Below are 41,829 nucleotides of genomic sequence, written 5' to 3'. Positions count from 1 at the left end.
AGCTGACGGCTTCTGATATACATGGCAACAACAGCAGCTGCACGGCGCAGGTGGAAGTGCTCATCAGCGAGAGCATCCCGCCGCCCTGGGGCACAGCCGATATCGGCATGGTGCCGGGCAGCAGCGCCTATGCTTACGACCCCTGTGCCACGGGCGACCCGTCCAAAGGGCATTTTACCCTTAATACCACTGGCTACAACCCCATTTCCGGAAATACGGACCAGCTGTCGGGCGTGGTGCAGGAGCTGTGCGAAGGGTCAGGCATCCGCGCAGAGGTACAGTCGGTGGGCCCGGGCACCTATGCGGGCATATTCATGCGCAATAGCAGTGCGGCCGGGTCGCCAATGGCCGGGCTGTTTACCAACCTGACGCCTGTGCTGCGCTGGGAGAGCCGCCTGCTGCCCAATGGCGGCAAGAGCTTCACGCCTTTTCAGGCAGTCGCGACACCGGCAATGCTTGGCCTGCGGCGGCACAATGGCCTGCTGCAGGCTTTCTACCGCATCCCCGGCGGGAGTGGCTGGCAGTTGGCCACACAGATGCAGGACCATCTGGAGGAGTGCGTGGAAGTCGGCTTTGGCGCATTCACGAGCACGCCTGGCGGAGCAGCAGTAGCTGTGATTGGCCCGGTGACGACTATAGGCGCTTCTAACAGCACCGAATTTGGGGGCAGCCCGGTCATGGAGCTTACCGCAGCGGCTGGCACTGGGCAGCTGGCGCTTTGGCCCAACCCGGCCTCCCGGTCGGTTACTTTATCACTGGGCGCGCCGCTGGAAGCGCCGGTGCAGGCCCGCCTGATGGACGGGCTGGGGCGGGCTGTGAGGGCCTGGCCTCTCGAAGTGGGCTTAGTGGAGCATCTGCTTGCCCTAAGCGGCCTGCCGAATGGCTTATACTGGTTGAAGGTTGACGGGCAGCCGGGCGCACAGCGGTTGCTAATCAGCCGGTAAGGCCGTAGCGGCATTCAAAAGATACCGGAAGGGGGCAGTGATGAGCGCTGCCCCCTTTTGTTTGTCATAATAGCATGTCACAATAGTGTTTACCCCTCGCTATGGATTGTTCACGGCAAATATTAAGGCGTTCGCCACATATTTCAAATCCCCTTTCTCTTCTTCTTTAGATTTGAGTTATCGAAACGATCCCACCTACCGATTATCAAGAACAGTATCAGAAAGTATTGCGAAAAGAATGTCCTAAGAGCTGAAGACTTAACCGTTAGCCTTAAGAATTTTATGGGGAACCTTTACGCTACAGCCCTTAACGGGTTGTTAGGGCTGTAGCTTTTTCTACTAAAAACGAACACTACACATCCCGGTAATTAGGCATTAGGCCAATGTGCACGGGCGTTTATCGCCGATGAACAAACACAACATTCAAACACAATAACAACACGAACGGGATTAATTAAGTGCCTTAGGGCCTTCAATGGATATTTAGGAAAAAGGCTGCGGTAATATCCGCAGCCTTTTCTATTGTGCCGACAAAGCGTATATCGCTAAGGCTGGCTTTAACTGCCCCCGAAACAGCTTTTATCCCTCAAAGTGGAAGGAAAGTGTGAAGGTCCGGGAAAGTATCTTTTCCAAAACGGTAGACTCCTCGATATTCTCATTGTAGATCAGCGTATTGCCGATGCCATGAGAGATTTTGATCTCCGGGGAGAAAATGAAGAAAGGGAAGAAGAACTGCACGCCTGCGCCGTATTCCAGTGCAAATTCATTGGGGGCGATACGCACGAGGGTCTCCGCCTGCCGGGTTTGCGAATCGCTGGCTACATCAAAGGCATACTTTACACCGGCGATGACGAAAAGCCTCATATCCTTGTAAGGGGCTGATTTGTAGCGTAGGTGGAAGGGCATTTCCACGAGGACAGATTCTACCCGCCGTTCGGAGAAATTGGACCGTCGCCCAAAGCGGGTATAGCTGATGGTACGCTCAGCAAACGAGAGGGTGGGGAGGAAGCGAAAATCGAAATGATCGCCCATTTTAAGGTTGGTGACAATGCCCAGATTGAAGCCCGGTCCTGAAGCCGATTCTACTACTCGGATGGAATCGCTTTGCAAGAACTGATCAGAGTTAAAGGGCGTAAACCGGGAGGAGTTGTAGCCCAGCGTGATGCCGAAATAATAGGGCTTTTGCTGGAAGTCGAAAAAGTTATAATTCCCGGTAGCCTGAGCTGAACCTTGTTGCGCAGGAAGCAGAAAAAGCAGGGCGCAAGCTAAGCTTAAGCTTTCCCACCGGAATAGATCGCGCAAACGCCAAGAGTTAGTGATATGCATTGATTCGATTTAAAGCCAATTTTGCTAAGAATATCGGTAAACTGTTCGCGGTCAGGAAATGCCTGTACCGATTCGTAAAGATAACTGTAAGCTCTGGGGTCCTTAGAGGTCAGCCGGCCCACAGTGGGCAGGATGTTCCGGAAATAAAAATTGTATAGTTGCTTGAACGGGAAAACCCGGGGTTTGGAAAACTCCAGCACCACAAGCTTGCCGCCCGGCTTTAGCACCCGATGCATTTCTTCGAGCCCCTTTTCCAGGTGTTCAAAATTGCGCACACCAAAAGCAACGGTGATGGCATCAAACGTATTGTCTGAAAACGGCAAATTCTCTGAGTCGCCCTGCTGCAGCTCAATGGTGGTGCTTAAGCCGCGTTTATCGATTTTTGTCCGGCCGATTTCAAGCATCTCATTGGCGATATCAATGCCGATGATTTTCTCAGGCTGCAACTGCCGGGCGGTTTCCAGTGCCACGTCCGCCGTGCCGGTTGCCACATCGAGTACCACCTTAGGCGCATCCTCCTTTAACAGACGGATGGCCCGCCTGCGCCAGTACACATCAATACCCAGAGACAACAGGCGGTTCAGGAAATCATAATAAGGCGCAATGCCATCAAACATCTTTGATACCTGCTCTTTTTTGCTGCCCGACTGATCGTACGGCTTCACTTCCTCTGCCATAGTAATTTCAAAATTTTTGCAAAGATATATTTTGGGAAGGGAGTGGCCGTCATAGTAAAGCAAAATCCTGTTTTTTTCTTATCTTTGCCTGTCTTTGAAAAAAGGGCAAGAAAATACAAGAATAAACCGCTTACATGTCTTTGAAACAGCGAATTATCCCCGTAAACATCGAGGACCAAATGAAGTCGGCCTACATCGATTACTCTATGTCAGTAATCGTTTCCCGGGCGCTTCCGGATGTACGGGACGGCCTCAAGCCGGTACACCGCCGTGTCCTCTACGGTATGTCAGATTTAGGGCTCACTTACAACAAAAGCTATAAAAAGTCGGCACGTATCGTTGGAGAGGTGCTGGGTAAATACCACCCACACGGTGACTCTTCCGTATACGATACGATGGTCCGTATGGCACAGCACTGGTCCCTGCGTTACCCTCTGGTCGACGGTCAGGGCAACTTTGGCTCTATGGACGGCGACAGCCCGGCAGCCATGCGTTACACAGAGGCTCGCCTGGAGCGCATCTCAGATGAGATGCTGGCCGATATTGGCAAGGAAACCGTCGATTTCGCCTTCAACTTTGACGATACGTTGAAGGAACCAACGGTACTGCCTGCCAGAATCCCCAACCTGCTGGTCAACGGTGCCTCCGGCATTGCCGTAGGTATGGCAACCAACATGCTGCCGCACAACCTCACGGAGGTAGTGAATGGTATCGTGGCCCAGATTGCCAATCCGGATATTACCATCGAAGAATTGATGCAATACATCAAAGCACCAGATTTTCCAACCGGTGGAATTATCTACGGTACCAGTGGTGTCCGCGAAGCCTTCGAAACCGGCCGTGGCCGGGTCGTGGTCCGGGGGCGGGCAGAGATTCAGGTAGGTGATAACGGACGGGAAACCATCGTGGTAACAGAGATACCTTATCAGGTCAATAAAGCCAACCTGGTCGCCAAGATCGCCGAGCTGGTGAATGACAAAAAGATCATCGGTATCAGCGATATCCGGGATGAGTCTGACCGCGACGGCCTGCGCATCGTAGTGGATGTAAAGCGGGATGCCATGGCCAGCGTAGTGCTGAGCATGCTTTATAAATATACAGCGCTGCAGACCTCTTACGGTGTGAATAATGTAGCGCTGGTCAACGGCAGGCCTGAGCTGCTCAACCTGAAAGATATCATCTCGGAGTTTATCAAGTTCCGAATCGAGGTCATTGTGCGCCGTACGCAGTATGATTTGCGCAAAGCGATTGCCCGTGCGCATATCCTGGTTGGTCTGCTCATTGCGCTGGACTACATAGATATGGTCATTGACCTCATCCGTGGCTCCGCTACGCCGGAAGACGCCCGTAATGGTCTGATGGAGGGCGCGTTCATTGAAGATAGAGATAAGTTTTGGAAGCAGTTTGGCCCGCTAATCGAGCAGGCGGACACCGATGAGTATCCAAGGGAAGAGGGCAATGCGCTTTCAGAAGCTCAGGCGCGCGCTATCCTGGATATGCGGCTGCAAAAGCTGACTGGCCTGGAAAGGGATAAGGTGAAGCAGGAGTACGATGAACTGCAGGAGCGTATTGCTTATTTGAAATCTATCCTGGAAAGTGAGGAACTGCAGCGCGAAATTGCCGCAGAAGAGCTACAGGAGGTCAAAGAAAAATACGGAGATGAACGCCGCACTGATATCACAGCAGCAGATGGCGAAATCAGTATTGAAGACCTGATTGCCAATGAGGAGGTAGTGGTTACGATCTCTAATTTAGGCTACATCAAGCGGACACCGGTATCCGAGTACCGCAAGCAAAGCCGGGGCGGGCGTGGCTCCCGTGGCAGTAAGACCCGGGATGCGGATTTCGTAGAGCACCTGTTCATCGCCAGTACCCACAATTACCTGCTGCTCTTTACGGAGTCCGGGCGTTGCCATTGGCTGAGGGTCTACGAAATACCGGAAGCCTCGAAGACCTCAAGCGGACGGGTGATTCAGAATATCCTGGCAATCCCCAAAGAAGACCGCATCAAGGCCTACATCAATATTCAGGACCTGACAGATGAAGAATTCATCAGCAACAACAATATTGTCTTCTGTACCCGTAACGGCCTGATTAAAAAGACGCTGGTCGAAGCCTACTCCCGTCCACGGGCAGGCGGCATCAATGCCATCACCATTAATGAAGGCGATCAGCTGATAGAAGCTAAACTGACTAACGGAAATCAGGAAGTATTTATCGCCAGCCGTTCCGGCCGTGCGATCCGCTTTGAAGAATCCAAAGTGCGGGCGATGGGCCGCACCGCTGCTGGTGTCCGGGGCATTAGCCTGAATGAAGATGGCAAAGATATCGCGGTAGGCATGGTTATCATTGATCCGGAAGAAGCCGAAACCGCCATTATGGTCCTTTCTGAAAAAGGGATGGGCAAACGTACGCTGTACAGCGATTACCGTCTGACCAACCGCGGCGGTAAGGGGGTCAAGAATATGCAGATCACAGATAAAACAGGTGGCGTATTCTCCATCAAAGCGGTAAGTGAAGACAGCGACCTGATGATTACCACCCGCGATGGCATCGTCATCAGAATGGCTGTCAGCGATATCAGGGTGATGGGGCGTGCCACACAGGGTGTACGACTCATTAAGCTGGATAAGCACGATGAAATGGCCGATATCGCCGTGATTCACAAATCGGAAGATGAGGACGAGCCAACGATGCTCCCGGCATCCGATGAAGAGGAATAGGAACCGGCTTTAACATTTTGTAAATACCGATTCTTTCCGGAAATTCGTCTAATAGAGTGAAAAATCGGGGATTTTGGGGTCTTCATTGATCTTGTGCCCCGTTTTTCGGGTTATTTGAATACAAACCAAAAATGAAAATTGCATACAACATGAAAAAACTGATCTTAGCACTGGCTGCCGTATTAATGGTATTTGCAGTACAGGCACAGGACGGTAAGAAGGCGGTTCGTAAAGCATCAAGTGCTCTGGGTGCTTTTAACCTGGACCCTACCAACAACAAAGAAAAGCTGCAGGAAGCTATTGACCTTATTGAAGAGGGGGTTTCTGATCCGGAAACATCAAAGGAAGCTAAGACTTTCCTGACCAAAGGCGAAATCTACAATGAAATCGCCAATCAGTATCTGATAGCAAGTCAGCTTGGAGATACCTTGGCCCCGAAACAACTTCCACAAATTGAGGATCCTGCAATGATCGCTGCCGAAGCCTTCCTTAAGGCTTACGAGCTGGCCGAGAAAAAATGGGAGACCAAAGACGCTACCAAAGGAATGGCACAGGCTCAGGGCCACCTCTCCAACAGCGGTGTGATGGCTTTCCAGGATGAGCAAAATTATGAGAAGGCTTACAACGACTTCAAAATGGTGCTGGACTTGCATAAGGTCCTGACTGATGAGAATGAAGACAGCAACCTGAAAAGCGAAGACGACTACCTCAATCAGCTCTATATCACCGGGCTTTCTGCGATCAATGCCAATAAAATGGATGCAGCTAAGGCCTACTTTGATCAGCTTTACGAGAAGAAGTACGACAAGCCAGTCATTTACGAATCGCTGTACAAGATCACAGCAACAGATGAAGCCAAAATGGAGGAAGCTTATGCCTATCTTGAAGAGGGCCGTAAGCTTTTCCCGGATGATGTATCTCTGCTGTTTGCAGAAATCAACCACTTCCTACGTATCGGCAAACTGGATGTGCTGATTACCAAGTTGGAAACCGCAATTGAGAAAGAGCCGGACAACGTTTCTCTTTACTCTACTTTAGGTAACGTCTACGACAACCTCTATCAAAAGGCGCTTCAAGCCAATGACGAGGCAGCCGCAAAAGAGAACTTTGACAGTGCAATGAAGTATTATCAGCAGGCGGTAGAAAAGGACCCCGATTACGTTGATGCGATCTACAGTATCGGCGCCCTGTACTACAACAAGGCAGCAGTTATGACGCAAGACCTCAACAAGTACGCTGATGACTACTCTAAGGAGGGGCTGAAGAAGTACGAGGAACTGAAGAAAAATATCTTCGAGGAGTTTGACAACGCTCTGCCATTCTTCCAGAAAGCCGAGGCGATCAATCCAAGCGACTTGAACACGCTGATCGCCCTCAAGGAAATCTACGCACGTAAAGACGATCTGGAGAAATCCAATGTCTTCAAGGAGCGAATTGACCGCATTCAGGCGGGCGAGACGATCGACGAGGCCTACTTTGACAAGTAAGCCATCCTAAACCGATAAGAAAAAATGCCCGGGCAGCGCTGTTGTTCGGGCATTTCTTATTTATCGTCTTGCTGATCGATAGACCGAATCACCCGGCAGGGGTTCCCCGCGGCAAAGCTATCTGCCGGAATATCCCGGGTGACCACGCTCCCAGCCCCAATCACTGCCCGGTCTCCAATTGTCACGCCAGGGCACACGATAACACCTCCACCCAGCCACACATCATCCCCGATGCGGATTGGCTTGGCATACTCCTTCCCACTACTGCGCGCCTCGGCATTCAGCGGGTGGGTAGCTGTGTAGATCTGCACATTGGGCGCGCACATGACCCGGGTGCCAATGTACACGGGTGCTACATCCAGTACTATGCAGTTGAAATTGAAAAAGACCCGCTCGCCGGCATAAATGTTATAGCCGTAGTCGCAGTAAAACGGGGGCTCAATCCAGATATCCGGCTGACTGTTGGGCAGAAGTTGGCTCAGGATTTCCTGACGCTTGTCTTTTTCGTCATCCCCGGTCTCGTTCAGGGCTTTGAACAAAAGGCGGGCTTTTTGGCGTTCTTCAGTGAGGACCGGGTCAAGGGGCACATACATTTCCCCGGCGATCATTTTCTCCTTTTCTGTAGCCATGTTGTAAAAAATGAGGAAGTGAAAGAATTTGGCAGACGCTATTGCCTGATATTTTTTACCTTGCGCAATTTCTGAAAATTTTTCTCATTCAATTAATTCAGTTCAGTAATCATGAAGCGTCCAGTTCGGGTTTTTAAATTTGGAGGTTCCTCGCTCAAAGATGCAGCGGCTATTCAAAATGTAGCTAACATCCTTCGTGATTTCAAAGACGAAACCCTGGTGGTGGTAGTTTCTGCGATGGGAAAAACCACCAATGCCATGGAAACCGTAGTCGAAGCCCATGCCGCTCAGAACGGTAAAGCCTTTGATCTGCTCAACGAAATCAAAGCCCAGCATTACCGGATTATGGACCAGCTTTTCCCTTCTCAAAACGACGAGGTCTATGCTGCGGTTAATGATGTATTCGTAGAAGTAGAGTGGGTGCTGGAAGAACCCCCACATGACAACTACGACTACATGTACGATCAGATCGTCTCTATTGGCGAGTTGGTCTCCTCTAAAATTGTGAGCGCTTTCCTGAACCAGATGGAACTGCCGACCTCCTGGCTTGATGCGAGAGACGTGATTTTGACCGACGACATCTTCCGGGAAGGTTGGGTACAGTGGGAAGAAACGCAGGAACGCGCCACAAAACTGGTAACGCCATTGCTGGAAAAGCCGGGCTTTGTGCTGACACAGGGCTTCATAGGCAGTACCACAGAAAACTTCACCACCACCCTCGGACGGGAAGGCTCCGACTATACCGCAGCGATTTTCAGTTTTTGCATGGATGCCCAGGATATGACGATCTGGAAGGATGTACCAGGTGTCCTGACAGCAGACCCCCGAAAGTTTGAGAATGTCACCCTTCTCGACCGCCTTTCTTACAAGGAAGCCATTGAGATGACGTACTACGGTGCCAAGGTCATCCACCCCAAAACCATCAAGCCCCTTCAGAACAAGAGTATCCCGTTGATGGTGAAGTCTTACATCAACCCGGAAGGCGCTGGCACCTATATTTCCGATGAAGTGGAGGACAACTACCCGCCAATGGTCGCCATCGAAGGCGATCAGGTACTGCTGCAGATCAGCACCCGCGATTTTTCCTTCGTTGCAGAGCACCACATCCGGGAATTGTTCAATATTATCGCTGATCTTCGCATTCAGGTGAATATGATGCAAAACTCAGCCATCAGTTTCAGCCTGTGCGTCAATGATGTGGACGATAAAGCCGACCGCTTCGCCCAGCGCATCGAGCAGGACTTCAAAGTGATGATGGACCGCGGGCTCGAACTCATTACCGTTCGCCACCATCAACCCGCTATTATGGAAGAACTGCGCAAAGGCAAAATTGTCCTGCTGGAAGAACGCATCAAGGATACCACCATTCAAATGGTGGTCAAAGATGTGCCGGTTATGCGCCGAAAGGAGGTGCCCACAGCATAAACCTCTCGGAAGCATTTTTATCGGATGTGCTGCCCAACCCTTTGGTCCGGCTTTTCGTCTGTACACGAAAACAATCATCCGATGAAAATGCTGAAAATTAGGACTGCCGTACTGATCCTCTCCACCCTGGTCTGGGCCTGTGAGCAATCAGAGGACGACGGATTAATCATTTGTCCAACAGGGACCTGTGAAGAAGAAGTACAAGTGAGTGACGACCTGTATGAGAATGGGCCAGACGATGAACTGATGATTTCCAATGCCTTCATTTTTGACGATTGCCTGGACGTGACCTTCCGTTATGGAGGTGGATGCGGAGAAGTGGAAGCTCATCTTTTCGCCAGTACGGGCGAAGGTGATAGCCTCCCACCTACCCGTTCTATCAGGGTGGGGTTCAAGGACGACGATGACTGCGAGGCGCTACTCGTCTACACCAAGACTTTTGATTTGACCCCGCTTCGCTCCGGGTCGCATTCTACTGTCCTTCTTCAGCTGGAAGGTTACGATGAAGTGCTAGAGTATAACTACTGAAAAACAGGAAAAACCAGGCGGATGTAACGCCTGGTTTTTCCTGTTAGGTTAAAAAATCAATACTTTAGAAACTTCCCTGAATACCGGTGCCCTTTCTCAGTGATCGCCTGGAAAAAGTAGACTCCCTGTGGCCAGGGTGCCACATTTATCGTTGGGTTGGCTGATGCCTCCACATTTTGGTGCATCACTTCACGCCCATTTACATCGAAAACCTGCACAGCCGAAAGCCTCTCTGCAAGAGCTTCGGGAGTTGTGATTTGCACCCAATTAGTGGCTGGGTTGGGCGAGAGGGTAAGCTTGGAATTTACCGGGACGTTTTGCGTGGAAGTGACCCCGTTGAGGAAATTGCAAATCTGTTCGCTTCTTTGCCCTACAATGGCTGCATCGGGGCAGGGGAGTGGCACTTCATCCATCATGAATAGGGCATAGCTCACGTTGATTTTTTCACCATTATTTAGATCGATTGGAGCACTGTTCAGCAATACAGAGAAGTTAATATCCGGTACGCCCACGGCGCACATACTCCAGCCTTCTGCATCTGCCGGGTTCCCATCAAACACATAATTGGTGGTCTCGGATTGATTGACGCCGGCACTGCCCTTGGTGAGCGGGGAGCCATCCTTCCAGCGGGCATTCATAAATTGGAATTCCTGTTCCTTGTTGAGTGGTTGAGTAACCTGAAAGGGTAGCCCTTCTGAAGCAAGACTGTTGAGAAAGTACATCGTTGAACCTAGCGGCTGTGCTCCATCCGGGGCACAGGACAATTGCCGGATGCCCATAAGTGGTGGTTCCTGGCAGTAGGTATTAATACTGGTGCCACAATTACAGCCAAACAGCCCGTCAGATGCATCTTTGTTGTAAATCATGACGGTGTTCTGATCCGGAATCGTCCCAAGGTAATCGTCAATATCGCAGCCAATTTTAGTATCCATCCAAAGGCTGGTTACAAAGTCAGTCAGGTCACTCCCGCGGTTGTATATGGTAAAATCGTATAGGGTGGTTTTGTCCATTACCTGGCTCTCAATCTCAAAAGACTGGGCCATAGCATGTACTTCCAGACTTGGGCGGTTGGCAACCGGGGGTTCCTCGATGTAGGTGTTGTAAACCCAGTAAATCGCGGAGGTCCCTTGGATAGCGGGGTAGTCGCCATCTAAAGGATTGTAGATGCCATCGTTATTGGTATCCACAAAGGGGGCAAAGTCTCGCTCCGGTATTCCAAAGCCATTGTTGTCATCAGACAAAGGGTTGCCCCTGCCTGGCCAAGACTGTACACTTAGGTGAAAATCATTAAGCTGCCCATCGGCAATGTCTTCCAGGAAAAAATCAATTTCCAACTGGGTAATGGGCCAAAACCGGTCAAAATTGGCACAGCTCTGTGCGTCAGGAAGGCCTGTCTCCAAGTCCAGTGGTCCTGCGAGGTAGGGACTGTTACCTCCATTGGTGGGAATCTCCGAGGCTAGCTTAAGCTTCCCGTCGTTATCATAGCCACCCATCCAAAGGGCGCCTGTTCGAATGGTGCTTGCAATAGGTCCACTAAGTTCGCCGCTGGGACTGTAGCCATATCCATTGGTCCAAAGCCCTCCCTGATTAAACAGGGTGTTGATGCCCGGGCCCGTAAGTGGGTATTCGGAAATGGCCGGTTGGCACTGCGCCCCAATCCACAGGGGCCACAGAAAACAGAGTGCTGCGATGGCAGCAAAGGTGAAATTTTTCATATCGGGTGATTTTAAGTCTAATCAAAAATGGGCTTTCAGCTCGAAAGAAACAAGTGCCGATGACTCAATGCCGGGTTTGGATGTGTGAGGCGGCCATTTAATGATGTAAGGCGGAAAAGAAATTTGGGAATGCACGGAAAAGCCTTAACTTCCTATACAAAACCAACTACATATGAAAAAGCACCTTACCTTACTGTCCCTGCTCACCTTCTTAGTAAGCTCCTGCGGGCAGGGTCCTGTAGAGACCGCATCAAAAACCCCGGAAAGCCCCCAAGAAGCCAACCGGCCGGTGGGTAGCGCTTACGACAGCCTCCTGGCGCAAGAGCTGGGTGCGGATGACTACGGTATGAAGGTCTACGTGATGGCTTTCCTGTACCGGGGAACAGCTACCGGGCTGGATTCTCTTCAACGGGCTGAGCTGCAGCGTGCTCACCTCGATAATATTACCCGTATGGCAGAAGCTGGCGACCTGGTCCTGGCCGGACCGTTTATGGACAGGCAGGACCTGCGGGGCATATACGTATTTGATGTCAGAACGGTTGCTGAAGCGGAGGCGCTTACCAATACGGATCCGGCAATCAAGGCCGGTACGCTGCGCATGGAGCTCCGGCCCTGGTACGGTTCGGCAGCTCTAATGAAAGTCAATGAGCTGCACGAACAGGTCGCAAAGATTGATATCTGACCACATTAAAAAATAGGCCCTAGAAAGTCGACCAGCCCCTCTTTCCATTGTTGATCACTTAACGGCTTGACCATCAGAGAATGCTTCACCGAGCGGCGGGTCAGCCCCATAGACTGATCACCGGAGATCATCATCCACACGCAGGGGTTGCTCACAAGCTGGAAACCATTGTCCAGGTAAAGCTGATGCTGGGTGGCGATTAAAACCAAAAAGTCAATCTGATGAGCCCGGCCCAGTCTGGTCAATTGGTCCAGTAGGTAACTGGCAACACGTCGTCGCTGAAACTGGGGGTCCACGCAAAGGTCTATCACCCCAAAAACAGGGAACACTTGCCCGGCATTGTGCAGGAGGCGGTGCTCGACTGCCATATGTGCCATTAGTTTACCCTCCTTAAAACCCAGATAGCGAAAATCAGGCAGCTGCCGGTAAAAGGTGCGATCCGGATAGCCGGGAAAAGCGGTCTTAAGAAGCTGTTGTATACCAAGGTGTTGTGGCGGGGTCAAGGCGAACTCTTCTACTCGTTCCAACTGTATCCCCTCAGGTAATTTAGTAGTACTCACTCAATAATGATTTCAGTTCCTGCTCATCGAGTTTACGGCGCAGCTCGCCCTCTACAGCAATAGATATTTGCCCAGTTTCCTCAGATACGATAAAAGCTGCTACATTCGCCCGCTCCGTGATACCCACTGCTGCCCGGTGGCGTAAGCCCGCACTGCTCGGGAGGTTGGGGTTCTCGGATACCGGCAATACGCAGCTGGCAGATTGCAGCCGGCCATTGCTTACAATAACGGCGCCATCGTGCAGTGGGCTGTGTTTGTTGAAAATGCTCTCCAGCAAGGGCTCCGTGATATCTGCATCCATAGCCACGCCAGAACTGACCAGCCCTTCAAGGTCAAGATTACCAGCCAGAACGATCAGTGCTCCTGTTTTGCGTTTGCTCATGCGCACGATTGCAGAGCGCAGGGCGCGCAACTGCCGTACTTTCTCCTCCGTGCTTTCCAGGTTGCGGTCCAGAATCCGCCCCAAAAAGTTGGAGCGCTGCCGCAGGGTGGTATTGCCCAGGAACAACAAAAAGCGCCTCACCTCAGGCTGGAAAATAATGATGATAATGATGACGCCCACGCTCACAAACTGGTCTAAAACGGCCGAAAGCAGGTCCATTTCCAGCTGGTTGACCAACCACCATACCACATACAGGGTTAGGACCCCCACAAAGATATTAAAGGCAATATTGCCGCGCAGCAACTTGTAAATCTGGTACATCAGGTACCCGACAATGATGATGTCGAGCACATCCCAGATTCTGACCGGCAAAAAACCAATATCGAAGAGGTAAATCATGTACGCGGTTTATTCCTGCACGGGCGTTTTTAAGTGGTATAATAGAAACGCCATTATATCTGCTGCTGTTTCATCAAATGCCTGTGCCTGCCGGACCGGATAAATGAGCGCCGGTGCTTTGCCGGTTTGCTGGTACTGAAGCGCAGCACCCATTTTCCAGGTATGCACGGGCATAACCACATCACTATTGAGGTGGGCTGTGAGTATCGTCGCCGGATAGCGGTCTGCAGGTATTTTATGCACAGGCGAATAGGCGAAAATAGGATCAAACTGTTTGGGGTCGTCAGGAGCTCCGAATTCGGGCAACCACTTCCACCCGGATCCAAACTCCGGATATTGGAGCAGGTCGTACAGCCCATCAACACTTGCAACCGCTCCGAAGAGGTCGGGGCGTTGCGCCAGGCTTGCGCTGGCAATCAGCCCGCCATGCCCTTCACCGTATACTCCAAGCCGGTTGGCTGATGTGTATTGATTGGCGATCAGGTATTCGGCAGCGGCCTGGAAGTCGTCGAACGTATTCTGCTTATATTCCCGCTGTCCTGCCCGGCGGAGTTTGGTGTTGAGGGCGCTGCCCCCTCTGAGGGCGGGAATCGCACAAATGCCGCCCTGCCTCAGCATTAGCTGTGCCATCAGCCGTTCCTGGGCATCGTACATAGGCGCAAAAGGGCCGGTCTGACGCCCACCGGCGAAAATAAGGGCAGGATGTTGACCATTTAATTTTAATTCCCTCGTGTGAACCACATACATGTTGATGGGGGTGCCATCGTAGCTTTCCAACCGCACCAGGCGGGTTTCAAAATTGCCGGGCTTTAGGATAGTGACCGGGGTGTGGAATGCGTTCATCCGCTCTGCTTCAAGATCAAGGTGGTAGACCTGAGGGGGCTCCAGAATATTGCCATAGCTAATAAAAGCGTTTGGATCATCGTACCGGCTGCTGATATCCATAACAAAGCCGTTTTCAGGCAGTTTCGGACGTTTTAGCAGCTTTCCTTTAGTACTGTATAACGCCATGGCGCTGCCGGTTTCGCCCTGGTATACAGCCAATAGATTGCCGTCCGCCCAATGCACGGATGACAGTGGTGAGGAGCTTTCCGGCAAAATAGTCTCCCAGTAGTTCAGGGCAGGAAGGTCGGGGTCGACCCGGACCAAGCGGCGGTTCGGGGCATCAAGGTTGGTGATAAGATAGAACCCTGAGGCATCGGCACCTGCCCACTCCAGTTGGTATTCCAGGCCCTCAGCAATGGTTGTAAAGGCCGCGTCCGTCTTCCTGGCTGGCCGGCCATAGACCGCCTGATGCCCATCCGTGTCAGAGACCAGTAGTACAAGGTAGTCCTGCGCTGTGCTCAGGTGCACCTCAAACCTAAACCTGGGGTCGCTGCGGTCGGCATAAATGAGCTCGTCCTCTGATTGATCGGTACCCGGGCGATGGTAGTAGACCTGCTGAAAAAGGTAAGGCTCGGTGGCGCTACCAGGGTGGGCATAACGGCTGTAGAAAAACCCACTGCCGTACCAGGTGATATTGCTATGCCGGACAAACTGCAGAGTATCTGACAAGAACTTCTCCTGCTGAAGGTCGAACAAGAGAATGTCTTCCCATTCGGAATGAGCTACGGACCGCTTTAGGGCCAGCAGTGCTCCATCCGGAGAGGGCCTCAAGCTGGTAATGTCAGCTGAGGTTGGCCAGCCCAGGCTTTCCGGATTGATCAGTTGTTCTTCCTGAGCATTCAGGCTATCCCTCCGGAAAAGCCCTTTACATACGCCTCGTTCTGACTTGATGTAATAGTAGGCACCGTTGATCAGCTGGGGCGGAGAGATTACGCTATAGTCGCTCAACTGTGAGATTTCCTGACTCAGCACCTCACGTCCTGGCAACTGGTCGAGGTAGGAGCGAGCCATTTTTGACTGGGCAGCAGTCCATGCTTTCGTTTGTGCAGAATCGGGTTGTTCCAGCCACTGGTAAGGTGCGGTTACTTTATAACCTGAAAAATCATTGCTCCTGGCGGTATCTCTTGGCGTATCGGGGTAAGAAACCGGTATGTGCGGAAAGTCATAAGCCTGTTCCGGTGAGCCGGATTGACAGGCAAAGAGTAGCAATGCTGCGCAACATAAAAGCAATAAGCCCGTATTTTTCATTAGGTTATAATTTTGGTTTGTTCCATTTACTCGACCCGAATCTCAATTAATGGCTATCTTGAGCGTTCCAGGCTTAAGTGTAGCTTCTTTAGCCCGGGGTTGCCTGCCCGTTTTTACTTATTCTTCTGCTACTGTCAATGTGGGTAAGAAAGCAGGCCATTGGCAACCGTATAAAAACTTCATAGCATGCAAATTAAAGCATTTTTCGCCATCCTGCTGCTCTATGGACTGCTAATCAGCAATGCTTCTGCTCAGGATGAGGTATTATACGACGAAAAAGCACGGCCTTATGTCCTAAATGCGGAAGGGAAACGCGCCTATCTCATGCCAATCCCGGAAGGAGAAGCCGTAGGCCCTGACCACGCTGTGCTTGATGTTGAGGTGACCCCGCTGCCCGGAGCTACGGTCATCACATCTGAAGATTTGCGCCGTGTGGCGGACCGAAAAGCCCAGCTCGCACAGCAGGCTGCAGAAATTGCCCGGCAGCGGGCAGACGAGGCACGCGACCACACTCTTTCTTTGCAGGAGCAGCTAGACTCCGCTATGACTAAGGAAAATAATACAGAACAGATCCTGCAGCTGGAGGAACGGCTGAAAAATGCCCGGGAAATCGAATCCATTGCCTTAAGGGAGGCCCGAATGGCACAGCAAGAAGCCGCCAACGCCCGGCAGATTCGGGATAACCATACCTATGTGGAGGCTTATCAGCAAGAGCAGGACCGGAAAAGGCTGGAGCTGCAGCAATTTGAAGGGATAGATGTGATTTCCTCCGATTCCTACGAAAATGTGCTGCTCGACGATGATTACCGCCCCTTTGGCCATACCAATGAAGTAGTGCAGTTCCCTGAATACAACTGCGCCTTTGAGTTTGAGGGCGTCAATTCCAGCGGCAAGTATCAGGTCAGCCAGAAGGAAGAGTTGTTGTTCACCCATACCCCAACCGAACGGCTCCGGCCCGTGCTCAATGGCAAAGAGTACCTTACCTGCCGGGCTGCTTTCAATCAACTGGGAGGCTACCGCTTTGTTTCCATTGAGTTTACTTTTGCGATGGACAATGCACAAAGCCTGTATGGTACGATTCAGAAGGGCTCTTTCCTGGTTATGATGACGCTCAATAATCAGTATGTCAAGCTCCTGGCTGGTAACGGAAGCAATGGCGTGCTCAATGAAAAGACTGGCGAGCTGACTTACCGGGTCATCTATCCAATAGACCAAAGCCAGATCAATCTGCTCAAGCGTTTCGAGCTGGATAAAATCATACTGGGATGGAGCAGTGGCTACGAAGAGTACGAAACTTACCATCCGGGGCTGTTTATGCATCAGATTCAGTGCCTGGAGTCTCGTTGATTGGCTATATTTGCCCTCCGCAATAAATTACCACCACTGAGTTATGGATGTTAGAACCCGAGAAGAAGAACTGAAGGCTGTACAGATGCTTGGGCTGAAATTGCCCACCGATCCCCGTTGGGTCAATATGGCGGAGATGGAACTCGAGGAAATCCTCACGGACCACGCTTATTGTGAGCAGAAGGCCGCCACTTCCTGTATTTCCCTGATTCAGGGCTACCCGGAGCATGAGGACCTGGTCCGGGAACTGGCGCCAATCGTAACCGAAGAGTGGGGGCATTTCCGTATGGTCCTCAAAGAGCTGGACAAACGCGGGCTTAAGCTGGGACGTCAGCGCAAAGACGAATACGTCAATAAATTACTGGCTTTCCATAAAAAAGGCGGCAGCCGGGAAGACCGCCTCCTGGACAAGCTTTTAACTTGTGCACTCATTGAAGCCCGGAGCTGTGAACGGTTTCGTTTGCTTTCCCTGAATATCCGGGAAGAAGAACTGAAAGAGTGGTACCACAAATTCATGGTGGCTGAAGCAGGGCATTATCGTCTGTTTATCGACCTGGCCAAACAATACTGTGATGAAGCGAAGGTCCGTACCCGCTGGAAGGCTTTCCTGGAGCGCGAAGCCGAGATCATGGAAGAGCTGGACCTGAGGGGTGACCGCATGCATTAGCCCTTTCTCTTGGCGGTAGATTTTCATTTCTCAGCGGATATGCTTATTATCGCTCTCCCTACCATAAGACCAAAGCAGGAAATCTGGTGGCGGCGCTGCACAAGGGTGGCCACTTTGACGTTTCCTATCCGAAAACCGCACTGAATCCATTGGTCCTGGCGAGCGTAAGGCGTTTTTGCCCCGTTGGTCTGCTCGTGATCTGTGGTTTCAGCCCGTTCGTTCCATCTTAAAACCGCACTAATCTAACTTCATGCCGCAGCAAAACAAGACACAGCAGGACCCGCTTTGGTTCAAGGATGCTATTATTTACGAACTCCACATTAAAGCCTTTCAGGACAGCAATGCCGATGGTATTGGCGATTTCAACGGGCTGATTCAGCGGCTGGACTACCTGCAAGACCTGGGTGTAACCGCTATCTGGCTCTTGCCCTTTTATCCCTCTCCGCAGCGGGACGGCGGCTACGATATCTCTGATTATTACTCCATCAATCCCGACTACGGTACAGTCCGGCAATTCAAAACCTTGCTGGATGAAGCCCACAAGCGCGGGCTGAAGGTCATCACAGAGCTGGTCATCAACCATACTTCCGATCAGCACCCCTGGTTTCAACGTGCGCGGAAGGCACCGGCCGGCAGCCCCGAGCGCGACTACTATGTTTGGAGCGAAACCACCGATCGGTACAAAGATGTCCGGATTATTTTCCAGGATTTTGAAAAGTCCAACTGGACCTGGGACGATCAGGCACAAGCCTACTACTGGCACCGCTTCTACAGCCATCAGCCCGACCTGAATTTTGACAATCCCGCCGTACAGGACGAAATCTTCAAGATGATTGATTTCTGGACCGATATGGGCGTAGATGGGTTCCGCCTTGATGCCATTCCCTACCTGTTTGAACGGGACGGGACCAACTGCGAAAACCTGCCGGAGACCCACGTTTTCCTGAAAAAACTCCGTGCTCATGTGGAAGCCCGCAACCCCAACGTCATGCTTTTGGCGGAAGCCAACATGTGGCCAGAAGATTCTGCTTCCTACTTCGGTGATGGTGACGAGTGCCATATGAACTACCACTTCCCCATCATGCCGCGCATGTTCATGGCCATCAAAATGGAGGACCGGTATCCGATCATCGATATCATCGAACAGACACCGGAAATTCCGGAAAACTGCCAGTGGGGTATTTTCCTGCGCAACCACGATGAGCTTACTCTGGAAATGGTGACCGATGAAGAGCGGGACTACATGTACCGGGCCTACAATAAAGACTCTGCCTCCCGGATTAATCTGGGGATCCGTCACCGCCTGGCTCCACTGCTGGACAACAACCGGCAGAAGATTGAGCTAATGAATTCCCTACTCCTCAGCCTGCCCGGCACGCCGGTCCTTTACTACGGCGATGAGATCGGTATGGGCGATAACGTTCACCTCGGTGACCGGGACGGAGTGCGCACGCCCATGCAGTGGAATGTGGACCGGAATGCCGGTTTTTCCAACACCCATCCGCACAAGCTCTACCTGCCTTTAATTAACGATCCGGAGTACCAGTATTCCACTATCAATGTCGAGGTACAGCAAAACAATTCCTCATCTCTACTTTGGTGGATGAGGCGCATCATTAACGTGCGGCGGCGGTACAAAGCCTTTGGGCGCGGAGACATCAAATTTCTCTCGCCGGAAAATGCCAAGGTGTTGGCATTCACCCGTTCGTTTGAAGACGAGCACTTGCTGGTGATTGCCAATCTCTCCCGGCATGCGCAGGCTGTTGACCTTGAGCTGCCCGAGTTTGAACGTTACCAGCCTATCGAAACATTTGGTCAGGCGCAGTTCCCGCCCATTACACGCGGGCAGAACCGCTTCACCATCGGCCCATTTGGTTATTACTGGTTTGAGCTGGAGCCCGCTTACCAAAACGGTCGCTCCAACGTAAAGATACCGGAGTTGCAGTGGAGCCCCGAGCGGTGGACGGATTTTATTCAGGACAAGAAGTACCACCCGGAATTGCGGGAAGTGGTGCGCAAATTCCTTAGCCGCACCCAGAAATACAACATCGATGGGCGCAAGCTGGACAGCGTGGAAATCGTAAAGGTAGAGCCTCTTCGCTACGAGGGCGGCCGTTCCCTGCTGATGATTCTGCGGACCCACTACACCGAGGGATTCCCCGAGTTATACTTTATGCCACTGGCTATGCGCAAGGGCGACTATCAACGGCAGCCTAACGCCCCGGCGGCCAATCAGATATTGTGCTGCCTCACTGGCACTGAACAGGAAGGTTATATTTTCGAAGCAGACGAAAGCACGGGTTTCCGAAACTACCTGCTGCGCTATCTGCTCGAAGGGAAAACTGAACTCCCTGAAGGCTTTAGCTTCCAGCTGAGCAACCGCCTGAATGGCGACACTTCTGATCAACCGCTTCCGCCCGCCAGGGTCATTGCTACTCAGAGCAACCACCGGGCGCTGGCTTTTGGAGACCAGTACTTTCTAAAGGTGTTCCGCCGGTTGGAAGATACGCCGAACCCGGAACTGGAAATTAACAAGTACGGGCATGACTCGGACCTGCCGGTGCCGGGCTACCTGAGCCACCTGGAGTACCAGGATAAGAACAAGCACCCTTACATCCTTGCCGTACTTGAGCCCTACGTGGCCAATCAGGGCACTGCCTGGACGTACTTTTACGACAACGCCAGGCGTTTCCTCGAATACATTAGCGTAGAGCGGGAGAACCTGCCGCCTCTGGACAATGGGATTCAGGCACAGTTTTTTGGTGATATCCCCCTGACCCGCGCCCAGTTGCTGGGGCAAACCGTGGCGGAGTTCCACAAAGGGCTGACGGAGAATGACCGGCCTGACTTTCAGCCTGAGGCTTTCTCGCTTCATTACCAGCGTTCTTTATTCTCGGCCTGGAATTCCCAACTGCGGTCCAGTTTCCAGCTGATGAACAAGTCCAACAGGATGCCGGACCACCAGAAGGCTATGCTGCTGGAGCACAAAAAACGCATCACAAACGAGCTGCGCCAGATTTACGATCATAAGCTGGATGCTGTGAAAATCCGGGTGCACGGCGACCTTCAGCTGGAAAAAGTCCTGTTTACCGGTAATTCTTTTGTGCTGTTTAATTTTGAAGGGGACCGGACCCGCAGTTTCAGTGAACTCCGGCTTCGGAAGTCTCCTGTCCGTGACCTGGCCAGCCTGTCGAGCTCGCTATATTATGCTGCCCTCGCCGCACTGATTACACAAATCAAGCCGGTAGAGCCTAATGAAAGTGAACTCCTGGCCTATGCGGAGGCCTGGTATGATGCAATTCACAATGCCTTTTTGGAAGGGTATCTGCCCGTGGCCCGGGCTGCTGGCCTCCTCCCATCCTCTGAGGAAGACTGGAAGCTGCTGATGCATACCTTCCAGCTGGAGCGGCACCTCTACGAACTAGGTTTCGAATTGCGGCAGAACCGGGGGTGGGAAGCGATTCCTTACTGTGGGCTAATGCGGCAAATTGATGTAAAAAGATAGGCAAAAGCCGTAGGTTTGAATCAAATGGTGTAACTTTATTGGCGATAGAGTTCCATTATTTTGTTGATAACCTTTTGCTATGCCAGACGAATTATTGCTTGGGCTCCTCTTTTTGCTTATCGGGCTGTTTGCCGGTGGGCTGGGCGGCTGGATAGCTGCTAAATTACGGTTTCAGGGCAATGCATTCTCTCAGGAGGACATCGATGCACAGTATGTACACCGCAGTTTATACCAACAGCTGGAGCAGCAGTCCGATGCGCAACGGGAAGACTTGTTCGAGCTACAGGAAGCCTACCGCATGGCGTCCGAAAAAGCCGCCCGGCTGGAGCAGGCCAACCTGCAGCTGGAAGATTCCTTGCGCCATCAAAAGGAGGAATCTGTACAATTGCAGCAGCGCTTCCAGTCAGAATTTGAAAACCTGGCGAACCGCCTGCTGGAGGAGAAGAGCCGGAAGTTTACGGCCCAAAACCATCAGCAACTAGACCAGTTGTTGTCGCCGTTGCGGGAACGGATCAAAACCTTTGAGGAAGGGATCGAAAAGCGCTTCCTGGAAGAAACCCGGGACCGCATTAGCCTGAAGAAGGAAATTGAAGGGCTGCGGGCGCTCAATCAGCAGCTGAGCGAAGATGCCAACAACCTCGCCAGTGCGCTCAAGGGAGATAACAAAGCGCAAGGCGATTGGGGAGAGGTTCAGCTGGAGCTATTGCTGGAGAAAGCAGGGCTGCAGAAGAATGTACATTTCCAGGTGCAACCTACTTTCCGGGACGAGAATGGCAAAGCCAAACGCCCCGACTTTATCATCAATTTACCTGAGGATAAAACCCTGATTATTGACTCTAAAGTCTCCCTGAGGGCTTACGACCGCTGCTTCAATACCGAGGACAAGCAGGAAAGGGAGCGCCATCTGAAAGCGCATATTGACAGCATCCGGCGCCATATCCGCGACCTTAGCAGCAAGAACTACACAAACCTGTACCAAATCCATACGCCGGATTACCTCTTGCTTTACATCCCCATAGAACCGGCTTTTGCCCTGGCCGTGCAGCAGGACCCACAGCTATTCGTGGATGCCCTCGATGCTAACGTGGTGGTCGTATCGAATTCCACTCTTCTGGCCACGATGCGCACAGTAAGCTATATCTGGAAGCAGGAAAAACAAAAGAGCAGTGTACTGGAGATTGCCCGGCAGAGCGGCATGCTTTACGATAAGTTTGTCAACTTTGTGGATGACCTCAAAGGGGTGGGGCAGCGGATTCAGCAGGCCCAGCATGCCTACGATGATGCCATGAACAAACTTGTGGATTCAAAAAAGTACGGCGATACCCTGGTGGGGCGGGCAGAACGTATCCGGGAACTGGGGGCCCGGACCTCCCGGCAGCTCCCGGAAGATATCGTGGAAGCTGCCCGGTCATCCGGCTTGGAATCGCCTATATCTGACGATGATTGATCTCTGAACCGTGTGGCCAGAAATAGATGGTTTTCTTGTGGTAGTTGATCGCAAATCGGTATCGTGCCAGGAACTCCAATCCCAAAATGCCGTCGATATCGGAAGCAATCCCTTTCTTTAGGGTGGCAAACACAAAAGTGGTTGGGTCAAAGGAACGGTCCTCAATTGCCATCCCTGACACCGGCGCTTTGTCGAAGTAGTCCGGCATATTGGCAAAGTCCAGCAACTTTTGCTGAGTCACCCGCCCAATAACTTCTCTTGGAAGCTGGGGCAGTAGGTGTTCCCGCATCAGGTTGTAGCGGCCACCTATGTCCAGACCTAACCGGTAGGTTTTCCCACCAATTTCAGCTTGGAGTACCGGCAGGCCCTGTTCAAGGTCAAAGGGTAAGCTAAACTGTGGTTTGTGTTGTTCGTGCAGCCAGCTATCCTTGCGGTCATAGAGCAGGACGACCTGATTGCGAAAGTCGAACATGACTTCAGATTGCCGCAATACTTCAGCTCCAATAATCCCCATAATTTCCTGGTTAGCCGTTGATTCCAGGTGGCTGATATTCATCGCAACCGCTTTCATATCCTGGCGTTCCATGCCCGCCCATTCGAATTCCTCTACACTTACCGGAATGCCGCTGAAAACAGACCGCTGCTGCTGAGCAGGAACTCTTACCAAGCCATTCACCTGCCGCGGGTTGACTACCGATTGAGGGAAGCCCGTGTCTAAAATAAAACTGCCGGTTTCTCCATTCATTCTGGCCTCAACAATGACCATGTTATTAACCAGGCGAAAAGGTATTTTCTTGAAATTGTTGCTTTGCGGAAGCACAGTATGGCCGCAGAAAGCGGCAAATAGTAGGGTGGTGAGTAGTTTTTTCATCTCTTCTGTTCTTTTCTCCACGTTGGCCTGCCTCAAAACGCAGGCGAGTAACGTTAAATTAATAGTTAGTTAACATACAGTTAACATTAAACGTTTGTTGGCAGAGATAAGTTTCCTGTTCGGCATTATTTCCCATCTTTGTGGCAGAACTTATTGACATGGGAAAGCGACTTGCAGAATTTTTGCTCCGGTTGTCCGGTTGGCGCCTGAATCCCTCCGTACCTGAGGAGGTAGAGCATTGTGTGATCATAGCGGCACCACATACTTCCAATTGGGATATCTACTATGCCCGGCTGGGTTTCTACGTCATGGGCGTACCCCTGAAGTTTACGATTAAAAGGGAGTGGATGCGTTTTCCGCTCAATTTGATCATTGGCCCTCTTGGAGGCCTGGCCATTGACCGCCGGCCACGCGGGAACACGGGCGAGCGGCCCAGCTACACCCAAGTGATGGCGGAGCTGCTGGAAAAGCACGATAAAATCGCCATAATGGTCACACCGGAGGGGACCCGCTCTAAGCGGGAGAAGTGGAAAACGGGCTTTTACTACGCTGCTTTGCAAGCCAAAGCACCGATATGCCTGGGTTACCTCAACTATGCCAAAAAAGAGGCAGGGGTAGGTGGCCCGGTTTATCCATCCGGTGACATCGAAGCGGACCTGAAAATCATTATGGACTTTTATAAAGACATCCCTGGCAAGCACCCGGAGCAGTTTGCACTAGACCAGCGGTATGCCGGCTAGCAGCACGAGCGGTTGAAAAGCCAATGTTGGCCATCCCTTTATTCTGTCGAATGGTGCAGGACGGGCTGCTGTAAGACTTCGCTCCCGACCTTGGCACGAAGCAAATACCAGCCCGGGGGCAGAGTATTAGGTATGGGTAAACTAGCGGGTTGGCCAGAGCGCAAGCGTAAGGTCCTTTGCAACAGGAGCCGGCCATCCACCCCAATCAGCTGCACCTCCGCTTCCGGAGCATCAGCAGGAATTTTCAATTGGAGGACGTTACCAAAGGGGTTGGGCCAGACCTGTAGCGCCTTTCCGGCCTCTTCGGCCGCGTCCGTACTACTGGTCACCGGCGGCTCCTGAATATCTACACAATAATCTTCCACTTCTCCAAAATGGATATGGGGCTCGCAGGGCTGAGGGCGTATGCTTCCAAAACCGGCCCACTTGAGGCTGACACGCATCCGGGTTGTACCAGGCAGGGCATCAGCAGGTAGCAACAGCTGTGTTAAGAGGCTGTCCTGATCCGGAAGGAGCATTGTATCAAGCAGCAGCTCTGCCACCGGTGCAAATAGCCCGTCCTGATTCAGGTCGATCCAAATGCGAATGTACTCCGGATAGGCGATATGCTGAAAACCAGGCCGAACGCTAACCGGGATCATCTGCCCGCGCGAAACCGAAAAGCCTGCCCCTGGAAATAAAGGGTTGCCCTCATGTAACCCACTATGATGGTACTGCTCTCCGAATGTTACCGCATCAATCCACTCTGTGCCCGAGGTGCCCCCATAAGATGTACAGTACTCAAAATCAGTACAACTGCCACAACCTGCGGTAATGAAGCGCAAACTGGAGAAGCTGTTACTGTCTTCAGCACAAACGGCTGACATATACGCTTCGTAGACCGTGCAGGGAGAAAGACCGCTTAGTTGAATGCTGGTCCCACTGTTCGTGGTACTAAAAATCCAGCCCGACTCATTCTGAACTTGTATTTGGTAGACCGCGTCATTTTCAGAAGCTTCCCAACTCAGCATGGCACTGGTGTTGGTTACGGATGTGGCTGTGATTTGAGATGGAGGCAGGCAGCATCCCTTTGTGCGCACCTCGGCCACCGGGGATTCTGAAGTCAGGCTGTCCGCACATTGGCGAATCAGTTTAACCTCATATTGGGTACAGGTATCGAGTCCCGACAGCAGGAAAGGAGAGGATGCATGAGGCACCGATTCCCATTCGGCTGAACCAGAAGGCCGCCAATATATGGTAACTGCAAGGCTAGAGTCTGCCGTAGTCCACTGGGCGAGGGCTTCCTGAGCACCCAGGGCAGTAAGGTTCAGGTTGTAAACCGGGGAGCAGGGCAAACAATTGAGGGCAAGCTCTTCAAGGGCGCGGAAGGTATTGAGCCTTCCTCCCGTAACCGTTTGACCGATCATAGAGGGAAGGGCATCCGTTGTATTAAGCAGAATTGATTTGGCCCCAAGGGCTGCGGCGCCGGGGTTAGTGTGGGCCAGGCTGCTCAAATCGGGGCAGTTTGCACTGTACAGTAATCCAATGGTCCCCGCGGCAATAGGGCTGGCAAATGAGGTACCGGAGCTCCACCCGTAATTCCCGCCCGGATGGGTGGTGAATATTTCCTTTCCAGGTGCAGCCAGGTCTACAGAAACCGGCCCAAAGGCCCCTGTGCATTCATCCATGCGGTCGGAAGCCGTGACCGTAATCAGATATGGGCTGTTGCAGGCTGTAGGCATATCGCCCACTTCATCGATATTCCAGCTCGAGTTGGAAGTTGCTGCGCAATTCAAAATGCCCGCTTCCCCGAGGTCATCGTACAGTTGGCACCAAACCGGCGCATCCTCCGGCGAGAGGCCATTAACGCCCCAGGAGGTATTCGTGGCCACGACAAACGCTCCAGCTTCCCCCTGAGTTTCGTTGTAGCGCAGTCGTTGCTCCAATACATAAGCATAGGCCGCGATAGCACCCGCTTCGGTTTGGCTGCTGCCAGCGATCACCATGATTTTAATCTGAGGGGCGATGCCTGTCCCACCTTTGCCATTTTGCCAGGCGGCACCAATCATACCAGCTACCGGTGTACCGTGGTGCCCCTGATGGATATGGTCGCTTTCCAAAACAGGGTTCCACCCTCTGTAGTCATCTACGTAACCGTTTTGATCGTCGTCGATGTGGTTGTTGGGGATTTCTCCATGATTGCGCCACAGATTGGCGGCGAGGTCGGGGTGGTTGGCCTGAATGCCATCGTCCAGCATAGCGATGACGATGGTGTCCCCAAATGCTGTAGCCGGACCGTAGGAGGGGAGGCTCCAGGCCAGTTCTGCATCGACATCCGCATCTGGGAGGCTATTTTGGGTCGAAAGGTTTTGCCACTGCCACTGCTCTGGGAAGAAGGGATCGGCAGGCAGGGTATCCCGGGTTTGCAAGCGGTGGTTGGGCTGCACAAGTGCCACTTCCGGGTGTTTGGAAAGCTGTTGAATGGCTTCGGTCAGGCTATAGCGCAGCGTATCGTAAGCCAGCAGATGAATGGAAGTGGGGCGGGAGAGTGTTTTCTTAAAAGTAAAACCTGAAGGGAAAGTACTTTTGCGCAGAGCCTGTGCACTGCTTAACTGCGCGATGAGTTCGCCGGGCACACTTTGCCCGTGAGTGGTCGTGGCAACCACAAAGCAAATTAGAAAGCAGTAAATTTTAACGCGCACGGCGCACCTCATAGGCCAGTCAGATTTTGTGAACACAACAAAACAAAAAGGGCGGCCGTTATGCTGCTGTGCTGATTTCTGGCCATAAACCCATATTGATGCTTAGGATGCGACATTTCGAAAAAGTGTTCAACAAAAGCAGAGCAAGGAATATGGCACAAATTGTGATATTTAATTTTTCTTTACCTTTGATTGGAGACTTTCGGCATCCTCAAATCCGAAATTGAAAACACACAACTATGAAACTATTGCTCAATGCCCTCACGGCAGCCTTTTTATTGACAGCCATTTTGCCGGCAGAGGCACAATTGGGGCGGGCGAACAAAGATTATGAATTAGGCGCCTTCAACCTGGCGGTCCGTTCTTACCTGGAATTGCTGGAGAAACGCCCGGCTAATTATGAAGCCATGGTGAAGCTGGCAGATTCCTACCGCTACCTTAACCAAATGGAGGAATCCCGCAGTTGGTTCGAGAAGGTCATCCGGGAGCATCGGCTGGAAGGCGAACAGATGTTTCAGTATGCGCAGGTGCTGAAGGCGCTGGGGAGTTACGAAAAGGCGGAACAGTGGTTCCTGGCCTATGCCCGTGCCAACAAAGAGGATCGGGAACGGGGCAACCATTTTGCGCAGAGTTGCCGTTTTGCCCGTAATCAGATTGGGCAGTCCTCTCCTTATTTGGTGAGCAATGAGTTTATCAATTCCAACGCCTCAGATTTTGCACCCACCTTCTACGGTGATCAGGTGGTGTTTTCTTCCTCGCGCAACAACCGGCAGCAGCCCGGGGCCTCCTGGACCGGGCGTTCTAACAATCAGCTCTACATGGCCCGGCTGGGCGGCAATGGTTTCCTGGAAGCCGAAGTGCCTCTTCAAAGCCGTATGCGGGAAGATTTTGTGAACCTCGGCCCACTGACCTACGGCCCTGACTTGCAGGAAGTGGTTTATACCAAGAATAACTTCATTGACGGTACCCGCCACGTCCCAACTGGAGGGCTGGAACTGAGCATGGCCATGTCGCCCATCAATCAGAATGGGGAATGGACAGAGGAAATGCCTTTTCCCTACAACGGTTCGGGCTTCTCCACCGGATGGCCGAATATCTCTCCGGACGGCAATACGCTCTATTTTGCCTCTGACCGTCCCGATGGCTTCGGTGGTTTCGACATCTACGTGTCTTACCGGATGGGCAATACCTGGAGCGCACCGGAGAACCTTGGCCCAGTGGTGAATTCGCCCGGCGATGAGATTTCTCCTTTCCACGATGGCGACTACTTGTTCTTTTCCAGCAACTACCATCAGGGTATGGGAGGGTACGATATCTTCCGTGCTGAACAGGCAAATGGCCGGTATGCCCGGATTTTCCACCTCGGCAACCTGATCAACAGCAGCCGCGACGATTATGGCTTTATCTATGATGGTTTCCGCAACCTGGGCTATATGGTGTCCAACCGGCCCGGTGGGCGTGGGCATGAGGATATCTACAAAGTCTTCAAATCGGCTGACAACATCGTATTGAAAGTCCGTAACGCCTCCGATGGCACACCGATACCATATGCTACCATCGACTTCATCAACTGTGGGGAAGGGCTTTTCAAGGCCGATAGCCGGGGGCAATACAGCTTTCAGGCGGTCGAAGGGCTGGACTGTGAGATCGTAGTCCGCGCCGATGGGTACTCCGATGCGGTATTCCGGGTATCTACACTGGGCTTGCGCCAAAACCGGGAGCACGATATCATGCTGGCGAAGCAGGGTGAACAGTATTCCGGGCAGGTGCTGAACTATCAGTCCCGCATGCCGGTCGCTGGCGTGCAGGTCACCGCTACCAACCTGTCCACCAATACGAGCATGGAGTCGCAGACGGATGCCAACGGGGAATATGCCCTTGCACTCAGTCCAAATGCGGCTTACATTGTGCGGTACTCCCGACCTGGCTTCCGTGATATTAGCCGCAATATCAATACAAATGAAGGGAATGACCGCTCCATATTGGGCACTATTTCCATGCTGCCAATTGACTCTGCCCCGGCCGCTCCGATGCAGCCTGGAATCGATACCCGCCCAGGCACTCAGGTAGAGGGCCCCAATGATGCACTACCTGCTACGAGTGGCTTTTCCGTTCAGGTCGCTGCCCTAAGCAAACCTGGCCTTGATCAGTTTAGCGAACTCACTTCCATCGGGCAGGTCTATTCCAAGGTAGAGAATGGCGTTTACAAAATCAGGGTTGGCGTATTCAGCACCCGTGCTCAGGCTGATCAGGCCCTGAAGTCTATCAAAACAGAGGGCTACAAGGAAGCCTTCATCGTCACCGAGCAGGGCACCGGGCAGAGTATTCGCCCCAAAGGCTATGATGCGCCGGGTACCGGCTTTACGCCAGGAGGGAATACCCCGCCACAATCCTATGATCAGAACCCTCCGGTACGTGCTGCTGAATCCCGGCCCGCTACCGGTGATTACATGATCCAGCTGGCTGCTTATCAGGATATCCGCTGGTTTGACCCGGCAACTGTTCGTGGCCTGGGAGAAATCCGGCAGTCCCGAAGAGACGATGGGCTGACCGTCATGTACCTCTCAGGCTATACCACTATGGAGCAGGCCATTCGGGCTTGGCAGCAGGTTAAGTCTAACGGGTACAATACCGCCTATGTCGTTAGGGATACGAATGGCAGCTTGGAGAAGGTTTATCCGTAGGATTTTACAGATTTTAGATGCCAACAAATGCCCCGGTAGCTCTTTCTGCCGGGGCATTCGTTGGTTTGGGCGTGGCGCTTACTCAAAATGGACCTTCACTCCAGCGAAAAACGTCCTCGGCCGTACTGGTCCGTACACGTACCCGGCATCGCGGTCTGCCCCCCGGTCAAAGTCCTCCTGAAAGCTGTTGAAGATGTTTTGGACGCCTCCGAAAATATCAAGGTGAAAACGGTCATCGAGTTTTAGCTCGTAAGTGACTTTGGAATTGAGCTCGAAAAATGAAGGCGGACTTTCCAATACGGTAAACTCAGTTTCCGGATCGATGATATGCGGTACGTCCATAGTGCCTGTAAAGACCCCTGACAGGGAAAGCTGCAGGGGGGCTATCGGACTGTAATTGGTCATGAAATAGCCATAGGCGGTAGGGGTACGCAGTAGGTTCTCAGAAGTGACCACGCTATCCTGGTTGGCATCGGTCAGTACTTCCGGTGCCCAGATTTCTTCCGCCCTGTCATACTGCGCGGTTTGCAGGGTACCGCCCATTTGGAGCATCCACCTGGAGCCGAAAGCGAAGTTGGCTTCAAAATTGGCACCGGCTACGGTAGCACCATCACCATTGCGCTTGGTTACCGCAGCGACGCCGCTGGGAAGTTCCGTAGCATTGGCTGTGATGAATGGATTGTCCAGCCGGGTAAAAAAACCATCCACAACAAAGTTGGATTCAAAGCTTCCCGAACGATAGGTGTAGTCAAGCGCTGCACTGTAGCTGTGGGAACGTTCCTCTTTAAGGTCCGGAGATAAACGGGTGAAGAGGGCCGCTCCCCCTACGGTTTCAATATGTAAATCTTCATCAAAAGCCTGTGGGGCGCGGTAGCCCTGAGCGTAGGAGAGCCGTAGCTTTAGTTCTGGGTTGATGAAGTACATTGCGGTGGCTCTGGGCACGAAAATATTGAAGTCCTGATCCGTGCTCAGGTCCTCCACATCCAAACGGTACATGCCATCAACACGTAGATTGTCAAACCTCCCCCCCGCCAGCAGCGACCACTTGTCCGTAGGTTTCCATTCCACCTGAGCATAAGTACCCCAGGTGCGTACCTGTTGGTCGATCTCACGATTGTAGCCGGGCATAGCGTCCAAAACATCATTGTACTGATACTCCGTCCCGGTGGTAAGCAGCCATTCTGAACTGATGTTGTAGGTGTATTGCAGGCCCGATGCCAGCGACAGGTCCTGCGATTCGCCATAGGCATTGAGCGCCAGAATATCACTTTCGGTCAGCGTATCCTGAGGGCCCAGTACCCGGCCTCCGCCACCGTAATAGCTTTGCCGGTTGACGTGGGTGGCTGACCCGTAAAGGGCTACCTTGTGCCGCTTGTCTTTTGAAAATTGCTCATAGGAGAGCCCGCCCCCAAGAATGCGGTGGTCCAGTTGCTCCGTGATATCTGTTTGATGGGGGGGCAGGTCGAATTGATTGCCTCCTCTCCGGAATTCGCTGATGTTGAACAGGTTGGCTTTGATTTTGCTCAGCTCTGTTGGGTTATAAAAAGCATCAAATCCAAAGGTAGTGTTTTGCAGTTGCGTAATTTCGGAAAAGCCGTCACCGTTGGCATCCCAGGGGTCGCGGTTGCGGTTAAAGGCAAAAAAGCTCATCCCCTTTTTGAGTTGTTCGTCCACTATAGTACCATTGGCAGAGAGCGTATACTCAGGCGTTTCACCATTGATTAGCGACAGGTTTGTTCCTGCCTCAAAAGTATTGTCCGTAGGGTCTTTGGTGATGATGTTGACGGTGCCGGCAATCGCATTGCCTCCGTACAGGGCAGAGCCACCGCCCCGGACTACTTCCACCCGGTCAACCATATTGGAGGGGATCATCTCTAGCCCGTAAACGCCAGCGAGTGCGGAAAATACCGGGCGGCTGTTGATCAGGATTTGGGTGTACGGGCCATCGAGCCCATTCATGCGCAACTGAGTGAAGCCACAGTTTTGGCAATTGTTTTCCAGCCGGAGCCCGGGGGAAAAGCTCAGCCCCTCCGACAGGCTCAGCGATTGCGTTTGTTCAAAAATACGGTCATCAATTCGATTGACCATAACCGGGGCGCGGTGAGCCGGTACGCCATTTCTCGTAGCCGTAACAACGATGTCTTCTAGCCGCAGCACATCTCTTTCCAACTCTACTGACAGGGATTGATTTTGTCCTTTTTCCACGAGGAGCTCTACCTCTTTGGATCGGTAGCCCAGGTAGGAAAAGCGGAGGCGGGCGGGTCCGGCAGGCAAGTCTGCCAATTGGTAGTTGCCGTACTCGTCGGCAATCGTGCCATTTGACGTGCCTAAAAGAAGGACCTGTACGCCTGGTAGCGGTTCGCCATTGGTTTTGATAATTCCGGAGACTTGGCTGTTCTGAGCATAGCCGCTCATTGCGCTAAACAGCATAAAGCTCATACAAAACCCAACCCATCTATTCATTTTGCTTTTGGTCTTTACGGGATATTACACCTTCAGCGTGCAATGAGTTCGAGGATCGGTGTTTTTTTTAGTAAAAGCTAATAAGTTTATGTGTTTTGTTTAATAAAAAATTTAGGGTAGTCTAAAAAAATACTTCTGTTGTCTTTTTTGCCCTGGAGGGAAAACTACTGAACGGTATGCCCGTAAAAACAGCTAAATCCAAAGGTTAATAAGTGGTTTTTTTTAGTTTTATCAAAATATTCGGTTTGTGATGAAAAAAGGCTTTGGTAAACGACCCTTGGCACTCCGCTTACTGTTGATCCTCTTTTTATGGGGCTTTGGGGGAGCTTATACGCCAGGTTATAACCAGGATTTTATCATTGACGATGTCAACCTACGGCCGCTCAACGGGCGGATCGCGCAGACCATTTTTAAAGATGACCTTGGCTTTATCTGGATTGGCAGCAATGCCGGTCTATTTCGTTATGACGGGTTTGAGGTCAAGTCTTTCTTCAACATCACCAATGATACCACCTCTATTTCTGCTAATCATGTTCATGCGATTTGCCAAGATGAGGATGGAATCATCTGGATGGGCACTTTAGCGGGCGGGCTCTGCCGGTTTGACCCCAAAACGGATGCCTTCCGGTCCTTTCAGGCGGACCCGGATGATGATACTTCCTTATCGAACAATAATATTTTCGGGCTTGACATCGACCAAGACGGGAACATCTGGATGGCCACTAACGGCGGAGGGATATCCATACTCCCTGCCAGCGAAAAGAGTAAGCCTGATCCCAAATTTGAGACCCTGGAAATATTGGCCGGCACCCGTTTGTTCTCCATCATGATTGACAGCCGCAATTGCTTTTGGACAGGTGTTACCGATGGGAGTATCGTCAAAGGGCAGATTAATGGGGAAGACTTAAAGGCCTCCATGATTGAGCGGGAGTACGACTGTACCAGCCCGGGAGATTTATCGCAGACGGGCAACTTTGTTTATGATATTGCTGAAGACGAGGCGGGGAATGTCTGGGTAGCGACTACCCGGTACGGCGTTAAGAAAATCAAGCCCGGGAGCCTTGAGGCAGAGCACTGTGGGCTCGTGAACCCGAGTTCGCCCCGAGCCCCGGAAAATTACATCGCTTCTTTGGAAGCTCATCCTGACGGCTTCCTTTTATTGGGGACGGAGAGAGGTGCCTATAAATTGCAAGAAGCCGCATCCGGGATTTTTGAAATTGAACTTGTACAGGGCACAGAGGGGTACCAGGTCAGTTCGGCCTATTTGGACCGGGATGAAAACCTGTGGGTGGCCCTCAGTGAGGGACGTATTAAAAAACTGACGCTGAACAGGACGGTCCATTTTGTAGGCACCAATACAGGAAAGGATGCTTTGCAAGGAAAGTGGGTGAAGTCTCTGGTCCAGGCTCCAAACGGCCAGCTATGGCTGGGTACCTGGATCAACGGTGGTTTATTTGAATGGAATGTCAACCCTTCAGAAAAGCAGGGGCAATCTGGAATAATCAGGTTGCTGGAGCAAGGTTTGGATTTGACTCAGCTCTATATGGATCCTGATCAGGAGTTATGGATTAGTACTTTTGATGATGGTTTGCTACGCTGGAGGTATGGAGATGAAAAGCCTAAGCTTGTCCCGGTAGGCACGAAAGAACAGGAGGGGTTAAGCAGTAATTTTGTGCAGGGAGTCATCAAAGACCCTCATCGAAAAGGATATTGGATTGGAACGGAAAACGGTCTGGATTACTACGATCCCGAGGCACAGTATTGGGAGCACTACCAGCAGGACCCGTCCAACCCTGCCTCGATTTCAGATAACCGTATCCAAAGCAATGCGATGGTCTTTGATGCGGACAACCGGCTTTGGCTAGGCACATGGGGGGGAGGAGTCAATTGCCTGCTGCCCGGAGATACGGCGTTCCAGGTATTGAAAACAGACCGGGCGGATCCGCGAACAATTCCTAAAAACGAAGTAACCTCCCTACTTGTAGACCGTTCCGGCGCACTTTGGGTCGGCACTTTTGAAGGCGGCTTAGCTAAGGCGGTAGCTAAAGATTCAACGGGCCTGCCAACAGCCTTTCGCCGCTTCAGCATATCAGATGGGCTCCCTGGCAACCGGATATTCTCCCTGGTTGAAGACCAACAGGGGCGCGTATGGGGGAGTACTAATTTTGGCTTATTCAGCATTGATTCTACCTACACCATTCGCAGTTTCGACAAGGAAGACGGTATTGGCGTGGTGGATTTCTTTTTCTGTGGGGGTCAAGCGCTTGAGGATGGGCGTATTGCCTTTGGAGGCACCTTTGGCATGGTCGTTTTTCACCCCGACAGTTTGATCGGCAATAACTACAAGGGCAAAGTAGTGCTCACTAATTTTAGCATACCCAATAGCGCTACGGTTATAGACAGCTCTATTACCTACCTAAAAGAGATTACCTTATCTCATCCGGATAATGCCTTTACTATTGGCTTTTCTGAGTTGAATTTCCAGCAGTACAATTATCGCAACTTCACTTACAAGCTATCAGGCGTCGACGAAGACTGGAACCGGATGATTGGGCAAAATCAGGTAACCTACCTGAATTTGCCCTATGGGGAATTTACTTTTGAGGTCTTCAGCGGTGACCGGACAGGGGAGGGGCGTCAGTTGAAGGTGAAAGTCGTCCCGCCATGGTGGAAAAGCCGTCCATTCCAGTTTTTAGTAGTTTTGGTGGGGCTTATTTTGCCTTTTCTGCTGGTGCTTCTGCACAACCGGAATGTGAGAATTCAAAATACCAGGCTGGAAGCAAAGATCAATCAAAGGACTGAAGAAATTGAGGAGTTGAATGAACTGCTTCAAAACCAGAATGATGAATTGGAGCAGCAGGTGCAGGCCCGTACGCAAGCCCTTGAGGAAAACAACCGCAGCCTGATGCAGAAGAATGCCGAAATGGAGCGTTTCAACTACATTGCTTCCCATGACCTGAAAGAACCCTTGCGCAACATATCTAGTTTTGCCGGCCTGCTGAGCCGGTACCTGCCTAATCCAAAAGCTGAGGCCCTGGAGTACCTGCGGATCATCCAAAGCAATGCAAAGCGGATGAACACTCTGATTGAAGACCTTTTGGAATACAGCCGGGTGTCTAATATTGGCCATCTAATAGAGCGGGTAGACTTACAGGCCGTTTTAGAGGAGGTTCGCACTCTAATCAGAGAAGGAGAGCCCACTGCGGGTAGGATCGTTTCGACAGGAAAGCTGCCCGTCATTACCGGCAATAAAATACAACTCTTTCTCCTATTCAAAAACCTGATTTCCAATGGGCTGAAATACAATTCGGCTCCTGATCCAAGGGTGCAGTTGAGTTATGAGAAAAGCAGTGCCTGGCACATCCTCAAGTTTGTGGATAATGGCATTGGCATCGAGCCCCAATATCAGCAAAAGGTCTTCGAAATGTTCACCCGCCTGCACGACCGGTCGAAGTATGAGGGTTCAGGGCTTGGCCTGGCTATCTGCCGGAACATCGTCCACCGGCACGATGGCACAATTGAGCTGGAAAGCCAGGCAGGTAGAGGGAGCGTATTTACGGTGAGGTTGCCGGTTGTGGGGGAGGAGGGGTGATGCAGTCAGGGTTGGCTGCGCCCTTCCTTTGGGCTCCAAGGTCAAAAACTTAACCTAGGAAAAGCACTACTAAACCAGTTTGTGCTACAATTTGCGAACCTTCCAAAAAAATGTAGTTTTAAGTCCTAATTTTAAGTCATGTTGAAAGCTACATTAGACCAGCTCAAAGAGGGATTTCCTGCGATTTCAAAAAATATCGGACAGTATCTGGCAGAGGGAGGCGCGTTCTGTCTAGAAGCTCACGGGCACAAGTCTGGTGTAGCTCTGGAAATCCTGGGCGATTATCCGAAAACTATTGAGCTCTATTGGAGCAATGTTGTAGATCCACAGGTTACAAGAGCTTGGAATGACAGTCAAGAAGCAACTGAATACGGAGCTGTAGCAATTGCCATTGTCATTCTTTCTAAACTGACATCTTATTCCATTATCGAACGATCTTTCAAAGGAACAGGTTTTGATTATTGGCTTGGTGATGGAGAATACGACGAAAATTTGCTACCTTTTCAACAGCGAAAGGCAAAGCTGGAAGTTTCAGGTATCTGGAAAGAAGCAGAAACCAATACAGTTGATTCCAGAGTTAATCTGAAACGTCGGCAAATTGATTCTCATGGTGAGGATAATTTTCCAGCAATAATCATTGTAGTGGAATTTGGAACACCCAAAGCAAAAATGATCGATCAATGAATATTGTAACAGTGCTTCACAATAAGGCTATGGAGTTTGCGGATGAGGCCCTTCTGGCAAAGATGGAAGGGAATCGAGATGTGTCCCATTCTTTATTTGAGAAGGCCTTTTCCCTTGAGAAGGAGGCTACGACGTTAATCGATCAAAAAAATGATTCCTGGTATATTCTGGTTCGAAGTGCTGCTTCTCTGGCACTTAATTGCGGTAGGTTTCAGGATGCAGAATCATTAATTCAAATGGGCTTATCTGGCACTCCTCCCAGTTTTATTGTTAAGGAATTGAAAGACTTGAGCTATACTTTGTCAGATGCTAATAAGAAAAAAGTTAGTGAAGTGGATGTGATTGGAATAATTACCTATGCTAATGCTGAAGAAAGTCAAATCCGGTTGCAAGATCTAAAGTCCAAGGAAATTTACATCATTTCTGTTCCCAGCCACTTAATCAACGAAATTGTAAAATCCTATTGGGCAGATGTGGTTCAGGTAAAGGCACAGAGAAAAGCAACGGGTATCATTGTTTTGAATGAGATAACTAAGGCGGCCTAGGTAGCCTTAGCAGTGGACATCAGGATTTGATTCTAACTTCGACATTGCTAAGGTTGAAATAAACACAAAACATAATAGGGTTTTCGTTAGGGTAGGCTATTGCCCTTCCTTTGGGCTCCAAGGTCAAAAACCTGCAGCCTGCTCGCTGCGCTCGTGCAGGCTGTTGCATTTGTCTGCTCCTGCAAAAGGGTTTTGCACCGCTGCCAAATACAACAGCCTGCACCCCTCTGGGGCACAGGCTGCTGCTTTCTCTGGTGATCCCGGCAGGCAGTGTCTAACGCGTTTAGGGTCAGGGTTTTAAGTGGAGCGGTAAAGGCTGTATTTGCTTTAGTACAATGCAGTGTTGCCGGTTTTGGGCAGGGTAGGGGCATAACCAAACCTGGGAATGTGAGTATTAGGCAGAAAAAAGAGGGATCACTTTAAGCAATCCCCCTCGATCAATCAATGGATAACATGAACAACTTTGCAGTAAGTACAAGCACTTACTTTTTCTTGCGCATAGCCCGGCGAGTAAGCTCGCAAATGGTCTTGTCTTTAGGCATAAAAGACGCTGATTCTACGATTTTTGAATTTTGCTTAGTCTTATTATTACTGCCTGATTTCCGGGCTATACGTTCGGCATAATCCACGATTTTTGAAGCGATGTTTTCGCCCGTAATGGTCTCGATGCCTTTTAGGCTTGCGTTGCCATTGATTTCGATAACATAGGGCTTGTTATTGTCCTCAACGTCTCGCATAATATCTACTCCAGCGCAGCCCAGTCCAACAGCAGCAGCAGAATCAATGGCCATTTGCTTTTCTTCTTCGGTAAGCTCAACGGTTTCGCCGTCTTTACTTATGCTATAGTTGGATCGGAAATCTCCATCGACGGAAAAACGGCGGTAGGCTCCTACTACTTTTCCATCCACCACCCACACGCGAATATCATTTTTGCGGTCATCGTCATTGGATGTGTTGATGTATTGCTGGAGCAGCACCATGATATTTTGATGGGAGAATGATTTAAGTGTAGTGCTGCCTGCCAAAGGCGTTTCCAAAATGAACACTCCATTCCCCTGGCTGCCGGTAAGGGTTTTGGCTACCGTAGGCAATCCCCCAACCGTTTCCACCAGTTTGCCGAAATCTTCGGGTTTTTTCATCACTGTAGTTAGTGGCACTCTTACCCTGCGCTTACTCAGCAGTTGGATAGATTTCCACTTGTCAGAGGCATTTAACAGTCCTTCAGCTGATGCCGTGGAAGGAACGCCAATATTTACCGTCCAGTGCCGGATCACAGAAGAGCCGAACTCCATTCCTGTCCCAATTCTAGGGATAATCACATCAACCTGGCTTTTAAAAATCCTGCCCTCTTTAACATAGATTTTGTCATGCCCATTGACATTAGAGGTATGAATATAAAAGTCGGAGGGTTCCAGTACAGTTACTTCATGGCCCCGCCTTTCAGCTTCTTCTTTGATTCGAGTAGTGCTGTAGTTTTCTGGACTTGAAGCAACTATTAATATATTCCTTTTCATATAAAGTTTGATTTTAATTTAATTTGAGTGATAAGGCATTTAGAACGCCTTGATAGTGCCATTTTTGAGTATCAAAAATGAATGTTTCCCAGCTCTGATTTTTGGACAATCTAGCCAGGATCGAGCTTCAATATATGCCAGCTACTGATCTGAGAGTAGGACAAGAAAAACAGAAATGGTTTCATTGGTAATCAGTTAGTTATGTAGTCGAAAGGAAAAAAGACAAATGCTTAAACATATAGTGGAGGGGCGCGCCTTTCCTTTTTTGGACAGAAATGGACGGGGGAGCCTTAATATATGCTAGAACTATTCCCTTTGCCCTCCTTGTTGATGACCTGGTGGAGACTCTTTATTTGTCTTGGATGAGGAGTCTACGTTAGCTACATGATCCCACAGTAATATCTGTAAGTAGGAAGATATAGTCCGGTGATCCTTTTGAGCCAGCTGCTTCAGCTTCTCCTTTGTCGCCCGGTCGATCCGTATACCTATACAGTCGTCGTATTTGGGTGGGAATGTTTGTGTGTTGGTGTTCTTGGTTTGCATTATTGTAGAGTTTCATTAAGAAAAAGTCATAAAAACCGTGGTCTAAGTGGTCTAAGTGGTCTAGTGACTGATAATCAGTTGTTTAAGCTAGACCACTCATGGTCTATTCTAGACCAACTAGACCAAACGTTGGTCTATCTTATTCCTTGCGGTCATACTAATTTGGTCTAGCGTGGTCTAGTTTGGTCTAGTTTGGTCTGGTATTTCATAGTGGGTTGATTTTATAATTAATTGATAATTAGATGTTTATTTTTTTGTAGACCAGATAGACCACTTAGACCACTACTTTTATTCATTTTTATTTTCGTCTTCATCGGTTTCAATCTTAGGTTGTAAGAAATCAAGGTCATTAATTGGGCTTTCAGTCTCTTTAAATGGCATAAACCGCTTCTGACCTTTTTTTGTACTCAGCCTCTTATCAGTTCTTCCTTTGCTGCCGCATTGATCCCATGCGAACGCTTTACTGATAGTCAGGTAAGACTTTAGGGTAGTCTTATCTAATCGGTTCAAATTTTGCCTGACGGCTAAATCATTGTATTTGTCATAAACGGAAGGGAAGTAAATCCATAGGAAGCCATCCTTTCGCTGATAGTCAAATCCATCTTTGAGTTGGTCGTCTACAGCCAGCTTATCGAATATCTCCCAGAACTGATTGACCTCATTTGTGCCGCTGATCTGCTTTTGCTGCTCAACAGCAATATCCTTCAGCACAGAATAAAGCCCTTCTTCGCCGTCCATAGAAAATGGCATATCTATACGTTTTGACAATACGTCAAATGGAGCCAATAACGAAGCAATATTTTTTAGGCTCCTTTCCTCCATGCTGGAGCTATCGGCATCTATATCCAACCGCTTGTAATTGCGGTCAAATGCGGTTGCAAATTCTCTTTCCATAACCACTCGATACTGTAGAATCTCTAACAGCACATTACCCAGGCCGTCTTTCATCATTTCGTCTAAAATCCGGAACTGTTCCTTCTCTTCGTCTTGAAATTGAGTTTGGGTAAACTTCAGCACTACCATCCGGCTGAATAGGGCATTCTCTTTGGTAGGCATTTCCTGCCCGCCTATGACCAATGCAGAAGTGACTGCCGTAGAATGCGTTTTGTTGTCTTGTGAAGTTTGCGCTCTGTCGTACCCGATTCCATCAAAGGCGTTTTTGAGCATTTCAATTAACGCGTTAGCAATGTTGTTTTTATACTCTTCAAGTGGCACTATTTGATTAAAAAATTGCGCCAATTTTCGGGTAACCCCTTTGGAAGTGGATGCGCTGCCCAAGCCAGTAGCATCACCCGGACCATAGTCGCCAAATGGGCGCATCAGGAATTGCCGGAAGGTAGTCTTCCCTGTGCCCTTTGGACCAAACAGGAATAGCATAGGGAACGAACCATTTCTGTCGTAAATAATGTCTCGGAAAAGTGCTGCAATAAAGAAGGCAATGCCCACTTTCGCATTGTCACCAAACACCATGGCCAATTGGTGAGCGTATTCGCGGAAAGTGGCCAGTCCTGGCTGGAACTTGTTCTTCCGCTCGTTCCGGTATTCAGTATGAGCGTTTTTATTGATCTGACTGAATGCAGGCAGGTAATATAGTTGATCTTTTACCTGTACAACTCCATCTTTATTGATCCTGAGTACTTTTTCGCCATCAAAAATGGCATCTGCAAAGGCATAGTTTTTGGTTTCCGGCTGCCAGCCTAAAGTCGTTATAGCTTCTGCCTGCTTTTCGTGGTGATATTGGTATTCCTTTACCCGGGTGAATTGTGATGCCGTCCCGTTAAATACGAAATTGCCTTCACTTTCACAGGCTGCCTCGAATTTGCTCTTTTTGCTTATGTCTTCCGTAGGTAAGCAAATCATTGCCCGCTCACCGTAGACATTTGTTAGCTCCACAACCCGTTTGGGGTTGTGTTCGTCCTTCAGTAAATAAAGGCATCGGAATAAGAAGTTTGAACCAGGAATCCAAATCGGGTTTTCGTTCTTATCAGTCTTCCGTGATTTAAACTCGTACCTGTTACCCTTCAATCTTAAATCCGCAATGCCTTGTTTTTTCGGCTCAGGCAGCTCCTCAAACTCAATCTCCTCACCATGAACTATAGGAAAATGGGTATTGTGCTTATGCTTTGCAGGTGCCTTTGTATCTCGTTCCTCTGATCTCCCTTGCAGGTCGTTCAATAGGTCGTTTGTCGCATTCATCCGTTATTGATTTTCGAGTTCGGAAATTTGGCTTTGCAGCTCAGAGGTGTGGGCGATCATATCCCTGTTGATTTTAGCCAGGGCAACGGCTCCTTTGCTTGCCATCAACCAATTGTGGTCTGCTCTTTTTTCCGCTGCCTTCAGCTGGGATTTCATCACTTGGAAGTCTTCAGAAAGGCGGTTGTAGGTTTCGGTAAATTGAGCTATTACCTCCTGTTGAGCTTTCAGGTAAGTAATCCAGGCCTCCAGCTCGTCTGCAATCCAGCGTTTTGATGGGTATTGTTTGGCGAAGTCGCGCTTTTTAATCAGGTAGGGGCGCAATTCCTGGGCAGCATTATCTGCCATTTCTACCAAATAGGATATGTCAGCAGGGCCTTTGATTATCCTATTGTTGCTTACTCTTCTATTTCTAGCTATCTTTGTCATAGTTTGAATTTTCATTTAAAGCCCGCCGTAGGTTCCCACCGTCCAGCGGGCTTTTTTATTTGCCTAATCTTATCGGGTTGCAAGTTGAAGAAACGGCGTTAAACAGAGTAGGACAGAAAATAAGCCCCGGTTTTACTGGCTTTCTCTGCCTTCGTATTCTTCAACTGCTTTCGCCTTCTTTGCCTCATGCTGTTTGTTCAGTTTGGCAACCTGATAAACTGCGGCATCTTCAATACCTCTTTCATAGGCGGCGTTTATTGTCTTCAAATGCCACAGCTCAAGCAATTCCATTAATCTGTAGGTATTCTGGAAGT

At 50.5% G+C, this 41,829-nt stretch carries 29 protein-coding genes; 15 read left to right on the top strand and 14 right to left on the bottom strand.

Going from position 1 to position 41,829, the window contains the following annotated elements; genetic code table 11:
* Positions 1 to 944, top strand: a 944-nt coding sequence (locus MRY86_RS10595) for a hypothetical protein (RefSeq protein WP_293566716.1), incomplete at its 5' end; no start/stop codon positions are given.
* Between the two features lie 579 nt (positions 945 to 1,523).
* Here MRY86_RS10595 and MRY86_RS10590 read toward each other — a convergent pair.
* Together MRY86_RS10590 and ubiE are read right to left on the bottom strand one after the other, a co-directional pair.
* A complete protein-coding gene (locus MRY86_RS10590; protein WP_293566715.1) occupies positions 1,524 to 2,246 on the bottom strand; it encodes an outer membrane beta-barrel protein in 723 nt (240 codons plus the stop codon).
* A complete protein-coding gene (gene ubiE / locus MRY86_RS10585; RefSeq protein ID WP_293566714.1) occupies positions 2,216 to 2,947 on the bottom strand; it encodes a bifunctional demethylmenaquinone methyltransferase/2-methoxy-6-polyprenyl-1,4-benzoquinol methylase UbiE in 732 nt (243 codons plus the stop codon). The genes MRY86_RS10590 and ubiE overlap by 31 nt, the downstream gene beginning before the upstream one ends.
* A 134-nt stretch (positions 2,948 to 3,081) precedes the next feature.
* On the opposite strand from ubiE, the gene gyrA reads away from it, so the two are divergent.
* The gene (gene gyrA, locus MRY86_RS10580; protein WP_293566713.1) at positions 3,082 to 5,670 is read left to right on the top strand and encodes a DNA gyrase subunit A; all 2,589 of its coding nucleotides are present in this window, start codon (positions 3,082 to 3,084) and stop codon (positions 5,668 to 5,670) included.
* A gap of 149 nt (positions 5,671 to 5,819) precedes the next feature.
* Positions 5,820 to 7,157, top strand: coding sequence for a tetratricopeptide repeat protein (locus tag MRY86_RS10575; RefSeq protein ID WP_293566712.1), 1,338 nt, complete (start codon positions 5,820 to 5,822; stop codon positions 7,155 to 7,157).
* A 56-nt stretch (positions 7,158 to 7,213) separates the two neighbouring features.
* Here MRY86_RS10575 and MRY86_RS10570 read toward each other — a convergent pair whose 3' ends face one another.
* Positions 7,214 to 7,786 carry a sugar O-acetyltransferase gene (locus MRY86_RS10570; RefSeq protein ID WP_293566711.1) on the bottom strand — a complete coding sequence of 191 codons (573 nt, stop codon included), beginning with the start codon at positions 7,784 to 7,786 and terminating at the stop codon, positions 7,214 to 7,216.
* A 111-nt stretch (positions 7,787 to 7,897) separates the two neighbouring features.
* On the opposite strand from MRY86_RS10570, the gene MRY86_RS10565 reads away from it, so the two are divergent.
* Complete coding sequence (locus tag MRY86_RS10565; RefSeq protein ID WP_293566710.1) at positions 7,898 to 9,211, top strand: aspartate kinase; 1,314 nt, start codon at positions 7,898 to 7,900, stop codon at positions 9,209 to 9,211.
* Between the two features lie 81 nt (positions 9,212 to 9,292).
* On the top strand, positions 9,293 to 9,739 hold the full coding sequence (locus MRY86_RS10560; protein ID WP_293566709.1) for a hypothetical protein: 447 nt from the start codon (positions 9,293 to 9,295) through the stop codon (positions 9,737 to 9,739).
* Between the two features lie 56 nt (positions 9,740 to 9,795).
* Here the strand turns inward: MRY86_RS10560 and MRY86_RS10555 are convergent, their stop codons facing one another.
* Entirely contained in the window at positions 9,796 to 11,454 is a 1,659-nt protein-coding gene (locus tag MRY86_RS10555) for a T9SS type A sorting domain-containing protein (protein WP_293566708.1), read from the bottom strand.
* A gap of 172 nt (positions 11,455 to 11,626) precedes the next feature.
* On the opposite strand from MRY86_RS10555, the gene MRY86_RS10550 reads away from it, so the two are divergent.
* Entirely contained in the window at positions 11,627 to 12,136 is a 510-nt protein-coding gene (locus MRY86_RS10550; protein ID WP_293571427.1) for a YciI family protein, read from the top strand.
* A gap of 5 nt (positions 12,137 to 12,141) precedes the next feature.
* Here MRY86_RS10550 and MRY86_RS10545 read toward each other — a convergent pair whose 3' ends face one another.
* Genes MRY86_RS10545 through MRY86_RS10535 form a run of 3 tightly spaced genes read right to left on the bottom strand, consistent with a single transcriptional unit; the run spans position 12,142 to position 15,610 of the window.
* Positions 12,142 to 12,696 carry a GNAT family N-acetyltransferase gene (locus MRY86_RS10545; protein ID WP_293568609.1) on the bottom strand — a complete coding sequence of 185 codons (555 nt, stop codon included), beginning with the start codon at positions 12,694 to 12,696 and terminating at the stop codon, positions 12,142 to 12,144.
* On the bottom strand, positions 12,683 to 13,477 hold the full coding sequence (gene cdaA / locus MRY86_RS10540) for a diadenylate cyclase CdaA (protein WP_293568607.1): 795 nt from the start codon (positions 13,475 to 13,477) through the stop codon (positions 12,683 to 12,685). The genes MRY86_RS10545 and cdaA overlap by 14 nt, the downstream gene beginning before the upstream one ends.
* Before the next feature lie 9 nt (positions 13,478 to 13,486).
* Positions 13,487 to 15,610: a prolyl oligopeptidase family serine peptidase gene (locus MRY86_RS10535; RefSeq protein WP_293568605.1), complete on the bottom strand. Its 2,124-nt coding sequence runs from the start codon at positions 15,608 to 15,610 to the stop codon at positions 13,487 to 13,489.
* 186 nt (positions 15,611 to 15,796) lie between these two features.
* Between MRY86_RS10535 and MRY86_RS10530 the strand changes: the two genes are divergently transcribed.
* From MRY86_RS10530 to MRY86_RS10515, 4 genes are all read left to right on the top strand, one after another.
* On the top strand, positions 15,797 to 16,957 hold the full coding sequence (locus tag MRY86_RS10530; protein WP_293568603.1) for a hypothetical protein: 1,161 nt from the start codon (positions 15,797 to 15,799) through the stop codon (positions 16,955 to 16,957).
* Between the two features lie 43 nt (positions 16,958 to 17,000).
* Positions 17,001 to 17,624, top strand: a complete 624-nt coding sequence (locus MRY86_RS10525; protein ID WP_293568601.1) for a tRNA-(ms[2]io[6]A)-hydroxylase — start codon at positions 17,001 to 17,003, stop codon at positions 17,622 to 17,624.
* A 250-nt stretch (positions 17,625 to 17,874) separates the two neighbouring features.
* Entirely contained in the window at positions 17,875 to 21,129 is a 3,255-nt protein-coding gene (gene treS / locus MRY86_RS10520; protein WP_293568599.1) for a maltose alpha-D-glucosyltransferase, read from the top strand.
* Between the two features lie 79 nt (positions 21,130 to 21,208).
* Positions 21,209 to 22,576, top strand: a complete 1,368-nt coding sequence (locus tag MRY86_RS10515) for a DNA recombination protein RmuC (RefSeq protein WP_293568597.1) — start codon at positions 21,209 to 21,211, stop codon at positions 22,574 to 22,576.
* Here the strand turns inward: MRY86_RS10515 and MRY86_RS10510 are convergent.
* On the bottom strand, positions 22,557 to 23,447 hold the full coding sequence (locus MRY86_RS10510) for a hypothetical protein (protein ID WP_293568595.1): 891 nt from the start codon (positions 23,445 to 23,447) through the stop codon (positions 22,557 to 22,559). The two genes, MRY86_RS10515 and MRY86_RS10510, sit on opposite strands and share 20 nt — an antisense overlap.
* Before the next feature lie 158 nt (positions 23,448 to 23,605).
* On the opposite strand from MRY86_RS10510, the gene MRY86_RS10505 reads away from it, so the two are divergent.
* Positions 23,606 to 24,187 (top strand): 1-acyl-sn-glycerol-3-phosphate acyltransferase, encoded by a 582-nt coding sequence (locus tag MRY86_RS10505; protein ID WP_293568593.1) that lies wholly within the window; start codon positions 23,606 to 23,608, stop codon positions 24,185 to 24,187.
* 38 nt (positions 24,188 to 24,225) lie between these two features.
* Here the strand turns inward: MRY86_RS10505 and MRY86_RS10500 are convergent, their stop codons facing one another.
* Positions 24,226 to 26,880, bottom strand: coding sequence for a S8 family serine peptidase (locus MRY86_RS10500; RefSeq protein WP_293568591.1), 2,655 nt, complete (start codon positions 26,878 to 26,880; stop codon positions 24,226 to 24,228).
* 227 nt (positions 26,881 to 27,107) lie between these two features.
* Between MRY86_RS10500 and MRY86_RS10495 the strand changes: the two genes are divergently transcribed.
* Positions 27,108 to 29,552: a carboxypeptidase regulatory-like domain-containing protein gene (locus tag MRY86_RS10495; protein ID WP_293568589.1), complete on the top strand. Its 2,445-nt coding sequence runs from the start codon at positions 27,108 to 27,110 to the stop codon at positions 29,550 to 29,552.
* A 78-nt stretch (positions 29,553 to 29,630) separates the two neighbouring features.
* On the opposite strand, the gene MRY86_RS10490 is transcribed toward MRY86_RS10495, so the two are convergent.
* Complete coding sequence (locus tag MRY86_RS10490; protein WP_293568587.1) at positions 29,631 to 32,015, bottom strand: TonB-dependent receptor; 2,385 nt, start codon at positions 32,013 to 32,015, stop codon at positions 29,631 to 29,633.
* Between the two features lie 250 nt (positions 32,016 to 32,265).
* Here MRY86_RS10490 and MRY86_RS10485 point away from each other — a divergent pair, with 250 nt between their 5' ends.
* From MRY86_RS10485 to MRY86_RS10475, 3 genes are all read left to right on the top strand, one after another.
* Positions 32,266 to 35,607: a two-component regulator propeller domain-containing protein gene (locus MRY86_RS10485; protein WP_293568585.1), complete on the top strand. Its 3,342-nt coding sequence runs from the start codon at positions 32,266 to 32,268 to the stop codon at positions 35,605 to 35,607.
* Positions 35,608 to 35,745: 138 nt separating this feature from the next.
* Entirely contained in the window at positions 35,746 to 36,291 is a 546-nt protein-coding gene (locus MRY86_RS10480; RefSeq protein ID WP_293568583.1) for a hypothetical protein, read from the top strand.
* Positions 36,288 to 36,836 (top strand): hypothetical protein, encoded by a 549-nt coding sequence (locus MRY86_RS10475; RefSeq protein WP_293568581.1) that lies wholly within the window; start codon positions 36,288 to 36,290, stop codon positions 36,834 to 36,836. Before MRY86_RS10480 ends, MRY86_RS10475 begins: the two co-directional genes overlap by 4 nt.
* 482 nt (positions 36,837 to 37,318) lie before the next feature.
* Here the strand turns inward: MRY86_RS10475 and MRY86_RS10470 are convergent, their stop codons facing one another.
* From MRY86_RS10470 to MRY86_RS10455, 4 genes are all read right to left on the bottom strand, one after another.
* Positions 37,319 to 38,350, bottom strand: coding sequence for a RimK family alpha-L-glutamate ligase (locus MRY86_RS10470; RefSeq protein WP_293568579.1), 1,032 nt, complete (start codon positions 38,348 to 38,350; stop codon positions 37,319 to 37,321).
* A gap of 831 nt (positions 38,351 to 39,181) precedes the next feature.
* Positions 39,182 to 41,089 carry a hypothetical protein gene (locus tag MRY86_RS10465; RefSeq protein ID WP_293568577.1) on the bottom strand — a complete coding sequence of 636 codons (1,908 nt, stop codon included), beginning with the start codon at positions 41,087 to 41,089 and terminating at the stop codon, positions 39,182 to 39,184.
* A gap of 3 nt (positions 41,090 to 41,092) precedes the next feature.
* Positions 41,093 to 41,530, bottom strand: a complete 438-nt coding sequence (locus MRY86_RS10460; RefSeq protein WP_293568575.1) for a hypothetical protein — start codon at positions 41,528 to 41,530, stop codon at positions 41,093 to 41,095.
* Positions 41,531 to 41,647: 117 nt separating this feature from the next.
* On the bottom strand, positions 41,648 to 41,829 hold a 182-nt coding region (locus MRY86_RS10455; protein ID WP_293568573.1), incomplete at its 5' end, for a hypothetical protein.

Origin of the sequence: Phaeodactylibacter sp. (assembly GCF_022763345.1) — a bacterium.
Lineage (GTDB): Bacteria > Bacteroidota > Bacteroidia > Chitinophagales > Saprospiraceae > Phaeodactylibacter.
Note: the sequence above shows the minus strand (reverse complement) of the source record. Positions and strands in the feature narration are given on the sequence as shown.

What these genes read in the sequence shown, in the direction of transcription:
- MRY86_RS10560 (WP_293566709.1), top strand. Translation starts at nt 9,293, where the DNA reads ATGAAAATGCTGAAAATTAGGACTGCCGTACTGATCCTCTCCACCCTG.
- ubiE (WP_293566714.1), bottom strand. Translation starts at nt 2,947, where the DNA reads ATGGCAGAGGAAGTGAAGCCGTACGATCAGTCGGGCAGCAAAAAAGAG.
- MRY86_RS10490 (WP_293568587.1), bottom strand. Translation starts at nt 32,015, where the DNA reads ATGAATAGATGGGTTGGGTTTTGTATGAGCTTTATGCTGTTTAGCGCA.
- MRY86_RS10465 (WP_293568577.1), bottom strand. Translation starts at nt 41,089, where the DNA reads ATGAATGCGACAAACGACCTATTGAACGACCTGCAAGGGAGATCAGAG.
- cdaA (WP_293568607.1), bottom strand. Translation starts at nt 13,477, where the DNA reads ATGATTTACCTCTTCGATATTGGTTTTTTGCCGGTCAGAATCTGGGAT.
- MRY86_RS10530 (WP_293568603.1), top strand. Translation starts at nt 15,797, where the DNA reads ATGCAAATTAAAGCATTTTTCGCCATCCTGCTGCTCTATGGACTGCTA.
- MRY86_RS10550 (WP_293571427.1), top strand. Translation starts at nt 11,627, where the DNA reads ATGAAAAAGCACCTTACCTTACTGTCCCTGCTCACCTTCTTAGTAAGC.
- MRY86_RS10500 (WP_293568591.1), bottom strand. Translation starts at nt 26,880, where the DNA reads ATGAGGTGCGCCGTGCGCGTTAAAATTTACTGCTTTCTAATTTGCTTT.
- MRY86_RS10555 (WP_293566708.1), bottom strand. Translation starts at nt 11,454, where the DNA reads ATGAAAAATTTCACCTTTGCTGCCATCGCAGCACTCTGTTTTCTGTGG.
- MRY86_RS10460 (WP_293568575.1), bottom strand. Translation starts at nt 41,530, where the DNA reads ATGAAAATTCAAACTATGACAAAGATAGCTAGAAATAGAAGAGTAAGC.
- MRY86_RS10525 (WP_293568601.1), top strand. Translation starts at nt 17,001, where the DNA reads ATGGATGTTAGAACCCGAGAAGAAGAACTGAAGGCTGTACAGATGCTT.
- MRY86_RS10505 (WP_293568593.1), top strand. Translation starts at nt 23,606, where the DNA reads ATGGGAAAGCGACTTGCAGAATTTTTGCTCCGGTTGTCCGGTTGGCGC.
- MRY86_RS10480 (WP_293568583.1), top strand. Translation starts at nt 35,746, where the DNA reads ATGTTGAAAGCTACATTAGACCAGCTCAAAGAGGGATTTCCTGCGATT.
- MRY86_RS10470 (WP_293568579.1), bottom strand. Translation starts at nt 38,350, where the DNA reads ATGAAAAGGAATATATTAATAGTTGCTTCAAGTCCAGAAAACTACAGC.
- MRY86_RS10575 (WP_293566712.1), top strand. Translation starts at nt 5,820, where the DNA reads ATGAAAAAACTGATCTTAGCACTGGCTGCCGTATTAATGGTATTTGCA.
- MRY86_RS10565 (WP_293566710.1), top strand. Translation starts at nt 7,898, where the DNA reads ATGAAGCGTCCAGTTCGGGTTTTTAAATTTGGAGGTTCCTCGCTCAAA.
- MRY86_RS10510 (WP_293568595.1), bottom strand. Translation starts at nt 23,447, where the DNA reads ATGAAAAAACTACTCACCACCCTACTATTTGCCGCTTTCTGCGGCCAT.
- treS (WP_293568599.1), top strand. Translation starts at nt 17,875, where the DNA reads ATGCCGCAGCAAAACAAGACACAGCAGGACCCGCTTTGGTTCAAGGAT.
- gyrA (WP_293566713.1), top strand. Translation starts at nt 3,082, where the DNA reads ATGTCTTTGAAACAGCGAATTATCCCCGTAAACATCGAGGACCAAATG.
- MRY86_RS10535 (WP_293568605.1), bottom strand. Translation starts at nt 15,610, where the DNA reads ATGAAAAATACGGGCTTATTGCTTTTATGTTGCGCAGCATTGCTACTC.
- MRY86_RS10515 (WP_293568597.1), top strand. Translation starts at nt 21,209, where the DNA reads ATGCCAGACGAATTATTGCTTGGGCTCCTCTTTTTGCTTATCGGGCTG.
- MRY86_RS10495 (WP_293568589.1), top strand. Translation starts at nt 27,108, where the DNA reads ATGAAACTATTGCTCAATGCCCTCACGGCAGCCTTTTTATTGACAGCC.
- MRY86_RS10485 (WP_293568585.1), top strand. Translation starts at nt 32,266, where the DNA reads ATGAAAAAAGGCTTTGGTAAACGACCCTTGGCACTCCGCTTACTGTTG.
- MRY86_RS10475 (WP_293568581.1), top strand. Translation starts at nt 36,288, where the DNA reads ATGAATATTGTAACAGTGCTTCACAATAAGGCTATGGAGTTTGCGGAT.
- MRY86_RS10570 (WP_293566711.1), bottom strand. Translation starts at nt 7,786, where the DNA reads ATGGCTACAGAAAAGGAGAAAATGATCGCCGGGGAAATGTATGTGCCC.